Below are 57,671 nucleotides of genomic sequence, written 5' to 3'. Positions count from 1 at the left end.
GAGCGTTCATCCAGGCGCAAGTTGCTCGGAATCAAGGCTTGCAACAAACGTTCACGTTGGTGTACGCCTTGGCGTTGGAGTGGATGCACGGGGGTGTTAGCATGGATGATCATAACTCAACATTGGTTCCTTCCTGATAATAAAATGGATACACTCGATTGAAGCGGGTATTGGTGCTGCGTACGACGTAGACAATTTTGATCTCCAACAAACCCTGGGTTGGGTCGGGGGTAATGTTTAAACGTTCCAATTTGATCCGGGCTTCGTGCAATGCAATATTCCGAATGATCAAGTCCTCCAGGTAAGAAAGGAGCGATACATTCATAGCAGAAAAAACAAAATCTTCCAGATTGCAGCCATAATCAGCCTGGAGTACCCGCTCGCGAACACTAGTAGAAAAAAGTATTTGCAGGCTTTGCCAAATGTCTTCCTCCGCTTGTACCATAACCGGAGCACCCGTGTTGGGGTCAAACTCAGGAGGGAAAGCCCAACCTTTGCCTAAAAATGATTTGCGCTCTGGCGCATCTGGATTGAATAAGAATTCCATGTTTGGTCTGTTTTATCCACCAATGAATACGTCTGGAGAACCTTCTGATATCATACTGGGGCTGTGGGTCGTTTTATCTAATTGTCGGGCTACCGCTTTACCACCAATGAACACGGTTCCCGAACCTTCGGCAATTCGACAGGGCAATTCCTGACAAGTACAATTGTCCCCTACTACCGCGGCAGCTCGTTGATTGATGAATACAAGACCTGCGCCAGCAGCTATAATCGGCCCACCAGTGTGAGCGCCGCCCCCAGAAATGGGCTGTGTGCATATTTGTTGGTCATTGTTTCTTGCGGCAGGTTTAGCTGGCATAGTTGTTTAATTTAGATCGATGCGGGTTCCTTTTATCTTCACTCCTTGAGTACTCAGTTCAATGGAATTGCTCGCATCAAGGGCAATCGTAATTTTGTTGTTCGCGGCATCCAGCTCTATTTTGGGCCCAGAGGCTCCTCCGCTTATGCTGATCAATTTTGCCTGTTCATCATCGTCAAAGGAGAGGGTAAGCCCGGTTTTGGAAACAAACCCTTTTTTGAAATTGTCATCGTTGGCTGGAAAAGCACTGGGCGCTGCATTGTTGTTGCTGTGCAAGGATCCAAGCACGATGGCATCGTTCGGATCGTTGTTGAGGAAACCTACAATAACTTCGTCGCCCACATCCGGCCGAAAAACAAAACCCCGGTCGTTGCCCGCATGCAAGGTGGCCAAACGGGCCCAGATGCCATCCGCCTGGGTACCGTTCGTATTGTTGGCGACATAAGGCAGACGCACCTGCACCCGATGGTTGCCTGATTCGGTATCGCCACCTACTTTGGAAATGATGCCAATTTGTAGTCCTTGAATGGCTCCCGTCAATCCAGCCGCGTCAGGAACCTGGACGTCCAGGTTTTCCGATGTGAATGCCGCCTGCCAACCAAACTGAATATCGGTCTGCCAGGTACCATTGTGGATTTGGTGCATCACGCCCGAAATCAGGTGTTTGCCATTGAAGCGATCACCCACCCCATTGAGCTCGATGGTATCGCCGGGAATGGCTTCCAAACCCAAGACCCTTACCCGCCCCCGCACATGCGAGAGTTCACTGCGCTTAAATTTGGCTTCGGCCCAGACTTTGAGTTCCTGGGTGTCTAAGTCGCCACCATGGTACAGGTTAATCGGGTTTTGGCCATACAACAATTGAGGAAAATCTCGTTGCGCGGTACCAGGAGCACCTGCGGCACTGGCCACTTGACCCACACCAGATGCCCCCGCAGCAGCTCCGGTATTCCCGGCACTCTCCGCTGCTAAACGCGTCTCTTGTCCCCCTGGCTGTGGCGGCTGTTGGGTATAGTCCCAATTGTAGGCTTTGACACCAGGATAATGCATACGGGTATCTATATCTGCTTCAAACTCCAGCAGGGAAACCCCTGCACTCCCTTGCCCATATTGCACTTGCAATTGGGCTTGTGCGGCTACTTCTGGTTTTTTAAGGTTGACTTGTGCGTCAAGAACATTGACTGCCAGACCATTTGCATCGGCACGCAAGAGCATAAAATCCCAATCCGTGCAATGGAACTGCACCAATTCAGGGTGTTGAACGGGTGTACTTTGGATGGTACCCACACTTAAATCACTGTAACCTTGAATGATCTGCTGCAAAATCCCATCATCCGATTGGTTGTAATGGTAAGTGCTCTTGCGCACCAGTGCCATTTTGATGGCGGGGTCTTTACATTCCAATTCCAGGACACTGGGCCGACCCGTCCGGGCCTGAATTGCGTGCCGAACAATGATGCCTTTAAAGATGGTTTCTTGCTGCTGGCTGTATCCCGCTAAAATTTCGACTTCTTTCCCCGGTGTAAAATCGTTGGTATTGCTTTTTGGAAAATCCTGTTGCTCCACGGCACCATCGGCGAAGAAAAGCCGTGCAGTGGGGATTTTGTTCAGCTCTCGATGAATGCTAGCTGAAATATACCCGCCAGGATTAGCCGTTACATCTTTGCCTCCAATCTTAATCGTTACAGAGACAGTATGGGTAGCCCGTTGCTGTAAATTTGCGGAGTTTGGATTGATCATGAGGGGCGGCTTTTATCAATCGGTGGCAAAATTAAACGGGTGCCCTCGGGTATTTTTCTAAAATTAACCAACTTGTTTGTCTTGGCAATTTCCAAATAGTACCGATCACTTTCGTACACTTCATGGCCGATGCGCAGGATGTTTTCTCCGGCTTTTACCACATGGTGGCGGGTGAGGTCCGGAGAAAGTAAAGACATTAAAGCTGATTGTTCGTTGGGGACGCGTTGAGACTTTAGTTTTAAGGTTATTTCAGCACGCAGCGGAATTCCCGCTGGGCTAAAGAGGTTGTAATTCATCGTCATTTCTTCTAAAATGCCCCTGAATACCAATTTGCCATAGTTGACCAATACAAAGGGCGTTCGGTGATTTTGATCATAAAAATCATACACCACTGATTGGAGTTGAGCTACTTTAAGCACGACATAAGCAGATTTTGCTTCATCAGGTAAAGCTGAAGCAACCGCACTGATGACATCAATGGCAGGGACGTCGTTTTGTTGTACGGCACCCGTTCCATCCAGAATAAATTTTAGCTCCAATACTTCTGCATCAACTCCGGCAAATTGGGCATTGTCCGTGCCAGCCCCTTGTTCAGCCGGGTTTGCATAAATCACTTTAAAGTTTCGGGTAATTTGCTCCGGATTGATCTGGGCTTCAAAAATTCTACTCGTTACTGCATCAGCAATAAAGCCCGCTACTTGTCCTGGCGAAAGGCTGGAACCTCCCAACTGATCCTTGGGATTTTTTAAAGAAATAATCCGCAGTTTATTGATGGCACTTTCCATGGTTAGCGGTCTTTTTGGCGTTCAAGAATGGCCAATACCTGTTGAACACAATCTTCCAATAGTTTTTGGCGGCTGGCTTCATCTAAGACGTTTGGCAATTGTGCTGAAGCGGTAGTACTACCATTTGTATTCCCTCCCTGCCGATTGCCATCTTCAACCAGGATTGCTTTGACCACCAATTCTTTGATTTCAATAGGCATGAATGTAGGTTTGATCAAACTCTGGTGAAATAATTGTAGTTCAACTGGATCGTCTCAATCGCCAGGTCATTGTTCATGGCATTGAAGCCACTGATCTCCCACTTTACGGGATACGCATGTACAATGTGCCAGGCCACCAAGGGTTTGGGTTCGCCCCCTCCCGTTTCTGTATCCAACAGAAAAACATGTAGGTTGTAGGGTTTGAACGAAAACTCTTCAATGGCTTTGCGGCACCAATCCATCAAAGGGGAACTGACCTTGAGGGCGCGTTTGAGCACCAAGGGTTCCGCTTTGGCAGGTAAGGGCAATTGGTGGGTGAAACGATTCTCACCCCCTTCCTTCACTGCCTGCAACTCCAGGCTCATGGATAGGCCCGAAACCTCTTGAAAATCCGAATCGCTGTCCGGCATTTTGTCAATCTGGATTTTGAAATAAAACCCAACCGGAGGATAGCTTTGCAGTGCATTGGCCATAATTGTGGTTTACTTGTACTCCATCGTTAGGCCCTCATGGGCTAGCTCCAGCGTGTCAATGCTGATTTCGTTGGCATCGGCTTTCATATCGCTAAAAGCCACTTTTACCGGGAAGGCATTCTGAAGCGTCCAGGCTATGACTGGTTGGCTTTCTTCATCAATCAGGGTGATGGTCAGGGTTTTCCGGTATTCTTTGCGCGAACGAATGGAACCTGGTGTCGGAGTGCCCGATCCACTGCCGTCGATCCACTTGTAAAAATCGCTGTTGGCATCCTTCATGCCTTGCACCAGCCCCTTTTTCAGGGTGACATTGCTGAATTTGCGCATGCCAGGCATTTTGATTTTCGAAAGACCTATGTCAATACCCGTGCGGTATTCGATCAAATCGATTTGATAATCCAGGCCACTGACCTCGGTAAAGCCAACTTCAGTGGCATTGCTGAGTTCTGGTTTGCTCCAAGCAACGGTAAATCGAAACTTGGGTATGGGATATCCTGTCGCCATGATGAGGATAAGTTTAATTTTTTTGATAAATGAGTTTAGGCTTCGGTCAATTCAAATTTGTGCTCGTATTGCAGGACAATAAATTCAGCAGGGCGAGCTACAGCTACCTTGATGATGACCCGCATGATGCCCCCCAGAACGTCTTGCACAGACATGGATTCGGGTTCACCCACAATCACTTGATAGGCAGCATCGGGCGTATCTCCGTACAAGGCTCCAGCTTTCCAGAGGGTATTTAAAAAACTGCCAATCATGGATTTGACCTTGATCCAGGTTTGAGAAGTATTGGGTTCAAATACAAAGTCCTGCATGGCCCGGGCAATAGAATCTTCGATGAAACAGAAGGTGCGCCGCACGTTGACGTAGCGCCATTCCAGGTCATTGCCAGCCAGGGTGCGGCCACCATAGACCAGGATGCCACGGCCTGGATAAGCCCGAATGACGTTGATGGCTTTACCATTGTCGGGGGCGTTCAGTAAAGCGTGGTCATCATCATCCAATTCGATGGATGGTTTGATGGTGCCAAATACGCTTACATTGGCCGGGGCTTTCCATACGCCTTGGGTAGCATCGGTACGTACGTAGATGCCAGCAATGGCTGGGCTGGGTGGCATGATGACACCGAAGTTGCGGATGGCTTCGATGATTTTGTTGTAAATAGCGTTATTGACGTATTCAAGTACAGCTAAGGTGCCACCTGTCAGGTTTTTCCCTTTTAGGTTTTTTACTCCATTATCATAATTGGTCTTTGCAATGACTAATGCCTCTTTTGCCGTTGTAACAGCATCATCTCCTACTGCAGTGGACAGTGCAGTTTGGGCAGTACCCAATGCGGTTACCAAACCCTTGATAGTAGTCACCCAAGTACTGTCAGGCGTTTGAGTTGGAGTTTGTTGATGTGTCTGAATAGATACACTCTCAGCAGTGTATCCATAGGAAAGATTGGTTGTGAGGTAGGGATAATAGCCCATTCCATATTTTTTTATCTCGATATCACTGGGCATACTATTTTGAAAAGCTTCGGCACTAGCATTTACGGTGCTAGCATTATCTCCGTCGTGAACATCTATTATCGTAACTCTATTTTTCATTTTTTCGCAATGCTGCAAAGCACTTTGAATGATACCCGTATACGCACTCGGCGCCATCGACGTACCGTCTGGGAATACCAAAATGGTCACATCTTTTACTTTTTTGAGCGCATTGAAGCAAGCCAAGCCAAAGAGGCTAGCAACTGGAGCTACAGGGGTATCTTCATATTCCGCCACGGACATAATAAAACAAGGTCCTCCACCATTGGCGTAATACAATTGAAGCGAATGGTACATTTTATAAAACAGTTCACTCGTCTCAACTATACGCACCTCTGGGCGGCGTGGATTGCTTTCTCGATCATCCACATCAACTTGAATAGTTGTAGTAGGCGCTCCCCCAAACCAGTTCTCGTACTCTTGCATGGATTTGATCCGGGTGGGTTTCCCGAGGAGAGAATCTCCATTTTTCTCTGCTTTTTCGGTATACCCGATGAACACGGGTACAGCACTGGGGATCACACCTACCGCTGGTGGCAAGGTGGGCACTTCCTGGGTATAAACACCCGGCATCCTTAAATCTAGTAAGGCAGGCATGTTTTTTTGTTTTATAGATGAACAAACAGGTTTGTGGTGTATTGATCTCGTTTTGGTGTAGGTAAGTAGGTCGTTCTTGTACCACCAGTAAGCTTAATTTTGGGCGGACTAGCCTCGAATAAAGGAATCGCCGCCGCTGTCTCAAACAAATAAATTGCGGCGATTTTATCGTCGCGAATCGCACTAGCTATGGTCAATTCCTCCGTCGTCCAACTGGCATTTGGTTTCAGCGCAATTGTAGTACCAGGATAAGGTGATGCCACTTCGTAATCCAGGCTAAAGGTTGGTCTTAAGTCTGCGCCAGCAAACACAGTTTGCCGAGCTTTGGATAAGGCTACGAAGTAGCGCCAGATGCTTTGTTTATGAGGCAGATTGACGGTATACTGCACGGCATTGGCTGGATCGTAATCAATTGTTGCATCCAGCCTGAAGTGCAGAACTGCCCAATATTTAGTTGCCTGGTGTAGTGTTGGGTCGAGTAAGTAGTTGCTTTCATCTCTAGTGCCATCGGCTTTGATTTTACTCACCCGATACTGCCCTGGCTGGTTTACTGTCAAGTTCAAGGTTTCTTGAGTAGGCAAAACATCAATCTGGCGAACGGGGGGTTCCCCCAATTTGTTGACCTGAATCTGGCGGTAAAGGCCTGGGGGTAAAGCCAGTTGAAGGGATAAAGGGGCGATGCTGAGGGCCAATTCATCCACTGAACCCAGGGTAGCTCCAAGAGCTAAATTTTCCTTAAAGGTTCCATCAGCGTTTTGATTGCTCAGCCAGTAGTGTTTGGGGAGGCCAGCTAAATCACTGAGGTTTAAAATATCCGAATTTACCTGTACAACAAAAAATAAATCCAGGGGCTGGTCGATGGGGATAAGTGGAATCGTGGTAACAGGATCAGTGTATTCTTTTTGGCAGAGGATTTTTAAACCACCTTTGGTTTGAGCCAATTTTAGGCTATACTGTTGCAGCAAATCGACCGTAGCTGCCGTAGGAAGACAGTCAAAATCCTTACTGACTCCATTGAGGTAGTAGGGATGCTTAAACTGTACACTCAACAATGGCTCGTAACGGTATTGAAACATATTAATTGGGCTTTTCAGATTCACTAATTTCGACAATTGCTGGCCCACCCACGGGAGGTGCCGCTTGAAAGGCAAGCGTTCTTACTTTGTAGATGACCGACGGCATGTATTTTCCACCCAATACAGTCCAGAGGTTATTTAAATTTTCGAACCCAATATTGTGTAAGCTGCAAATCACTTCGATATTAGGTGTTCCAATCGCTAATCGATTATTGGCCTGAAAAAATAAAATGACTAAACCTAGATGCTTCAGCGCTTCATCGTAATTTGAGTATTTTGCACTAAACAATAAATAGAGATTAAGAAACAAAACTGGCTTTTCACTTACTGCAATGTTATTTTGGATTCGAACAGGATAATTGTTTTTGAGGGTATTTTCTTCTTCTACATTGACGAGTGTGATGATTATTTTGTCCAGCAAATCCGATCCCTCTGAGCTTTCATGTTGAGCAATATCGCCCCAGGTTACATTTCCTCCTGGCTGCAATGACAGGTAACCTTGTAAACGATTCATGATGCCTTTGATGGTTTCTTCTATCATAAACTGAGGCAATAAGATTCCTGCTCCTGGCTATACCAGAAGTTCAAGATCCGTGACTAAATTTTTTCTAATTGACTTTACAAAACAATCCAATTTTTACGGATCATTTTTACCCAAAAACCATGAATCCATTTTTATCATGGTTTTCCATGAGGAGTAAATGGATAGCCTTGTCGCAAGATGGCTTCACGAACCAGGCCAGCCGTGTTTTTCACTCCCATTTTTAGCAATAAGTTTTTTCGGTGGGTTTCAACGGTTGGGATACTAATGTAGAGTTGTTCTGCGATCTCATGATTGGTGTATTCCTCCACAATCAATTCGAGGATTTCCTGTTCTCGTTTGGTGATTGCATTCCTTTTTACTTTACCAGATTTGTAATTCCCAAAACAGTTCAGTGCTTTGCTGATCGATTCCTGTAAATAAGCATGGCCGTTCATTACTGATACTATGGCTTGTACAAATTCCTGGCAGGATACATCCTTGTACAGGTAAGCATCCAAACCCATTTTCCGCAATTTGAACAAAATACTCAGGCAGGTTATGCGGCCAAATAAGATGATTTTAAGTTCAGGGAATTCTTTTTTGATTTGGCGAATCAGGAGCAGCTCAGAAAAATTTGTATTCAATTCAGCGTCAAGGAGGAGTAGATCAGTGGCTTCGTTTTGCAGGGCTTTAAGGAGTTCCGGGTAACAGGTAGTCAAGTGGTTCAGGTGTAATCCCGTTACTGTTGAAAGCATTTTTGTTAGCCCTTCAGCATACACGGGTTGCGTTTCTGCAATAGTGATTTTGATCATATCTGGGGGTGTGTTGGTTTAGTGTCAGAAACTCAGATCCAATTGCTTGGATTTAAGCTTAAACAAATATTCAAAAAATACGCCTAAAAGCCAAATCTAATTTGATGCTACCCTATAATTTCTGAATAAATCTCCGTTTTTAGGTGATGAATCATTTTGTTACTCCAGCACCTCCACAATCCTCCCCACTCCCTCTTCCAACACCGCCACCACCGGCACGCCCAATTTCCCTTCATACTCCTTCCGAAAAGCGTCTACATCCGCAGAAGTCGCCCCCCGCGTATTCAACGCCACCGCCACCACCTCCGCACCATAAGCCCGAATCAGCGCAATCTCACTTTCCACCGAAGGAATCGGCCCCCACTCCGGCAAATCATCGTAAAATTCCCGCTTGATCGGCACCACCAGTACCACTTTTTTAGCATTGCCTGAAATCAGAAACTCCGGCCCACAAGGCCCACTGGGGTTGCGCAAGGCAGATTGCCCTTCCAGAAAAATGATCTCTGCCTGGGTTTCCTCCCAACAAGACACGATGGCGTGCTCCAATTCACCTGAGATGAAGTCATTGAGGGTAGAATCAAAAATGAAGCCGTATTGTCCCCCCTGCATCCAGCCCGTTTGCCCGGTATAGATCATTTCGGCGTTTTTGCCTTGAGCCCGGCAAGCGTCGCGCAAAAAGCGGGCGGTAGTGCGTTTGCCCGTTGCACAATCCATACCCATTACGGCTACAATCGGTGCGGTAACACTATAAATTTTTCCCTCCCAAAAATGCAGTTCAGCGCGGCGTTTGGGTTTGCGCACGTCGATCAGCATGGCCGCATTGGCTTGAGAGAGCTTCAATATATCTGGCCTTTCACTTAAAAAATCGTGCAATCCATTGACGATCGAAATGCCATGCATCAAAGCCTCCCGAATTTCGTCCAATATACTCGGAGGTAGTACACCACCTATCGTTGCGACCCCAACGATACAAAAATCCGGTAGTACACTTACTTTTTGTAGCGCCTCATCTATGGTAGCATAAACTGGCACATTGCAGGGGCGGCCATCCATCACCTCACCAGCATCTTTGCCTGCGTGATTTTGGTCAATTACTGCCAAAATTTCAAAACGTTCACTGCCCCGCAATAACCCATGCGTGGTTTTAGCATTGATTTCACTCAACATCCCTCCTGAAAGTACAATTGCGGTGCCCGTCGCCATAAGTAATTGATTTGAGGGCAAAATAAATAGACTTGTTGTAACGGGAGCGCTTGAGATCAAAAATAAGGGATTTTTTTCCTGATTGAGGCTTATTTTCGAGTGCGTAGCAGCGCTACGGACGAAAAAATAAACGAAAAGCAGGGAAAAAAGACCATTTTTGAGCCAAGCAGTCTCCCGTTACAACAAGTCTAATGATTATCCCATTTTTTCCTACTTTAGAGCTTGGTCTTTAAAAATTCTGCCATGCACAAAGCCATCGATTGGCAAACCAAAATCTACATCAATGGATTTGCCGGAAAAAAAGACACCCTCAACCCAGATTGGAACAAACTGGAAGCTGCGGCCATCCAAAAAATGAGTCCTCAGGCTGCTGGTTACATCGTAGGTGGCGCGGGCAATCAGGATACGGTAGCGAGCAACCGCACTGGCTTTGGACAATGGAAAATTGTGCCCCGGATGCTGCGCAACGTGGAGCAGGGCGATACTTCAACCGTATTATTTGGCCAAAAAACACCTTCCCCATTTTGGCTTTGCCCGATTGGCGTGTTGGAAATGGTACATCCCGAGGCCGATCTGGCCGTGGCAAGGGCAGCTGCGGAAGTGGGCATTCCCTACGTTTTTTCCAATCAAGCTTCCGTGCCCATGGAAACCTGCGCCGAGGCGATGGGGAAAAGTCCCCGTTTTTTTCAGTTGTATTGGTCCAAAAACCGCGATTTGGTAGCCAGCTTTGTAAGAAGAGCCGAAGCTTGTGGCTGTAGCGGCATCGTACTCACGCTGGACACTACCCTACTAGGTTGGCGCACCATGGATTTAGAATTGGCTTATCTGCCCTTTTTGGAAGGGAAAGGAATTGCCCAGTATACTTCAGATCCGGTGTTTCAAAAAATGGTGGATGAAAAATTACAAAACCCTGGCGCTGGGCCAGCGCGGCCTCCACTTTCCCTAGATTTAATCCAGGGCTTGATCAGCAGCGTCAGTCGGTATCCCGGCAAGGGTTTTTTGCGCAAATTGCGCTCGGGACGCCCCATGGCTGCGGTGCAACTCTTTGTCCAAACTTATTCCAATCCTGCCATCACCTGGGCCGATTTGGCCTTCCTGCGCGAGCATACCAAACTGCCCATCCTACTCAAAGGGATCCTGCACCCCGATGATGCCCGCAAAGCGCTGGATTACGGCATGGATGGCATCGTCGTGTCCAATCACGGAGGCCGCCAGGTGGATGGTTCCATCAGCGCCATTGAGGCTCTGCCGGGAATTGTAGCGGCAGTATTCAAACAAGTACCTGTGATCCTCGACAGTGGGATTCGGGGTGGTGCTGACGTGTTTAAAGCTTTGGCTTTGGGGGCTGATGCCGTTGGTTTGGGTCGGCCTTATGTGTATGGACTCACGCTGGGCGGGCAGCAGGGCGTGTACCAAGTGTTGCGGCACTTGATGTCCGATTTTGAATTGACCATGCGTTTGGCGGGGTGCCGGGAAATTGGGGAGATCAATCGGGAATGTTTAACGCCTAAGTAGTGGGGCAAAATGCCCCTAAACCATAAATGATGAAATTTAATCTCAGGTATTTTATTTACACCGTGTTGCTTTTTGCCATTGAAGTGCTCATCGCCCTTTTCGTCCACGACCAATTCATTCGTCCCTACATCGGCGATTTTTTGGTGGTGATCCTGATTTATTGCTTTGTCAAGTCATTTTTGAATACTCCTGTAGTGCTTACGGCATTGGGCGTTTTGGTTTTCGCCTATACTGTAGAGTTCCTGCAATACTTTCGCATTGTTGAGGTGTTAGGGCTACAGCATTCCAGGGCTGCACGCATCATCATTGGTAGTGCTTTTGAGTGGCAGGATATGCTGGCTTATACGATGGGAATTTTGGCCGTGGTGTTGGTAGAAAACATGAATCATCACAAAATTTCAAAATAATTTTAAAGCGACATAATTTTCACAAAGAAAACACAAAGCAACACGAAGGACACAAAGTTAGGCGTTGACGACGCTTCGCTTTGTGTCCTTTGTGTCCTCTTTTTTCCCTTTGTGCTAAAAAATGTCGCTTTGGCACTATTCGGAATGACTCATCTTTAACTCACTTCCCCTTCTTCTGATACGACTTCGGATCAATCGCCTTTGGCGACCAATGGTTAAAAAATTCCAATACGGCAGCCGTACTATGCCCTTTACCCTGTTCCAGATAGGCACTGTTTTGGGTGTGCAAACGAGTGCCTTTGCCATCCAAAATGATAAACACAGGGAAGCCAAAACGCTCAGGGTAGCCCAAGGAAGCTAGAATCTCCTCGTTTTTGTTTTCTGGACTGTAATTCAAATGGTAGGGCACGAAATTTTTCTCCAACGCAGTTTTGAGGGTGTCATTGCTGGTCACTTTGTTGTGAAAAAGGATACACCAACTGCACCAGTTGCCGCCAATTTGCAACAACACGTGTTTGCCTTCTTTGGCTGCCTGTTTCACCGCAGCCTCAATGTCTGCTTTGGCATCCGCCGCAGGATTGTACAATTTGGGTTTGGCCGTTTCCGCATTTTGGGCACTGGCCAGGTAAGTGATGCTCAAAAAGAGCAAAAAGATCAGGTTTTTCATGTCTTCGTTGGTTAATGCACGAATATAATGCTTCTGTTTGCAATCCTTCATCAAAAAAACCTGTCTTTAAGTGTAACTATTTCGCCAAAGTTTTAGTCTTCGCCATACTCGCCTGCTCTATCAACACTCGACGCTCTTTCTAAAACCATTTATACCATGAAAGTATTTTTCCCATTGTGCCTCCTGATGGCCTTTAGCAGCCTGCTTTTTGCCCAAGCCAATCCCTGTACCTGCGCCGAAAATGTTGAGCGCATGTACCAAAAGCTGGAAGCCAATTACATCGCCTACCATCTGACCAATGACAAAATTGGCCCTGCTTATCAAGCCAGGAAACTGCAATATCGGGCACTAGCGGCCAAAACACCGCTGAATGGCTGCTCCAAACTCATGCAGGCATTTTTGGGCTTTTTTAAAGACGGGCACCTTTTTGTATCTGAGTTTCCAAAATTGCCCGAAGCGGAATTGAGCGCTTCCAAAACCATGATTAAAGCCCAAAAGGTCGATTTAAACAAAATCATTCCTGGCAATAAAACGGGCATCGAAGGCTATTGGACGGATGGGACTTCCAAATTTGCCCTCATCAAAAACGCCAACGCCAAGATTCCCTTCAGCCATGTCGCAGTTGTGCTCGAAGCTCCTGATAGCAGCAAAGCCGGTGAGATCAAGATGGGCGTGAACCTCTCCAACGGGCTCTGGGAGGGCCTCTACTACACCAATGCCTATGCCCCGCGCTACGTCAAAATCACCCCTTACAAAGACAATCAGCTCTTATCCATTTGGGGTGGCTTTACCTGGGGAAAAATGTTGGATAAAAATGCTCCTCTGTACGACCCTACCCTTCCGAGTGTCAAAAAACTAGATGAACAAACCATACTGCTTACCATTCCATCCTTCCTGATTGACAAAAAACAATTTGATGCAGTGTTGATGGCTCATTTCCAGGAATTGACCGAAACGCAATACCTCATCATCGACATTCGGGGCAATACCGGAGGCAATGGCATTTATTTCGACTTGTTGAGTTTGTACTACGAAAAGCCAGCCTTGAGCCAAGTAGGATTTGCCATCGCCTCCGCTGACAACCTGGATTATTTCAAAAAATTTGCTTCCTCCCGCAGCAATGATCCTTATGCTCCAGTGGTGGCAGCCATGCAGACAGAAATGGGCAAAATTGTAAATGGGCCAGTGTTTGGGCCGCTTGAATTAAAACCATTGCCTTCCAAACTCAAAAAAGTAGTCATCCTCACTGACCGTGGCAACATGAGCGCCGCCGAAACCTTCATTTTGTATTCCAAAGGGGTCAGCAGCAAGGTCATCACAATGGGTGAAAATACAGGCGGCGTGGTCGATTACAACAACATCAACATGGTCAGCTTGGGCTGTGAAACCCAGGGCATCTTTTTTGGATACCCTACTTACAGTTTGCACAACGCTGTGCATCTCGGCAAGGGGTACAACAAAAGCGGGATCGCGCCAGATGTCCGTATAGATCCCAAAACATCGGATAAAATCGCCGTTGCCAGGCAGTATTTACAAAAGCGCTAGTTGAGATTCACTAGAGATGGGTATAAGAACTGTATCTTGCGGCCACTTTCCAACAGGCACAAAAACACATGGCACAAACGCAACCCAAGGATGCTTACGAGGTACTCAAAATTGCGGATTATCGAAACTACCTCTTTTCCCGTATAGCGGTTACTTTGGGCGTAAATGTACTGGGCCCGACCGTAGGTTGGCAAATTTATGAACTTACCCAGGAGCCTTTCGCGCTGGGATTGATTGGTTTGGCCGAGTTTTTGCCTTTTCTGCTGGTAACCCTGATTGGGGGTTACATCGCCGACATCTTTGATCGGCGCAAAATCATGGTCACTTGTATCAGTCTGTATGCCCTTTGCGCTTTTAGCCTGTATCTGATTACCCATCAATTTCCTCAGGTGCTAAATGAGTATGGCGCTACGCCCATCTACCTCATCATTGGGCTGACGGGTTTGGTGCGAGGCTTTATGAGTCCGGCGCAAACCGCTTTTGCCGCACAGCTGGTTCCCCCACAATTGTATGCCAATGCCGCAACCTGGAACACCATGACCTGGCAACTTTCCTCGATTGGCGGGCCAGCAATTGGCGGCATTTTGTGTGCTACGAGTAAAAGCGCCTGGCCAAGTTATGGATTGGCAGCCCTGTTGGCCATCGCTGGTTTGGGCTTTATTTTATTGGTTCCCAGCAAACATGCGCCTCAGCAAGTTGAGGGCAAAAAGATTCCCCGAGAAGGTTTTTTGGTCAGTGTACGTACGGGGTTGAATTTTGTGTTTAAAAACCAAATTATCCTGGCCAGTCTGGCACTGGATATGTTTGCGGTTTTGTTTGGGGGAGCGGTGGCCTTATTGCCTGCTTTTGCCAAGGACGTTTTGGCCGTGGGCCCGGAAGGTTTTGGCGCACTCCGCGCCGCTCCGGCGGTAGGAGCCTTCATCATGGCCTGGATTCTGGCCTTTCGCCCGCCTTTGGCCAACACCGGGAAATTGCTGCTAGGCGCCGTGGCTGGTTTTGGCATCTGCACCATTCTTTTTGCCCTTTCCAATTCTTTCTGGTTTTCCCTGGTGATGTTGGCGGGCACAGGCTTTTTTGACAACATCAGTATGGTGATTCGGGGTACAATCATCCAGTTGTATACGCCCAACGAAATGCGGGGCCGGGTTTCAGCAGTTAACGCCTTATTTATCGGATCTTCGAATGAATTAGGGGCTTTTGAATCGGGTTTGGCGGCAAAATTCTTGGGGATCGTGCCTTCGGTGGTATTTGGTGGAAGTATGACTTTGTTGGTGGTCTTGACGACTTGGTGGAAAGCGCCGAAGTTGCGGGATATGGACTTACACTCAGCATAGGAGTTTTTTGTCTTTCTCCAAGCACAACTAAAGCGACATTTTTTTATCACAAAGGAAAAATGAGAGGACACAATGGACACAAAGTTAGACGTTGACGAGGGTACCTCCTGGTAAATGAAAGCTCTGTCAACGTCTAACTTTGTGTCCTCTGTGCCCCCTTTGTGCTTCCTTTGTGAAAAGAAAATGTCGCTTTTGAACATGCCAAATCTCCCTTGCTTACTGTAACCGAAACAAAGCCTCCAACTGCTGCTCCGCCATTTTCTTCGGGGTAGCCGACAACACCCAATTCCGCAAACGATGCCCTAACTCCCCTCCCAGATTACTCATTTTGCCAATCATAAACGAGGTGTTGACCACAAAATTGACCTTGGGCCGCCGGAATTGTTCGTATGCCGCAAAAGCCTCCGCAATAGTGTCGTAACGCTCCAGGTATTCCGCCAAATACCAGGCATCCTCAATGGCCTGGCAACCGCCCTGTCCCATGTTGGGCGTAGTGGCGTGGGCAGCGTCACCCAACAGTATGACCCGATTCTGATGCCATTTCCAGAGCGGTTTGAGGTCATACAGGTCATCGTGAAAAATTTCGGCGGGCTTGGCTTTAGCGATCACTTCGGCATACATTGTGGGGAATTCACTGAATTGTTCTTGCAAATAGCTGAGCTGATCAGCCTGAGGCAGGTTAAAACCGGGCTTGCGTTTTTCGGTGTAATAAAAATAAACCTTGTCGGCGGCTACCTGAATCATCGCTACCCGTTTGCCCCCCGTTTTTGCCCACAATTCCTGGGCTTGATTGGGGTTTTTGAACTGATGTTGAATGATGCCGCGCCAGCAAGTGTGGCTGGAATACCGCAAGGGTTTTTCACCAAAAATGGCTTTCCGGGTCGCCGAGCGCAGTCCGTCCGCACCAACCAATACATCAGATTCGGACTGGCTGCCGTCTTTAAAAAAAGCAACTACTTTGCCACCGGGTAATTGTTGGATCGATTGAAGTCGCTTATTGACATGAATGGGCGTATTGGGCAAGTGTTGCAGCAAAATCTGTTGCAATTGCCCCCGATGAATGGCTACGCTGGGTTCGCCAAATTTTGCCCGGATCGCCTGAATGTCCATAATTTGTAAGGGACGTCCCAAATGATCGGCAATTCCAAAGCGGTCGAGTACGTAACCAGCCTGGGCAATTTCATCTGCAAAAGCCAGCCTGCGGGCAATCTGCATGGCGTTGGAAGCCATGATGATCCCCGCCCCGATTGGGCGCAGTGCCGCTGCTGCTTCATACAATTCGACCTGATGGCCTTTTTTTTCAAGTGCTATGGCTGCGGTAAGTCCACCAATGCCTGCGCCAATAATGTTGATCTTCATGAGTCGAGGTGTAAAAATTAGAAAATTTAGAACAAATGTACCAATTAGACAAGCTTCTTTGATCGGAGGTTACCAGATGGCCAGCGCAGAAATCATGCTGGATGGCGATTCAGATTACAAACGAAAGCACTACGTTCGACTGTTTTTTGCTACCTTGGCCCCACATTTAACCCAGCAAGGATTGGAGGTGTACCAACATCTCATTCGTTTATAAATAGACCAGCAATACCTAATGATCCAGATTCAGACTTATCGGCCAGAGCACCGCCAAGGCATCATTGATTTGGTATTGTCCATTCAACAGATTGAATTCAAGGTGCCCATCACCTTAGAAGATCAGCCCGATTTGCAAACCATTCCTGAAGTGTATCAACAAGGTCGGGGCAATTTTTGGGTAGCCACCAATGCAGAAAATCGAATAATCGGCACCATTGCTTTGATTGAATTCCCACCACAGCGGGCTGCCTTGCGCAAGATGTTTGTGGCTGCTGAGTATCGAGGAAGAACCCATGGCCTAGCTCAATCCCTGATGGACATCGCCATGGAATGGTGTGTGGAAAACGGGCTGGAAAGCATTTGGTTGGGCACTATACCCAAGCTGGAAGCTGCGGTGAGGTTTTATGAAAAAAATGGCTTTGATCGGGTCTTGGCTGATGATTTACCCTTGGAATTTCCTCGGATGGCGGTAGATACCCTCTTTTTTGTCAAACAAGTCATTTAGTGGTATTAAAATTTGCTTAAAATGCATTAAGGGGCTTTTCTATTCACAAGTCCTTTGTTACTTTTGCCTCAATGCAATGAGCATTCCTATCTACTTACAACTTCAATTAGAACAGATTACCTAACATTTATCATATTAGGCTTTAGGAGCACAAGCTATCTTTGTCCTCAAGTCTAAGGGTGCTCACATTTTTTACTCTAACACACATTTTTTTACTCTAAATCTTAAATAAATTCAATCCTATGTCCAAGTATTTACTCGGGCTATTGTGCTTACTGCCATTTTTGGCCCAAGGCCAAATGGTAAAAGGACGCATCACCGACGCCCAAAACCAGCCACTCAAAGGTGCAGCTATCCTTTGGAAAGGGAGCACTTCCGGTGTGGCAAGCAACGCTGAAGGGCGTTTTGAAATCGCTGCCCAAGCAGAACAACAACAGAAAGTGTTGTCTATTTCACTTTTGGGTTATGCGCCGCAGGAAGTTGATGTCAAATCCGATCTTTATGTAGAGGTGAGCCTCAGTGCCACCAGTATTGACCTCAATACCTTTACCATTCGCGAGTTGAGTCAACAACGCACCGCCATCGAGCGCCTGCCTGAAGTGGTTGGCACCTACATCGCTTCTGGCAAAAAAAATGAAGTCATTCAGATTGCTGATATGGATGCCAACCTGGCCGACAAAACCGGGCGTCAGCTCTTCGCCAAAGTTCCTGGGGTATTTGTCTACGACATGGATGGTTCAGGCAACCAAATCAACATCGCTACCCGTGGCCTCGACCCTCACCGCTCCTGGGAATACAACGTACGGCTCAATGGGGTAGTCACCAATAGCGACATGTATGGTTATCCTGCCAGCCACTACAGTGCCCCTATGGAAAGCATCGAAAAAGTAGAATTGGTTCGTGGTACAGCTGCTTTACAGTACGGGGCCATGTTTGGTGGGATGATCAACTATGTGACCAAAACGGCGGATACTACCCGTAAAATTTCCTACGAGGGAAATTTCAACTATGGGTCTTTTAACACCAAAGGTATGTACAATGCCATTGGTGGTAAAATTGGGAAATTTTCCTACTACACTTATGCTTACAGTCGGAGTTCTGATGGTTATCGCGACAATTCAAAGATCAATTCCAGCGCCCAATTCATGTCCTTGAAATACGATTTTTCGAATCGTTTTACCATGAAAGCTGAGTTGGCCCACTCCTACTATCAATACCAAATGCCTGGCCCACTTTCAGATGCCATGTTTTATGACAATCCACGGCAATCTACCCGGTCGCGCAACTATTATAGCCCCGATATTTGGGTGCCTTCTATTCAAGTCGATTGGAAATTGGGCAAAAGAACCCACCTCAATGTTGTTTCCAGTGGCATCTGGGGCGGACGTAGTGTGTTGACCTTTGTCGGTTTTGCGGACAAACCCGACGTGATCAATCCACAAACAGGCCAGTACGCCAACCGAAATGTGGATGTAGACCATTTCAATAGCTTTACCACCGAGCTGCGCTTCAAACACCAGTTTTCAACCGGTGATGTTGAACATACGCTCATTGCTGGTGCACGTTACATCAACAATGATTTGAACCGCCAGCAACTGGGCAAAGGTACCACCGGATCAGATTATGATCTTTCTTTGGTGGGTCCTTTTGGCCGGGATCTTTGGTACCGTACCAACAATGTGGCGGTTTTTGCTGAGCACCTGCTGCAACTGACCCCTCGCCTGTCAGTTTCGGGCGGAATGCGTGTAGAAAGTGGCAGAACGGATATGGAAGGGTACATCTCTTACCTCGATCCGCTGAAGGTACCTAATAATATTGAACACCATTTTCCTTTGTTTGGGGCAAGCGCTCAGTATAAATTGACCAACTTTGCTACATTGTACGGAGGGATTTCTCAAGCTTATCGGCCAATTATTTTTGCTGATGTTATTCCTGCCAATGCCCTGGAAAAAGTTGACAGCAATCTATTGGACAACAGGGGGTACAATGCTGAATTGGGCATTCGTGGCAAATGGCGCAATCGGGTTCACTTCGATGTGTCCTTGTTTGAACTGGGCTACAACAACCGCATGAGCAATACGATCATTCAGGAAAATGGCCAATCCCTTGTGTTCAAAACCAATGTGGGTAATGTCCGCACTCGCGGCGTTGAGTTCTACACGGAAGTGAATCTCCTGGAAACCAAAAATGCCCGCATTAGTGTCTTCACTTCTACCTCTTATTTCGATTCTCGTTATGTACAAGGCAGTGTGGTTGTGGCAGGTAAAAATACCGAGATCGCTGGCAACCGGGTTGAATCTACGCCCAAATGGATGACCCGCAATGGTTTGCAAGGTCGTTACCGGGGCTTTAGTGCTGCGTTGCAGTACAGCTGGGTCGATCTCAGCTATTCGGATCCAGAAAACACTGTTACACCTACTGCCAATGGCGCCAAAGGGATTGTGCCTGCCTATGGTTTGTTCGACTTTAATGCGACTTATCGTTTCAACAAAAACTTCTCTTTAAAAGCAAGTGCAAGCAACTTCACCGATACGCAGTATTTCACCAAACGCCCAACCATTCACCCTGGCCCAGGAGTTTGGTCTTCTGATGGTCGGTCGCTTATGATGACGGCGATTATTAAGCTTTAGGCACTTGACCAAAGCGGCAATTTATTATCACAAAGGAAAAAAAGAGGACACTAAGGACACAAAGCGAAGCGTCGTCAACGTCTAACTTTGTGCTCTTTGTGTCCTCTTTTTTTCCTTTGTGATAATAAAAATGACGCTTTGGTAAAATTAAGTTTGGGTTACTTTTCGTACAAAACTTTCACACTACTCATGGTGTAACTGAAACGGCGTAAACGGCACCGCCCCCATCTTCTCATCCATCAATCCTGCTTGCAAAAATTGGCCCCCGCTGCGCTCAAAATATTCGATGCGGATTTTATGTTTCCCCGCTGCAAGGATGCTTTGGCCAGTCTTTTTGATCGCACTATGGTCTCCATCGTGGTCGATGATCAGTTCGCCGTTGATGTATAGTTTGGAACCATCGTCGGAATTGAGGAAGAAGGTTTGAGTTCCGGTTTGAGCAACTTCAATGTACCCTTCCATCACGACGCCAAATTGATTGTCACGGTGTCCAATTTCAGCCAGTCCTACCTGATTGCTGATGCCTGTTTTCACCGGCGTTAGTGTTTTAAAATCGGGAAGTTTAGTCCAAGCCCCTTCGTAGTAGCTGAATTTCAGCCCCTTTTCCACTTTTTTCACCTTTTGAGCTGCTTGTGCGGCCATTTTCCGCAAATTCAACATCACAACCCGGCTGGCGCGACCGTCCTGGGTGTAGGCCCGAGTTTTGAGCATCGTGCTTTGTTTGATGGTCAGAGCCTGGCTATACAAAGCGCTATTGCGATTGGGTTCGGAGCCGTCCAGGGTGTACCGAATTTGCAAACCTTCAAAAGCAGCGGACAAATCCACCGTAGTTTGATCCTGGAACAAGGTGGCAGGAGTGCTAAAATTTGGTGCAGGTGGTTGGATGACACTCGCCGTCTTTCCTTTCGCTGCGTCTTTTTGCATTTGAAAGGTATCAAACAACCGCCCCTCGTGGTCGACGGCTTTAAACACCAGATTGTTTTCAAAAATGGCGAAAGTGCAGTAGTGGTGCACGATTTGTAAGTCCATGGTAAACCAACTGCGGGTAGGCGCAAATTCTTCCAGGCCACCTCCTGCCCCACCGGAGTTGATGTAGACCACACCGTCTTTCATGTTGATCCTATTTTCCTTGAGGGGCCAGCTACGCTCGTATAGGTGAGTATGGCCAAAAAGGCAAAAATCCAGGCCGTAACGCTCATACAGTGGCACCAAATTGCGGGCATCTGTGCCCAAAGTGGACAACTCCCGGGAAGTATTGCCGTGATCGTCTGAATCCGAAGAATACGGTGGATGGTGGTGTACGGCAATCTTCCAGGTGGCTGTCGACTTGGCCAACTCCCATTCCAGCCAGTTGTATTGTTCGGAACCTTCTTTGAGGTCGCGGTTGGAGTCGATCATAAAAAACTGGGCGTTGCCGTACTTGAAGGTGTAGTAGTATTCCGGGGCGGGTGCCACCATATACTGGTAGTAATAAGGAGCATCCTGCTCATGGTTCCCTAAGACGGTGTACACTGGCACCCGACTCATCAGGATTTGTCCATTGGGGAAAAAATTGTCAATCCAGTCCTTTTTGTCCAAACCCTGATCGACCACATCTCCGGCGTGAACCACAAAATTGGGGCGATCCTGCCATAGTTTTTCAGCAATTTTGCCCCAGGCCCAAGGGGTGCGGTTGTTGCGCTGGGTATCACCTACCAGGCCAAAAAGATAGGCACTGCTGTCTTTTACTGCCGTTTTAAAGGTATAAACCGGCGTTTGAATCCGTTCGCCAGACTGGGTTACGGTGGTCACTTGCCAGAAGTAATTGGTTTCAGTTTTCAGATTGTCGAGCAATATTTCGTGCATCAGGCGCTGGCCTTCGAGGCGCACTTCGCGGTCAAGCACAACCTGATCCGCATTTGCTCGGGCTTCGCCAAACTGCACCAGCGTGGTGGCGGGTTCTTTGGTTTCCCATAGGACGTACATGCCATTTTGGGTGGAGAATTGCAGGTAGGGTTGCACCAGGAATTTGGTGTCAACTGCATTGTTTTGCGCTAAAATCAAACCCGCGTTCAGCAGGAGCAGGAGGATAAAGAGACACATTCTCATGAGCAGGTCATTTAAGCCCCTAAAATACTTTACTCATGTTAAATAAAAGTTGAGTGGAGGTTATTTGTAGCACATGAGGTGAAATTACCCCGGAAACCCAATCACCGTAACCCCATTTCCCCGAAACGAATTCAAATCCATCAATTCCTGAATTCCCTGTTCCAATGAAACGATTTTGCCTAACATCCGCTGGGGTTGAATTTTTCCCGATACAATCATCTCCAGCATACCAGGAAACTGATGCGCCTGCATGCCGTGGCTGCCGATGATTTCCAATTCGTTGGCAATCACTGCACCCATTGGCAATGGCGGATTGGCCTGATCGCCAGCCAACAAACCCATTTGTACATGACGGCCTCGCTTGCGCAAACTGAGGATGGAGTTTTTACAAGTTTCATGGCTGCCCAGGGCATCTACCGAAAGTTGGACGCCACCCTTGCTGATTTCTCGCACCGCCGCAACCACGTCCTGCGTTTTGCGCACATTGACTGCGGCCACCGCCCCCAGCGAAAGTGCCAAAGCCAGTTTTTCCTCATCAATATCAACAGCAATCGGCTGTGCACCAAACGCAGCAGCAATCATGATGGCGGATAAACCTACCCCCCCACAACCATACACCGCCACCCATTCTCCACCTCGAACGCGCCCTTGGGCAGTAACACCCCGCCAGGCCGTGATGAAGCGACAGCCCAAGACCGCAGCCGTGCTAAAATCCATTTCATCTGGCAAACGGACCAAATTGTGGTCGGCATGATCGATGGCCACGTATTCAGCAAAGGAACCCCAGGCTGTAAAACCTGGCTGAAAATAGTGGTCGCAAATCTGTTGTTGCCCTTGGTGACATTGTGGACAGTCGCCACATCCAACACAAAAGGGCACGGTAACCCGATCGCCGGGTTTCCATCTTTTCACCCCCGATCCAATCGCCTCAATTGTCCCAGCCAGTTCATGGCCAGGCACATGTGGCAGGTGTACATCTGAATCGTGGCCTTGCCAGCCGTGCCAATCGCTGCGGCAAATGCCCGTGGCGCGTACACGAATCACTACCGCACCGGGTTTGGGCGTAGGGTCAGGCAAAGTGGCCACTTGGATAGGGCCACGGAATTGTTCAAAGTAAGCAGCTATCATGCGAATTGAAATATTGGCAATACAAAACCGTACTAAATTTTTGTTAATGTAAGGCACAAACCTGTCATTTTGCCGTAGTTTTGGGTTTTTATTGTAGAATGGAGAACCAGGAACAAAAAACGAAGCAAAATTGGCGCGAAATCCGGTGGGTGCTTTGGCAAATATACCGTCGGGTTGCTGCCACCCTGCGGATAACGCTTACTGTGTTGGCAGTAAGCGTTACTGTTTTATTCCTGCTTTTTCAGGTACCCATCATTCAGGAATGGGTCATCGATGAAGTCACCAAAGCCATTTCCAAAACCACCCATACCCGCACCGAAGTAGGCCATTTTCGCTTGAGTTTTTTCAATCAGGTGGTACTCAAAGATGTGTACATTGAAGACGATCAAGGTGATACCTTGTTGTTTTGTAAGAGCTTGAGTGCCCAAATCAAACTTAGTCCCATTACCCTAATCCGCGAAGGTTTGGTTTTTGACGAATTGAGCATTGCTGAAGGGCGCTTCAACATTCAAAAAGCGCCAGCTTCGGAAATGAACAATCTGGAGATTTTATTGCAACGGCTTTTTCCACCCCAACCCGACAGTCCTAAAAAAGAAAAAAAGCCCTTTGCCCTAGCCATCAAAAGACTGAACCTGGACAAGGTCATCTTTCTGAAAAATGACCTCCATCGCGGCCAAAGGATGGAAATCAACATTTACCGAGGTCGGATAGCCATCGATAAAATGAACCTCCCCGCCAAAACGATTCAAGCCAAATACATTCGATTCAAAGGGGCTAAAGTGCTCATTGATGAGTTGAATTATGGCCCTGGCTATGAGGAGTCCTTGACCGAAATGGAAGAACTGGTACCTGTGGATAAGAGTGTGGTGGACACCAGTCGCTGGAAGATCGATGTGGCTGAAATTGATTTTTCTGAGTCCGTTTTTAACGTGCACAATTACCGCAAATCGCCTAAAATCAAGGTAGCCCGCGATACCATCGACTTTGCGCACATGGAAGTGCGCGACATCGACATCAAGATCCAAAACTTCAAGCTCAGCAACGATGTGTTTTCGGGCAATCTCGGCAACATTTCACTCCGTGAAAAAAGCGGCTTTGAGTTGTCCCGTTTGGCAGCCAAAGAAGCCATCGTCAGTTCTCAAGAAATCACCCTCAATGGGGCCGCCCTCGTCACACCACATTCCAACATTGGTGATACCATCCAACTGAAATTTGACTCCTTCGAGGATTTTGCGGATTTCCCTAATCTGGTGCGGATGGACAATCGTTTCAATGGTGCTCAAATTGCCATGCGCGACATCATGGCCTTTGCTTCTGATTTGACCACCAATCCTTTTTTTCGCAAAAACAAAGAAACGACCCTCTCCCTGGACGGCAGAATTTACGGGTTGATCAACAACCTGAATGGCCGTAAACTCAAAATGCTGCTCCCCGATGGCACCTTCCTGCAAGGGCGTTTTGATGCCCGCAACCTGGCCGTAAAAGACAACGAATCCATCGAATTGCGCATGGATCAGCTCAGTACCAGCATGCGTACCCTGCGGGATTTGTTGCCCAATTTTAGTTTGCCCCGCAATTTTGACAAACTGGGCAAGCTGGAATACCGGGGTGATTTTATCGGATTTTTCAACAGCTTCACCACCATCGGGAAATTGTACACCAGCATTGGGAGTGCGGAATTGAACGTGTCACTCAAAAATACCGAGCGCCCCGAACGGGCCTCTTATTCAGGAACGGTGGTGCTCAATAATTTTGACCTGGGCAAATGGACCGACAACGGTAATTTTGGAAAAATCAGCCTTCTGGCCAAAGTAGGCGAAGGCGACGGGTACGGTCTGGCTGGTAAAAATGCCCGTGCCAAACTCAGCGCCGACATCAAAAGTTTTGAATTCAAGGGCTACAAGTACACCAACGCCAAAATGCAGGGTGAACTCAAATCCCGTAAATTCGACGGAAATCTGGTTATTGCCGACGACAACATCGACCTGAATTTTACCGGTAAAGTTGACCTTTCCAAAGATGTGCCGGAGTATAATTTTTACTCCTCCATCAATAAACTCAATTTGCAAAAACTCAATTTTAGCAAAGAGGAAATTGTCCTGACGGGGAATGTAGATGTGAACATTAAAGCCAAAAACCTGGTGGATTTGGTGGGTAAGGCCCAATTTAAAGACTTTGACATCAACAAAGATGATCAAACTTATCACTTCAAAATTGTGGACATAGCTTCTACGCTAGATAGCAGTGGCAATCGCGAGTTGGACATTGCCTCCGACGTGATGGACGCCCACCTGAATGGACGATTTGACATCGAAAAAATCCCAGCGGCTTTTCAGCTTTTTATTTACGACAATTTTCCCGGTTTCGCCCAGCGCTTCAAGTTGAATAAAATCGACTCCCTACTACGGCCCCAACAATTCAAGTACGACATCAAAATCAAGGATAGTGGCGGTTTGCACGAATTGCTCAATGCCCAGTTGGGTCCACTGAAAAACTTCACGCTGACTGGCGAGTTTGACAACCTCACCGCAAAATTGATCACAAAACTGGATGCACCGGAATTTCGCTTTGGGACCATAGCTGCCACCGATTTAGGACTGCGGATTGACCTAAGTTATGGTCAGGGTTTCATCACCCTCAATACGGCCTCCCTGAGCATCAATGACAAACAAAAACTGCCCAATATCACCTTACAAACCTCGGTGGATCGTGATACGATTGATTTTGGGCTCACCTATGCCGACAAATCATCCAAGGTTTTGTCCAAAGTCAACCTCGATGGGCGTTTTTACATCCGCGACAGCAGCACCATGCTGATGCGCCTGAGCAACTCCGATTTGCACTTATTGAATACCAATTGGTCCATCAATCCGCGTAACTCCATCGTTTTTGGCAAAGACTTTATCGACGTCCAAGATTTTGTATTGCAAGATGGAAACAAAGCCATTCGCCTCGATCGTTTGGGACGCAAAGGCGTCAAACTGGCCATGAACAACATGGATCTGGGCTTGCTCAATGGCTACCTCAATTTTGAGCCGATGGAGTTTGGCGGGCGTTGCACCCTGGAAGCACGGGTAGAAGACGTGCTCAGTTTAAAAGACCTCAGTTTGTCGCTGGTCAGCGATACCCTTTTTATCAACCAGGACGATTGGGGACTGATGCGCCTGGATGTAAAATTGAAAGACCGACAGCACCCATTGGCCGCTTATTTCTCACTCACCAAAGACACTGCCCAATTGCTAGTGGAAGGGTATTACAACCTGAACACCTTTGGTGAAAGCACCGAGCAACAAGCCCGCTATTTCGACGCGAACCTCAATATCCATTCTTATCCGCTCAACATTGCCGACTATTTCGTTGGGGATGTTTTTAAGAACCTCTATGGCTATTTTGACACGGACATACACGTCAATGGCGATTTCAACAACCCCAACATTTCGGGCAACATGTACCTGATGAAAGGAGGAATGACTGTGGACTACCTCAAAACGAATTATACCTTTGAGCGGGCAAACGTGGAAGTGGACAATTTCCTTTTTGACCTGTCGGGCATGGTCTTGTACGACAAGCGTAAAAACCGCGCTCGCCTAGACGGAGGTATTCGCCACGACCACCTCAAACATTTTGGTTTCAACGCCAGTTTAAACACCCTCGAACCCTTCCTGGCGCTCGATACCAAAAAAGGCGACAATGAGCAATTTTACGGTCAGGCCATCGGCATGGGAAAAATCAACTTTTCGGGCTCTTTCCAAAGACCCGATATTTCCGTCAATGCTGCCGTGGGCGAAGGTTCTCGTTTGATCATTCCGGTGAGCAACGAGCGTAAAGTTGGGCAGCTGGACTTCGTCCGTTTTGTAGAAAAGAACCCAAAAGCAGAAAAAACCAAAGACGAACGGGAGCTAACCGGCGTGGGCATCAACCTCGACATTACCGTACAGCGAGGTGCCGAAATGGAGATCATCTTTAACGAACAATCAGGGGACGTGATCAAAGGTGCCGGACGTGGTGCGGTACAAATTTCAGTGCCACGGGGTGGCGACTTTAAGATGTTCGGCGAAATTGTGATTGACGAGGGCGAATACCTTTTTACACTTTATAACCTGTTCAACAAAGGATTTCGGGTCAAAGAAGGGGGCACACTCACCTGGAATGGCGACCCCTTTGGTGCCACCATCAACCTCGAAGCCGAGTACCGCGACCTGAGTGCGTCCGTTTTCAGCTTCATCCAGGAATACCTCGTGGCCGCTTCTGATGAATTAAAAGCCGCCGCCAACTCCAATACAAACATTGATCTGCGCATGAAATTGCGTGGGGACTTGCTCAAACCAACCATCGATTTTGACCTGTCCTTTCCCAACCTGCGGGGTGAGTTGCAAAGTTTTGCTGAAAGCAAAATCCGCATCCTCAAACAAGACCAAAACGAGTTGAATAAGCAGGTATCAGGCTTGATCCTCTTTGGTCAATTCCTGCCAGCCGACTTCGCCTTGGGCAACCAGGCCCGCGCCTTTGCGCTCAATTCAGTGAGTGAACTGGTGTCCAATCAGGTATCCCTGATGGTGACCGAATTGCTAAAAGACCTGGTGGGAGAAGGCGTACTTTCCGACATCAACTTCAACGTGCGGCAAGCCCTGACCAGCAGTGGCAACAACGAATTTCAATTCAGCCTCAAACCCTACTTCCTGAAGGATCGCCTTTCGGTACAAGTGGGTGGAAACATCCAAAACAATGTACCCGGCACCGAAGTCAATACTTTTGTAGGTACCGACGTAGTCATCGAATATGCCATCACGCCCGACCGCAACCTCAAACTGCGCATTTTCCAAAAGCTGCAACCCGACGTGGGTGGGCGCAGGTTTCAGGTAGGTACAGGCTTGAGCTTTAGAAAGGAATACGCCTCTTTTGCGGATTTTATCCGGAGTTTTAAACGGAAAGCGGGAGAGAAAAAAAGTGAAAAGTGAAAAGTGAAAAGTGAAAAGTGAAAAGTGAAAAGAATAATATTTTAGTTTTAAATTTGCATTGCATCTTGTTTTTCGCCCTACAAAGTCTGATTGTATGAGTAAGGGTTCACTGAAAACCAAGAGCTATGCTTTTGCCATTCGAATTGTGAAATTGTCACAGTTTCTCCAAACAGAAAAGAAGGAATATACATTGAGCAAGCAAGTGCTACGCAGTGGCACAGCGATAGGAGCCTTGTATCGCGAAGCTGAATTCGGTCAAAGCAAAGCTGATTTTGCCAGTAAAATCAGTATTGCATTAAAAGAAGCCAATGAAACAGACTATTGGATCCATCTTTTAAAAGACACTGGCTATTTAGAACAAAAAATCTTTGAAAGCCTTGCTTCTGATTGCAATGAATTGATCGCTATGCTAGTATCCTCAATCAAAACCGTAAAAAATTAGGCTCCCGATCCGCTTTTCACTTTTCACTTTTCACTCTTCACTCTTCGTCATTCTCTGCCGCAACAAATGATCCGCCAGCACCAAAGCCGCCATCGATTCTACAATAGGCACCGCCCGGGGCAATACACAGGGATCATGCCGACCGCGTCCAGTTACCTCTACACTTTCACCTTGCATATTGACTGATTCCTGAGCCGGAATGATGGTCGCAACAGGTTTGAAGGCTACGCGAAAAGTGATGTCCATGCCATTGGAAATGCCGCCCTGGATGCCACCGGAGTGATTGGTGCGGGTTTTAATTTTGCCGTCTTCCTGGTAAAAAACGTCGTTGTGCTCCGAGCCGCGCATGCTTACTCCCGCAAAACCGGAGCCGTACTCAAAACCCTTACAGGCATTGATGCTAAGCATGGCTTTACCCAGATCGGCGTGGAGTTTATCAAAAGCTGGCTCACCGAGGCCTATCGGGCAACCTGTGATTACAGCACTAACGACCCCGCCGATGGTGTCCCCATCCTTACGCACGGCTTTGATCAGGTCGATCATTTGGACGGCCATCTCCGGGTCGGGGCAACGTACGTCGTTGGATTCAGTGAAAGATAAATCCAACTCATCCGCACTTTTTTGCAAAATCAGCGGACCAACCTGGCTTACATAGGCCTGAATGTTTACTCCATGTTGCGCCAAAAACAATTTGGCGATGGCTCCAGCTGCTACCCTGGCTGCTGTTTCACGCGCTGAAGAGCGGCCGCCACCGCGGTAGTCGCGAACGCCGTATTTTTCCTGGTAAGTAAAATCTGCGTGAGAAGGGCGGTATTTATCGGCGATATGGCCATAATCGTGGGAGCGCTGGTCATCATTGGGAATGAGCATGCCTATGGGCGTTCCAGTGCTTTTGCCCTCAAAAACCCCGGAGAGAATTTGTACGGTATCGCTCTCTTTGCGTTGGGTGACGATGGCCGATTGGCCGGGTTTGCGCCGATCCATTTCAGACTGGATAAATCCTTCATCGATGTCCAGTCCCGCTGGACATCCGTCGATAATGACCCCTATGGCCTTGCCATGTGATTCTCCAAAGGTACTGATGCGAAAGGCACTGCCAAAAATACTTCCTGCCACTTTGTGTTACTTTATTTGTTTGGATACTGGCGACAAAGATAATTGACGAGTTGATAAAATTGAACCATGCAGCTTTTAATCGCTTCAAGGTTTGGGTTTATAGCTGATCTTCCGTTCCCATTTTTCCAGCAAAACCCGCTTTTCCTTGTCTTTTTCTACTTCTACCTGGAAGCGTTTTTTTTCAATCCAGTTTCCTTGTTCATCATAGCGAAATTCATAGCTACTGTTTTCCTTGGCTGTGGCAATTTTGATCAAGTCTCCTTTTTCATTGTAGGTTTCGCCCTTGGCGGGAAAGGCTGCGGCTTGCTGTAGATCAAGCACAAAAGTATCCCGGGAAGATTCTTTGCCCAGAATGTTCATTTTTTTGATGACGTAGCGATTCCGTTCGGGCAAATACTCCGTTTCTTCGGTGCTGCCCGTCATGTTGTCGTCGTCGTCAAACTTGTCGATGACGTAAGGTTGTCCCCGGCCAACGTTTTTGATACGGGTTTCAAATCGCAGGTAACCATCTTTGCTGAACTCCCGGATGCGCACCAAAAAGCCACGGGTGTCGTAAATGTAATTTTCGGTACGTCGGTTGTAGGTGCCATCCGCGGCCCAGGTTTCAAAGATGGTCGCCTTTTTGACCCCCACGGTATTTTGATAAGTGATGGTATCTTTGCTGCGGAGTTGATCGTTTTCATACACGGCTAGGAGGATGAGTTTCTGTTCCGCATCGTAAAGCGAATGGGTACTGGTCTGTTTTTTGGTTGGAAGGTCGTGGTGGGTTTCCTGAATTTCCAGCACGGGGAGTGTACCTCGGAAATGTTCCTGATTGTTGAGGTGCAAGGCTTTGCTCAGGTTTTGCGCTTGTACAGCAAATACGCTGAACAATAAAAGTAAAGAGGTCGATATTGATTTCATAGTCTTCATAAGCTAAGGTGACTCTTTAGTGTCTAAGGTTTCTAAGGTGGTGAAAAAACATTATTTCACCACCTTAGAAACCTTAGACACTAAAGAGTCACCTTAGAAAGCGTTGGTTCTCTAAATTATTATTCCTCAGCTCAACTGCGGCAAAACCGCCTCAATCTCCGCGCGCTTCGGCTCCTCCCATTCCGGCAGATGCAAATGAGTACCCAGCTCTTCTCGCGCTTCATCCACGGTAAAACCCGGTTGCATGGTCGCCATCTCAAACCACATGCCCGCAGAAGGTTTGAAATACACCGAATGGAAATACTTGCGATCCCTGAACTCAGTAGGATTTAAGCCCAATTCCGCGATCCGCGCCTGCATGGCCAGCAGCGCCTCATCATCGGCTACTTTCCAGGCCACATGGTGCACGGTGCCAATGCCATTGCGACCCTTGTGGCTATAGGCGTCGCGGCGCATTTCCAGGTAATGGCCAGCCCCCCCGCCGTTGACGTTGAGGCGAATGCGGTTGTTTTCCTCTGCGGCTACGACCATGTTCATTTCAGCCGTCAAAAAATCAATCATGGACACCCAATGTTCCGGCGCAACCGACAACATCACGTGGTGAATTCCACGAATGGCAAAGTCCGCAATGATTTCCGGCTCGGAGGGATTCAGCCAGGGGGCACGGGTATCACTATCATCTCCCATTAGCTCAATTTGTAGGCCGGAAGGGTCGCGAAACCAGAGGAAGGGCTGCCCAAAACGTTCGCCATGGGTCAACAAAACGCCGTGGGCATGCAGGCGTTGCTCCCAAAAAAGTAAGGCGTCGGTAGGTACGGATAGCGCAGTGGTCAGGATCATTCCCGAACCTTCAGTGCCTTGCTTTACATTGGGTTGGCCTTTGTAAGGAAAGGTGGTAAAAACGGTCCCTGGTGTACCCAACTCATCGGCATAGTAAAAATGGTAGACGTGTACATTGTCAAAATTCACCGTTTTTTTCACCAGGCGCATGCCCAGCACACAGGTGTAAAAATCGTAATCCTCCTGGGCATCGTTGACGGTAGCGGTAACGTGGTGGATTCCCTGGATGAGCTTTTGGGTTTGCATGTTTGTTAGGTATTTTGTGCGCAAAGTAGGCTGAATTTTTCATAAATTTAGCCGCTCTAATCAGAAACTAACGCTATGAACGTCGAAGAAGTTTGCGCCTATTGCCTATCTAAAAAAGGAGTGGAAGAGGGTTTTCCCTTTGGTGAAACCACCATGGTGCTTAAGGTGATGGGCAAAATATTTGCCCTCGTCCCCCTGGATGCGGATGTCCAAACCATCAACCTCAAATGTGAACCCGAGCGCGCCATCGATTTGCGGGAAGAACACCCTGACGACGTTTTACCAGGTTACCACATGAACAAAAAGCATTGGAACACCGTGCATTGTGAAGCTGGGTTGAGCAATAAATTGCTACAGGAGCTGATCGATCATTCATATGATTTGGTGGTGGCGAGTTTGCCGAAGAAGTTGAGGGCGGAATTGGAGGGTTTGGTGTAAAATGAAGGGTATGGATTATTTTGCATCAATATCTGTGGGTTCAGTAAAAAGTTATGCTTTGTCTAAGAACCCCCGAAACCTAAAACCAAGATCAATTGGTTTTAGGTTGAGCATGACGATAAGCCCCACTAGGGGCGAAAGATGGGTAGAAAAAGGTGATTCTAGGAGTTTCCAAAGTCCCTTTAGGGACGTGATGTGGGTATTTTACACCGCGAGATACCCACATCACGTCCCTACGGGACTCGGGAAAACATCGGGGCTGTTGTTTTCTACCCATGTCACGCCCCTAACGGGGCTCCCGTTGCGCGAAAAAAAAGAGCCAATTCACACTTTACTAAATGGGGATTTTACTCCTGGAGCTTATTTTTTCAATAGAAATAGTAGTCGGCCAAACCTACCGAAACTGTACTCCCCTTCAGGGGTCGGGGGTTCTCAGGCTTCCATAAAATGTGCAAAAACACCCCCCAACCCAATCCCATGAAAATTGACTACCTCATCGTTGGCCAGGGTCTAGCTGGTTCACTGCTCGCGTACTTTTTAGAAAAAGCCGGTGCCTCCATTTACGTCATCGATCCCGATGGTGAAGGTTCCGCTTCTCGTCGTGCTGCTGGTTTGATCAATCCAGTCACCGGGCGCTACTTCGTCAAATCCTGGCGAGTAGATGAACTCATTCCTTTCGCCAGGCAAACTTACCGGGATTTGGAACAATTGCTTGGCGGTTCTTTTTTTCACGAACGCAGCATACTGCGGGCACTTGGTTCGGCCAAAGAAGAAAACGACTGGCTCGCCCGCGCAGGTGACCCCGGCTATCAGGCCTACATGGGCGACCACGCCAACAAAATAGAACTCGACCAGCTCCTCTACCCTACCCTGGCCTACGGTCAAACCCTACAAAGTGCGCAATTGAACGTCAGCGTTTTTTTGGATTTTTTTCAAAAACAGTTGCTGGGGAAAAATCAACTGAGTAAAAAATATTTTCATTACGGTGAACTATTTGTCACCCCAAACGGGGTTACCTACGGAGATATCGAGGCTTCGCGGGTCGTTTTTTGTGAAGGCTACGGCGGGATCAAAAACCCCTTTTTCAACTACTTGCCTTTTCGTGGCGACAAGGGCGAGGTCTTGATCGTGGAAATTCCCGGCGCGGGATTTGAGCGCATTGTCAAACAAAACAATACTTTCCTCGCCCCCCTGGGCAATGACCTGTACTGGGTGGGGGCCACTTACGCCTGGCAATTCACGGACGATCAGCCGAGCGAACAGGCACGGCAGGAATTGCTGGAGCGCCTAAAAACTGTGGTCAAATTGCCGTTTAAAATCGTCGATCACTGGGCGGCCATCCGGCCCACGGTGAAGGATCGGCGGCCCTTTTTGGGGCAACATCCTGAGTTACCATCCTTGTGGATTTTTAATGGATTGGGGACGAAAGGGGCTTCACTGGCACCGTTTTGGGCGAGGCATTTGAGTGAGGTGATGCTGGAAGGGAAGGCGATGGATGGGGAGGTGGATATTCAGCGGTTTGATTAACACACTGTCCCAGCCAGCGACCCAGCCCTGAAAGGGCGACATCCCATCAAGAAAGGGTGAAGCCCTTTCGATTTCGATCAAGTAGTCAGTGTTCACACCACCAGCCCTGAAGGGGCGACATCATACGCGGTGATGATGTCGCCCCTTCAGGGCTTCTTAACTTGAGACATTACTCGGCTCGCTAAGAATGGGCTTCACCCATTCTTGGAAGGATGTCGCCCCTTCAGGGCTAGTCCACCTTCTGGCAGATGGTGTAGAGCATCTTGGAATAGAATGGGCTGTGCCCATTCTTGAGCAGATGGCGCCTTTTCAGGGCTTGTCCAAGTTGTGTTACATGGTATACGACATCTTGGAATAAATTCAAAATTTCTACTAATTTAGTCCTCATTTAATCACCCAAACCTTTCACTAACCATGCTTCGGCATAGCTCAACAACCATGCAAAAACCAACCTGGCTGTTTTACATTTGGGCAACCGCGAGGGTTGCCCCTACAATGTTATTCATTTTAATGATGGCATTTGGCCTTTTTGCCCAAAACCAACCCGGTGCTTATTTCAGCGACCATCCCAGCCTCTCACCCGATGGCAACACCCTGTATTTCACTTACGCTGGTGACATTTGGAAGGTGCCCAGCGCCGGTGGCCTCGCTACCCGCCTCACTGCCATGGAAGGCGACGAACGATTCCCTCGCCCCTCACCCGATGGCAAGTGGCTGGCCTTCAGCGCCCAGCAATACGGCAATACCGACGTGTACCTGCTGCCCCTGGAAGGTGGCGAAATCCGCCAATTGACCTACCACGATGCCAATGACTTGGTCAGTTCCTGGTCTTGGGATAGTGGTTTTATCTATTTCACCTCTTCTCGGTACAATCGTTTCAGTGGCTACAAGGTCTCCATTGAGGGTGGCACTCCGATGCGTTTGTTCCCCCATTACCACCACACCGTCAACGACATTGCGGAGCATCCGCGTGGTGGCGAAATTTTTTTCAACGAATCCTGGGAAAGTTTCAACGCCATCTCCCGCAAGGGCTATAAAGGTGAGCACAATCCCGAGATTCAATCTTATAATCCCCGTTCCGGCGAATTCAAACAATACACCAATTGGGCGGGCAAGGATTTTGGGGTGACCTTCGATCGGCAGGGCAATTTTTACTTCATTTCCGACGAAGCCAATGGAGAGTACAACCTGTATACGCTGGAAAAAGACCGCAAAGTCAAGTTGACCGATTTCAATACTTCGATTTGGTATCCTCAAGCAAGTGCCAATGGCGAAAAAGTGGCTTTCCGCCGCGATTACCAGATTCAGGTGTACGATGTCAAGAAAAAACGGGCGGAAACAGTGGCCATCCGCATTCCCCAAAACGTTACCCTGGATCAGTTGCAGGATTTTAATGTCAAAGGCAACATCACAGCCTTCAATGTGTCGGATGATGGCAAAAAGATGGCCTTCATCGCGAGGGGTCAGGTCTTTGTGTCGGATGTCAAGGGCAAATTCATCCAACACTTGCCTACCCGGGCTGAGGGGCGGGCGCTGGAAATCCATTGGCTAAAAGACAACAAAACCTTACTCTTTACCCAAACCGTTGGGGGGTATCAAAACTGGTTTACCCTGCCAGCCGATGGAACTGGGGCCGAAAAACAAATCACCCAGGATCAGCACAACAACCGCAATTTGGCTTTCAACAGCGACAAAACCAAAGCGGTGTACATAGCAGGTCGCCAGGAAATGCGCCTGCTCGACTTGAGTACCATGGCCAGTAGCAGCTTGCTCAAAGACGAGTTTTGGGACATTGGCAGCGATGAGCCCCAATTTGGTCCCGATGACAAACACATCCTCTACACCGCCTACCGAAATTTTGAACGCGATATTTTGGTGTACAACCTCGACACCAAAAAAATCCAAAACCTGACCAATACTGGCGTAACCGAGGCCGCTCCACGCTGGGCTCCTGACGGCAAAAGCATTTATTTCAACGGCAACCTGACCCAGCCCTCCTACCCTTTTGGGATGCAAGATCCCAATCTGTACAGCATGGCTCTACGGGCCTACGATGCCCCTTACCGCTCCGACAAATTGAAAGAACTGTTCAAGGAAGAGGAGAAAAAAACGGATAAACCCGCGGCCAAAGATTCCACCGCCAAAAAGACCCCGATCCAGATCGACGAAGCTTATTTGACCGAACGCATCCAACAACTTGGGCCAACTTTGGGCAATCAGGTGGGGCCATATGTGATCCAAGTTGGTGAAAAAACCACGCTGCTTTTTGCCTCCACCCACGACGAGGGCAAAGCCAATTTGTGGAAACTGGTGCTCGAACCCTTTGAACGCCCCAAAACCGAGATGATCCAGGGTGCCACCGGTTTTGGCTTTGAAATCAGTGTAGCCAAAAACCAGTACTACCTATTAATCGGTGGCAACATCGCTACCCTCAACCTGGACCAGAACAAAACCGAAACCATTGCCATGGACTACACCTTCCGCAAAAAACTCTCCGCCGAGTTTGAGCAGATGTTTTATGAAGCCTGGGCCAACATTGAGCAGAATTTTTACGACGAAACCTTCCACGGCAAAAACTGGAAAGCCATCCGGGATCGTTACGCCGCTTTTTTGCCCCAGCTCAATACCCGTAGCGATTTGCGGCAGTTGTTGGGCGAAATGCTGGGTGAGTTGAATGCCTCCCACCTGGGTTTCACCTCCAGTGGCAGTGAGGAAGAGATTTTTTACAAAGGTCGCAGTGCTGGTACTGGCATTTTATTCGCCAACGATGATCCCTATCGGGTGGAGCGGATCGTAGCGCGTAGCCCTGCCGACCGAACCGACAAAGACATTCGCTCCGGGGATCGATTGATCAAGGTAAATGGCACCACCGTAGTGCCCCGCAACAACCGCGAGCAATACCTGATTCAACCCTCTTTGGATGAAGAAATCAGCTTGACCTTTCTGCGGGGGCAAACCGAACATACTGTCAAAATCCACCCGACCAGCACTTTTGTCATCAACGACTTACTGTACGACGAATGGGAAGCGGGTTGCCAAAAACGGGTTGATGAGCGGAGCAACAAAAAAATTGCTTACGTACACATGAAGGACATGGGCGGCGGTGCCCTGGATCATTTCCTCAAACAAATGGTGAGTGAAGGTTGGCAGCGCGATGCCCTGATTCTGGATTTGCGTTACAACACCGGGGGCAACGTACACGATAAAGTACTGCAATTTCTTTCACAAAAACCCTATCTACAGTGGAAATACCGCGAAGGGCAACTGTCACCTCAGCCAAACTTCACCCCTGGTGCCAAACCCATCGTGTTGTTGGTGAACGAGCCCAGTCTAAGCGACGCAGAAATGACTACCGAAGGGTTCAAACGCCTCAAGCTAGGTACCGTAGTGGGAACGGAAACTTACCGCTGGATCATTTTCACCAGTGGCAAGGGTTTGGTAGATGGATCTTTTTACCGCTTGCCCTCCTGGGGCTGTTATTCCCTGGATGGGAAAGACCTAGAAGTTACGGGGGTTAAACCAGATGTTTACGTAAAGAACACATTTAAAGATCGCCTCGAAGGAAAAGATCCTCAATTGGATAAGGCGATCGATTTAATTTTGGAAAAAATTAAATAAAGGGCCAACCACCTTTTGGATTGATTGAGACTGCCGCGATTTTTGCTCGCGGCAGTCTTTTTTTTACACAATAGAATTTAACTCTATTGAAATCCTCTATTTTATTCCTACATTTACCAAGTTGACGAAATTTTCTTTTTTTATTAAAAAATTTTCAAAATCTATAAAAGTATTCTTTACATTTATCGCGAATTCTCCTAATTCTTTAATAACCTATCAAACACGGCAGAACACATGAAAAAAACCAATTTACGCAACCTCCTTATACTCTTTTTGTGTATTGCAGGGGCGTGTCTCTCACCAGGTGCTTTTGCACAAACCAAAATCTCTGGTAAAGTGATTGACAAGGATACCGGGCCGCTCATCGGCGTAAGTATCTTGGTTAAAAACACCACCACAGGTACGGTTACTGACATTGACGGCGGTTTTACTTTAAATGCACCAGATGCAAACGCTACACTAGTTTTATCCTACACCGGCTACGCCACGCAAGAAATAGCCCTTGCTGGTCGCACAAATCTTGACGTCACTATGGCCGTCGACAACCTGCTGCTCAACGAAGTAGTAGTTGTAGGTTATGGTGTACAAAAAAAGGAAACCGTTACTGGAGCTGTATCCAGTGTGAAGGGTTCCGACTTGGTTAAATCTCCTGCTGTCAACGTTTCCAACTCTATTGCTGGCCGCATGGCCGGGGTAGTAGCGGTGAATGGCAGCGGGGAACCGGGGTATGATGGATCATCAATCCGCATTCGGGGTTCCAATACCCTGAACAACACCGGCGCGTTAATCGTGATTGATGGTATCCCAAACCGTGCTGGAGGTCTGGATCGTTTGAACCCCAACGACATCGAAAAAATTTCGGTATTGAAGGATGCATCAGCCGCCATCTACGGTGCCCGGGCAGCCAACGGGGTCATCCTGATCACGACCAAACGGGGTAAGGTAAGTAAGCCTGAGTTGAACTACTCTTTCAATCAAGGCTTTCAACAAGCTACCCAATTGCCAGCTCTAGCCGACGCTGCGCAGTACACCGAAATGTTGAACGATTTGGACATTTATGGTCTGCCCGCCAGCGAATGGGCTGCGGCGACTACCGCTTACAAAACTGCTGGTACTTACACCCGTCCAAACGGCCAGGTGCGCAAGGCCCCTTTCCAACCTGAGGACTTTCAAAAGTACCGGGATGGTTCTGATCCATGGGGACACCCCAATACTGATTGGTACGCTGCGACCCTAAAAGAATGGTCGCCACAACAGCGCCACAACCTGCAAATGACGGGGGGTAGTGAAAACCTCAAATACCTTGCGTCCTTGGGTTACCAGAATCAGGATGGTGCCTACATCAACTCTGCCACTGGTTATAAGCAGTATGACCTGCGCATCAACCTGGACGCCAAAATCAACGAATCCATCAGCGTGAATTTTGGTATGCTCGGCCGTCAGGAAAACAGGTTCTTTCCTACCAAACCCGCCAACGCTGTTTTCCGCATGTTGATGCGGGGTAAACCTCAGCAGCCAGCTTACTGGCCCGATGGTCGCCCTGGTCCAGACATCGAAAACGGCGAAAACCCAGTGGTCATTACGACCGATCAAACGGGTTATGACGACGATAAACGCGATTATTTCCAAACCAATGGTCAACTGGACATCAAAATCCCTGGCATCAAAGGTTTGAAATTCTCCGGTACTGCGGCGATTGACAAACTAAGCCAAAACAACAAACGTTGGGAGATTCCATGGACTTTGTACGAGCGTGGGACTGGCTTTGAAGCCGACGGCGTTACGCCCAAACTGGTAGCGGCCAAAAGAGGACCTGCTGAGCCACGACTGTCTTTGGGCAACAATACCCAATTGAATATCCTGCTTGGTGGGTTAATGACTTACGAGCGTACCTTTGGCGACCATGCCTTGACTGTTTTGGCTGGTACCAACCGCGAAACCATCTCAGGAACCAACTTTAACGCCTACCGCCGTTTTTTCATCTCTCCTGCACTTGACCAATTGTTTGCTGGGGGTGATGCCGAAAAAAACAACGGTGGTGGTGCCTTCGAGAGTGCACGTATCAACTACTTTGGCCGGGTGGCTTACAACTTTAAGGAAAAATACCTCCTGGAGTTCCTCTGGCGTTACGATGGCTCGGATATTTTCCCTGAAGAGACTCGTTACGGTTTTTTCCCTGGTGTAATGGCTGGATGGGTAATATCTTCAGAAAAATTCATGGACGCCATTCCTGCCATCACTTACCTGAAAGTGAGAGGCTCGATCGGACAAATGGGTAACGACAACATTGGTGGAGCGACCTACCAGTATCTGTCCACTTACGGTTTCAGAAGTTACATCCTCGGCAACGCGGAGACCAAAACTTTGTTTGAAGCACGTATCCCCAATGCCAACATTACCTGGGAAGTGGCCACCAATGCCAACATCGGTTTGGAAGGCGCACTGTTCAACGACAAGATCACCTTTGAGTTTGACTACTTTAACAACAAACGGACCGACATTTTGTGGACCAAAAACGCTTCTGTTCCACAATCAACAGGTTTGACTCTGCCTCGGCAGAACATTGGAGAGGTTGAAAACAGTGGTTTCGACCTCATGGTTGGCTATCGCAGCAATATTGGTGCTTTTAAGTTCAGTGTAAATGCAAATGCTGGTTACGCCAAAAACAAAATTCTGTTTTGGGACGAGTCACCCGGTGCACCTGAATGGCAGCGCACGACTGGCCGCCCAATGTACACGGTACAAGCCTACGTTTACGATGGTGTCTTCGCGACTCAGGAAGAAATCAATGCTGAGACCGTCAACTACAGCGCCATTGTTAACACCCTACGTCCTGGCGACATGAAGTACAAAGACCACAATGGCGATGGCAAAATTACGCCAGACGATCAGGTGCGTACCGATTTCAACAACGTTCCAACCCTACAGGGTGGTATCAGCCTGATTGCCAACTTCAAAGGTCTCGATTTGAACATCATGTTCCAGGGATCTGCAGGAGCAAAACAATACGTGAGCCCAGGTGAAATGGGCAACATTGGCAACTACCTGTTGGAAATGTACGAAGACCGGTGGACGGTAGAAAACCCCAGCAGCGTACACCCACGGATCGCCAATCGCAGCGACCAGTATTTCTCTGGCAACAACACCTACTGGTTCAGAAGTACCGATTACATCCGTTTGAAAAACCTGGAAATTGGTTACACCCTGCCTGAAAACTTGATCAAAAAAGTAGGGATGACCAGTACGCGGATCTATTTCAATGGTTTGAACCTGCTGACTTTCACCAAGTTCAAATCCTTTGATCCTGAAGCAAGTAGCACTACTGGCCAGTACTATCCACAACAGCGGATCATCAACGGTGGCATCACGGTTACATTCTAACATCACCCAAAAAAAATCAAAGTAACGATGAGAAACATCATTATAGCATTAATTGCATTTTTGTTCATCAACAGTTGTAGTGACGACTTCGTCAATACACAGCCTCTAGGCGAGCTTGCAGAAACGGCAGTTTGGACGGATGGGTCTCTAGCGGAAGCCTTCGTATCGGAGATTTACGCTGGATTGGGCAATGGAGGTTTCGACGAGCAAATGAACGCTTCATTGACCGACGAAACCATGTTCACTCACCCTGGTCGCAACATCACGACCATCACTGAATCGCGCTCCAACCCAGCTGATCCAGGATGGATCAATGGCACTTTAAGCTGGGGAAACATGTACCTGCGGATTCGTGCTGCCAACCTCGCATTGGGTCAGTTGGAAGCCCCAAAATTCACCAACCCTACTTTGGTGGATCGTCTAAAAGGGGAAGCCAAGTTCATGCGCGCTTATTACTATCAGCAATTGTTGCGCTACTTCGGTGGAGTGCCCATTGTGGATAAACCATACGCGCTGGATGACACCGACTTTTTGTCGGAAAGAAGTTCTTACGAAGCCTGTGTGAATTTCATCGTCAAAGATTGTGATGAAGCCGCTGCTTTGTTGGACGGAAAAACGCTGGTGGCTGGCCGGGCGACCAAAGCAGCAGCTTTGGCGTTGAAGTCTCGCGTATTGTTGTACGCAGCAAGTGACCTACACGATATCCCTACGGCTAAAGCGAAGTCAAGTGTAATCTCTGCCTACGCCAAGCCTGAATTGGTTGGCTATGTAAGTGGTGACCGCAAGGCCCGTTGGGAAAAAGCTCGCGATGCTGCCAAAGCAGTGCTGGATTTGCCAGGTTTCGGCTTCCAACTCGGTTTGTCGGCGCCTGCTGCGCAAGCTGATGCAGTAGCCAACTACATGAATGCTTCTTTGGCTCGCAACGGTGGGGAAAAGGAAATCATCCTGGGCCGTTATTTCATCAACGCCAAAACGGAAAACGGCGGTCGCCAAGGTCTCTTCAACGGACCTAACGGTTACCACAACTGGGCGGGTAACACGCCCATCCAGTTGATGATTGACGATTATGAAATGATGGATGGCAGCAAATTTGATTGGATGAATCCAACCCATGCTGCTGCCCCTTACACCAATCGTGATCCACGTTTCTATGCTTCGATCCTGTACGATGGTGCAGGCTGGAAGCCACGTACTTCCGATGTAGCATCCAAAGATCCGGTCAATCAAATCCAAACGGGCCAGTACATCCAGCCCAATGGATCAACAGTATTTGGCTTGGATACCCGCAAGAGTTCAGTCGAAGACTGGAACGGCAGCTACACAGGTTATTATGTGCGCAAGTTCGTAGATCCAAACCCAGCGATTGTTGACCAAAACACCTGGCAACAAATACCCTGGCCTACTTTGCGTTATACTGAAGCCATCTTCAACTACGCGGAGGCATTGATTGAATTGAGTGACGATGCGACGGCTCGTACCTGGCTCAATAAAATTCGTTTCCGCGCAGGGATGCCTGCACTGACCGAATCTGGGGATGCACTCAAGCAACGCATGCGCAACGAAAAACGGGTGGAAATGTACATGGAAGAGCAGCGTTACCACGATACCCGCCGCTGGATGATTGCTCCCACGACCCTGGGTCGCAAAGCCAACGGCATCAACATCACTGGTACCGCAAAAGCTGGAGCAACAATACCTTCCCCTTACCGTTACGATCCAAACGCTTTCAATTACTCTTACAAGGTGTTCGAGATCGACCCAGGTAAGGAAAACCGCGCATGGTTGGACAAACAGTACTACCTGCCGATCCATCGCGATGAGATCAACCGGAACAATAAGCTGGTGCAAAACCCAGGGTATTAATCCTGAAGTTTTTCAACTAGTATAAATGCAAGGGGCACAAGAGAACGAATGGTCTTTTGTGCCCTTTTGCTTTGCTTTTAGGGCCTTTATGCTAAATTTGTGCCTACCATATCTTTTGAAACAATGCCAACAATGAGAGCCATCTATACCTATTTGCAAGCAATTGCGTTCTTTTTTCTTCTTTTGTTTTTGTTCCAATGCAAAAAAAGTACTGCCCCCGGGAATGCCCCCACTGACGCCCTTTTCACCCTGCTGGACCCCGCTAAAACGGGCGTAGATTTCCAAAACGTCATCACCGAAGGACTCAACACCAACGTCCTGATGTACGAATACTTCTACAACGGCGGCGGCGTAGCCGTAGGGGATGTCAACAACGATGGCCTCGACGACTTGTATTTCACCAGCAATATGCAATCCAATCGCCTTTATTTGAACAAAGGCAACATGGTTTTTGAAGACATCACCATTGGTTCAGGGGTGACGGGTCGGGAAGGCCCCTGGAAAACCGGCACCACCATGGCCGATGTCAATGGCGATGGTTTATTGGACATCTATGTTTGTTATTCCGGAAGTTTATCGCCCGAAAAACGGGCCAATCAGTTGTTCATCAACCAGGGTGTGACCACCAATGGCCAACCCAGTTTTGTGGAAAAAGCCGCCGAATATGGCCTCAACAGCCCAGCCACCAGCACGCAAGCAACCTTTTTTGACTACGACAAGGACGGTGACCTGGACATGTTTTTACTCAACCACAACCCTCGCTCCCTCCCGGTTTTGGATGAGGCCACCACCGCCGAAATCCTCAAAGTAGACGACCCCAGCAACGGCATGCGCCTGTTTCGCCAGGATAAAGGCGCCAATGGCCAGCCGTTTTTTCAAGACATTACCCAACAAGCTGGATTGCTTAGTTCAGCCCTTTCCTACGGCTTGGGTGCCGCCATGGCCGACTACAACGGCGACGGTTGGATCGACATGTACATCTCCAACGATTACACCATCCCCGACTTTTTGTACCTCAACAACCAGCGGGGTGGTTTTGTCAATCAAATCAATACCAGCCTGGGGCATACCTCCCACTTCTCGATGGGCAGCGACGCCGCCGATGTCAACAACGACGGCCTGGTGGACATTTTCACCCTCGACATGTTGCCCGAAGACAATCGCCGCCAGAAACTCCTGATGGCCCCCGACAACTACGAAAAATTTGACTTCAACCTCCGCGTAGGTTTTGGTCACCAATACATGCGCAACATGCTCCAGATCAATCAGGGTTTGGTGAATGGCGCTTTGACATTTTCTGAAATGGGCCAATTGGCCGGCATTTCCAGTACGGATTGGAGCTGGGCTGCCCTTTTTGCCGATTACGACAATGATGGTTGGAAAGACCTCTACATCACCAACGGCTACCTGCGCGACTACACCAACCTCGACTTCCTGAAATACATGGGTGACTATGTCCAAAACAACCAGGGAAACATCCAGCGCCAGAATGTGTTGGAACTGGTGCAACAAATCCCGGCTTCCAACCTCAGCAATTACGTTTTCAAAAACAAGGATGGCCTGAGTTTTGAAAACCAAAGCCAGGCTTGGGGCATCGCTCAGCCCTCTAACAGCAATGGTGCCGCCTACTCCGATTTGGACAATGACGGCGATTTGGATCTGGTGGTGAACAACATCAATCTGGCCGCAGCGATCTATCAAAATGAAGCGGATAAACGTTTTAATCACCATTACCTCAAAGTCAAACTGGAAGGTGATGGGCAAAATAAACTGGGCCTGGGTGCCAAAGTGACGATTTTCCAAGGCGATAAAATGCAGTATCTGGAACAAATGCCAACCCGTGGGTATCAATCCAGTATTACGCCTGTTTTACATTTTGGGTTGGGTCAAAGTAGTGCTATCGACAGCCTCAAAATCACCTGGCTGAGCGGCAAAACCGAAGTGTTGCGCCAAGTAAAAGCAGATCAACAATTGATTCTGAGTGAAAAAAATGCGGGTGCCCAAGCTTCAAAAACGCCTGCCACTCTAGCCATTTTTAAAGAAGTGGCCAGTCCAATTGCCTACTCCTCACCCACCAATACCATTAATGACTTTAAACGCCAACCTCTACTAAGTAATCCTCTTTCGCAAGTTGGGCCATGTATGACCGAGGGCGATGCAAACGGCGATGGATTGGAAGATGTCTATGTTGGAGGTGGCAATGGCCAAGCTGGCGCTCTATTTTTACAAAATAAAAATGGCACTTTCACGCGCAAAAATCAGGCAGCCTTTGAAGCGGACAAAGCCAGCGACGATGCTGATGCCCTGTTCTTTGATGCCAATGGCGATGGATTCCAGGACTTGTACCTGTGTAGCGGAGGTTACGCCAACTTTTTACCCGACGACGCAGCCCTGCAAGACCGCCTTTACCTGAACGATGGTAAAGGCAATTTCAGCAAAAGTGCCAATGCCCTGCCGAAGATGTTGGTCAGCAAAAGTTGTGTACGCGCCACGGATGTGAACGGAGATGGCAAACTGGATTTGTTCGTGGGTGGCCGGGTAGTGCCGGGGCGTTATCCAGAAATCCCGCGCAGTTACCTCCTGATCAACGATGGCAAGGGGCAATTTAAAGACCAAACCTCCAGTCTCGCTCCTACCCTGGCGAACATTGGCCTGGTCAGCGACGCAGTTTGGCACGATTTGAATGGGGATAAAAAACCGGAATTGATCATTGTCGGTGAGTTTATGCCGATCACGGTAATGGGTCAAAAAAATGGAAAATGGGCCGATGTGACGAGTGATTATTTTGACAAAAAATACGCGGGCTGTTGGAATAAATTGCTGCTGGAAGACTTGACTGGCGATGGAAAAATGGATCTTCTGGTCGGAAATTTAGGTCAAAACTCCCAACTCAAAGCCAGTGACCAGGAACCCGCAGAGTTGTACTTCAAAGATTTTGACGACAATGGTGCGGTGGATCCCATCCTCTGTTTTTTCAAGCAGGGCAAAAGTTATCCCTATGTCACCCGCGATGAGTTGTTGGATCAAGTGAGCGTCATGCGGGGGCGTTTCCCGGATTACAAGAGTTATGCAGATGCGACATTGAAGGAAGTATTCACTGCTGAGGAGTTGAAGGGTGCAACTCGTTTGGAAGCCAATTACCTCAAAACGGCCTTGTTTGTTGCTGATGCTAATGGCAAATTCCAGGAAAAAGCACTGCCCCTGGAGGTGCAAGCTTCGCCCATTTTTGCCATCAGCAGTTTGGATTTTGATCAGGATGGGAAAAAGGATTTGTTCCTCGGAGGAAACATCAGCAAAGCGCGATTGAAATTTGGCAAATACGATGCCAATTATGGGCTGATTTTGCATGGTGATGGACGGGGAGGATTCAAAGTAGTACCCCAAAGGCAGGCGGGTTTGCGGTTATTGGGGGATGTGCGAAGTGTGCTGACGGTACAGAACAAGTTGATTGTTGGGATTCATCAGCAGGGCGTGAAGGCCTATCAGTTTTGATGATTAGTGTTCTTTTTTAATCGTTGAATGCACAAGTTTATGTTTGTTCCAGAACCCTTGAAAGGCAGGAATCGATTGGCTCTTTTTTGCGCAACGCGAGCCCCGCTAGGGGCGTGATATGGGTAGTAAACAGCCCCAGCGTTTTTCCGAGTCCCGAAGGGACGTGATATGGGTATCAAAATGGATACAATACCCACATTTCGTCCCTACGGGACTCGAAAAATTCTGGATATCCCAATAGGCTACCCATATCACGCCCCTAACGGGGCTCGCGTTGCGCGGAATAGGACCAATCGACTCTGCCTTTAGAGGATCTGGATTTTAAAAACAACGGCACAATTGTGCATTCAACGCATGAAATTTCCATAAACAATTCACCACTCATGCGGAAGTACATTTATAGTTGCTTATTGCTTTTTAGCTTATTTGCTTGTAAAGAAAAGGCTCCGATAAGCCCCCAAGTCAGCTCCAAAGACATCTCCAAAGTCATCACCCAAATGACCGACGTGATGATCCACGACGTGACCAATCCACCCCTGGCCGCGCGTTTTTTTGCCTACACCTGTCTGGCTGCTTATGAGGTAGTGGCCCTGCACGAAGCGGAATTCCCTTCCATGTACGGGAAATTGAACGATTTCCCAAAAATCGAAAAGCCGAGCCTTAGCGGTGAGTACAACTACGAGCTAGCCGCTGTGCTGGCCATGTACGAAACCGCCAAAAAACTCCAGCCCTCCGGCCAAAGACTGGACACGCTGGAAAAGAAATGGCTCGACTCCCTCCAAGTTGCCGGGGTAGCTCAGGCACAGTTGGAGCTGACCCGGGCTTATGCTGAGGCCATCAGTGCCCAGATTCTGGCCTACGCCAAAGCAGATGGCTACAACCGTATCAGCAATTATCCACGGTATACACCCCTCGGAACAGAAGGCGCCTGGTATCCCACTCCGCCGGGTTATTTTGCCCCGGTAGAGCCGTATTTCAGCTCCATCCGTTCGTTCACGCTGGATTCGGCCGCACAGTTCAAACCAGTGCCTCCTGCGGCGTTTTCGATAGCTAAAAAATCAAGTTTTTACACCCAGATGCAGGAAGTGTATGCCCAGGATTTGACGCAGGAAAAGCTGGAAATTGCCGCCTTTTGGGATTGTAATCCCTTTGCCTTACTGGACAATGGGCACTTGATGGTGGGCATGAAAAAAATCTCTCCGGGTGCGCATTGGATGGGCATCGCGGGCATCGCTTGTCAACAGCGCAAGCTGACTGTGTCCAAAACAATCCAGGTCTTCACTACCCTCGCCATTGGATTGATGGATGGGTTCTATTGCTGCTGGGACGAGAAATACCGTAGCAACCGCATTCGCCCCGAAACGGCAATACGCAAGTACATCGACCCGCAGTGGAAACCGTTCTTGCAAACGCCCCCATTCCCCGAATACCTCAGTGGGCATTCGACGATCTCTACGGCAGCAGCTACCATCTTGACCCATTTTTTGGGGGATAATTTTGCGTTTACGGATACGGTGGAAGAGCGATTTGGGCTAAAAAAGCGCTCCTTTACTTCATTTTCCGAGGCAGCGGCTGAGGCGGCCATATCAAGATTGTATGGAGGGATCCATTTTATGGATGCGATTGTGAATGGGCAGGAACAGGGGGAGAAAGTGGGGGCATTGGTGGTTGGGAAGGTGCTGTAAAACCTTGAAAAGCGACTCTTTTTCATAAAATCTCTTAGTTTCGCCTCAAAGTATACCTAATACCATTAGACTAGACCTCTTAGGTGAACCCCTTAGGTGTCTTAGGTGGTGAACAATCCCCCTGCTCCGCAGGGCATTTTTTCTTTTCACCATCTAAGGCACCTAAGTTCACCTAAGGGGTTCACCTAAGAAAATGTGCGCCTACGGCGCTCAGTAGTAAAAGAATTTATGTTTTAAATAAGCATCAAGCACCACTGTGAAAACCACCTTCTCTTACATCGGCAAAACCGCCGACAAATACCTCGAAGAGGGCTGCGGCATTTACGAACGCCGCCTGAAGCACTATTTGTCCTATGAAACCGTGCTGATTCCCGACATCAAAAATGGCGGCAAACTCGATCCTGAACAACTCAAAATCAAAGAGGGCGAACAAATTCTCCAACGCCTCAAAAATGAGGATTGCCTCATTTTGCTGGATGAGCGGGGCAAACTCTATACTTCCGAGCAATTTGCCGCCAACATGGATCAGTGGTTTCAAGCCCCCTACAAACGCCTCGTATTTCAAGTCGGTGGGGCTTTTGGCTTTTCTGAAGCGGTGTACCAACGCGCCAATTACAAGCTCTCTTTGTCCGTTATGACCTTTTCCCATCAGATGATTCGTTTGTTTTTTTTAGAGCAACTGTACCGTGCGATGACTATCTTGCGCAATGAACCGTATCACAACAGTTAACTGCAATGGAGCAATTGAACTTTACCACGGCTTTATTGATCCTGACGGGCTTGGTGTCCTGGCAGGCATTTAGTCGACCAGACATGTACCAGAAACTCATGTTTGTACCTTACGAGATCAAGCGGCAAAACGATTATTTCCGCTTTCTGACCCACGGAATGGTGCATGTGGATTTGAACCATTTGTTGTTCAACATCCTCACTCTCTACATGTTTGGTATTGGTGTGGAGTATTATTTCAAAGCGTATTTTGGGCCACAAATTGGCATTACGCTGTACATCTTCTTCTATTTTAGCGGGATAGTGCTGTCGGCATTGCCCGATTATTTCAGGCATCAGGACAATCCAGGTTACCGGGCGGTCGGGGCTTCGGGAGGAGTATCAGCGGTAGTATTTGGCTACATTTTTATCAATCCTTGGGATAAGGTATTTTGGATCATTCCAGCGGGAATTTACGGGGTGCTTTACCTCGCCTATTCCGCTTACATGGATCGTTACGGCAAGGACAACATTGGTCACAGTGCCCACTTTTGGGGTGGACTATACGGGATTGTGTTTGTATACAGCTTACTGAAATTGACGCGGCCAGATGTATTGAACATAATTTTTCAGAATTATTTTATATTTTAAATATGTTCTTCTTCCTATCCAAAGCCTTATTGTTTTTGATTCGCCCGATGTTTTGGGTGCTGGTGCTGGCTTTTTTGGCTTTCATCAGCAAACGAGCAGCCCGGCGGCGGCGTTACGCGTTGATCATGTTGTTGTTTTTGATTTTTTTCAGCAATAAGGGTTTGTATGAAGCAGTCTGTGGCATGTGGGAATTGCCGCCGCAAAAATTGACCCAATCTTATGACATTGGGATCTTGTTGGGAGGTTACAGCAACTCCAATGGTTATCCCCAGGATGGGCGCCATCATTTCAACGCCAGTGTGAACCGACTCACGCAAACTTTGGAATTGTACCAGCAAGGCAAAATCAGGAACATTTTGCTCACTGGAGGTTCTTCCAACATCATCACCAAGGGCAAGCTGGAATCACAAGAAGTAGTTGATTTTGTGGAAGACATGGGGATCGATCGCAAGGTAGTCATCGTGGAGCCCCAAGCCCGCAATACCTGGGAAAATGCGCTTTACTCCGCAAAAATCATCAAAGAAAAATACCCGCAAGCAACTTGTGTACTCATCACCTCAGCCTGGCACATGCGACGAGCTCGAGCTTGTTTTCGCAAAGCTGGTTTGGAGTTTGATTATTACTGCACCGATTACAAAAGTACCAACTTGGGCGGTTGGGCCTGGGTCCAGTTTGAACCGGGGGTATTGGGCGATTGGGAAGGGTTGTTTAAGGAATGGGTGGGCATGTTGGTGTATGCGATGAAGGGCTACGTTTAATAGAGTGAAGAGTGAAGAGTGAAAAGTGAAGAGTTGAATAGCGAAAAGTGAACAGCAGGAGATGAATCAGGTAACTGAGGATGAAATTAAGAAGGAGGTATTAAGGTTTTTGCGGGGGTATTACAAGAGTCGCCCGCGGGCTAGTGATATTGAAGTCAGTTCAGACTTACGCGGAGTTGGAGGGATTGTGGCCGATGGATTTTTAGCTTTTAAGGAAGAAGATGGCCGCAATTTTATCATCACTTTTGAAGCAACGGATTACCATCGGCGCGATGAGCTGCGTTTTACCATTCTCAAACAGCTGATTTATTGGGATGCTGCGGCGATGGCTTATTTGACGGTCGCCTTGTTGTTTATTCTTGCCCATGTCCAAAAATGGTTGTCCTTGTTGCCGCACTACTTTTGGGGTGGCGTGCTGCTCCTACAAGTTTTGATCTTTTCATTTGGCTTTATTTGGTATTATTTGTTGCGCTCCTTACCACGGTACCGCTACATTTATGCCATCGTGCAATTCAACCAATATTTTGCCGATGATCAGTGGGTAGCTTATGCCCACGATGTGTTTTCGGGCTATGAAGATCCCTATTACAAAGAACTGCGGCGGCAGTGTATCCACAATGGTTTTGGGATGGTCGAAGTAGGGGAAGACCTCCATGTTAAGTTACACATGGCCCCATCGATTGACGACCCTGAATTTCAGCTCAGACGTCGGGTGGTGCAGTTTTTTACCAAGAATGATTTCACCCAATTTGTGCAAAAAAACATCAGCGGCCGGGATTGGTGGACCCAATTTGTCGATTGGCTCAACAACTTGCCACTGCGCCAAAACCTCAGTAATCTACTACGGTTTGAACGCCCAGTGTACAAACAAATGGGGGTTATTCTGGCTTGTATCGGGGCGATGACCCTGGTTTTGGCGCGTGAATTCAAAAAGAAGCCCATCCGGTATGTCGATGAATCGACTTACGAGCAACAAATGACCACCTACATGCAGCGCTTGTACGGCAATGAAAATTTGATCCAGGACATTGTACTGGACTCCGCAGATATAAAACCCTTTATAAAAAACATTTTTCCTTACATCTATCGCCCAGGGTCGATTTTGACGCCGGAAGAGGCGAAAAACACCCGTGAAAAAATTGTAGTGTATACGCCGAGAGGTTTTGTGCACTATCCATGCAGCCGTTTGAACAGCGTCGGTAATCAACGGTTTATGGTGCGCATGGGCGTGTTTTACGACAGTGATTTGCTCAAACGGGCCATTGGGCGCTTTCGCAAATTGGGTGTGCCCGTCAATGGCATTTGGGGGCCCTGTTTTTTCCCCAAAGGCAAGTACTATATCCTGTTTTTGGAGGATTTGTACCCCAGTCGGCAGGAGGCACTCGACGCTATCACTGAGACTAAGGCCAAGCTAAGTCCCGCAGGTATCAAACTGGATATTTTGATTGAAAAAATATGAGGAGAGTTGGAACAACAGGGGACCTGTTGGATAAAAAAATTTCCTTTGGATTGTGAGAATGAGGTAACAAATGAAACATCAAGGTGTATTTCTCTACTTGAATTTCCGACGAATTTATGATCTACTTCTCTTATAATGAGCGCCGTAGGCGCATAATTTCTAAGGTGGCCCCTAAGGTGAACTAAGGTGTCTAAGGTGGTGAAAGGGCGCCCTGCTGCGCAGGGCTTTTTTTCTTTTTCACCACCTTAGACACTTTAGTTCACCTTAGGGGCCACCTTAGAAGTGCAGGATTAAACTTGGTAGTACCTAAGTCATCAAAACCTAACTAAATGAATTTCCTTTATTGTTGCTCCACTCGAAACTCCACCCTACGGTTTTGTTTCCGTCCTGCTGGGGTACGGTTATCAGCAATAGGTTTGCTTTCACCTAAACCTTGAGTGCGCAGATTTGCGGCGTTGATGCCCTTACTTTGGAGGTAAAGTCCACAAGCTTGCACCCGGTTTTCGGACAAACGTTGGTTGGCTGCTGCCTCGCCTACATCATCCGTATGGCCTTCGATCATCAACTTAAATTCGGGATAGCGCTGCATCACTTCCGCCACTTTCCCCAAAACCTCCAATGAAGAAGGAAGTAATTTGGCGCTGTTGGTTTCAAAATTGACGTTGCTCATCGCGAAGGCCAATACTGCCTTATCCTCTGCTTTGATTTCCGGACAGCCGTTGTTGGATTGCAGGCCGAAGGTATTGGGGCATTTGTCTTTGCGGTCTTCAGTTCCGTCTTTATCGGTATCTGGACAGCCATTGAATTGTTTCTCACCAGCTAAGGTTGGGCATTCATCGTCTTTGTCCGCAACGCCGTCGCTATCCTGATCGGGGCAGCCATTCATACTCGCAGGGCCAGCCTGATTGGGGCATTGATCCTGATCATTCGCTATGCCGTCGCCATCATCGTCTGGGCAGCCTTGTAGGGCAACTACCCCGGCTAGCGTTGGGCATTTGTCTTCTTTGTCCTGAATGCCGTCGCCATCCGTATCGGGGCAACCTGCAAATTGGCTCGATCCGGCTACATCCGGGCAGGCATCATCTGCATCCGTAATGCCGTCGCCATCTTGATCAGGGCAACCTTGCAGGTGTTTGAGTCCGGCTACATCCGGGCATTTATCCGATTTGTCTGCTACACCATCCGCATCACGGTCGGGACAACCTTGCAATGCAGCCACCCCAGCAATGGTAGGGCACTTGTCTTCGGTATCCGCTACCCCATCCCGATCGGTATCTTTTTCACTCAAATGGAAGCCCAAAGAAAGGCCGCCGATGTTGTAAGCATCTTTGTCATCCGGGTCGCCTGAAATCTTCACCCCATCGATGTAGTCTGTAAAAGTGAGGCGATAGCCAAATTCAAGCCCCAGGTATACATTGCGACTCAAATCAGCTTTTACCCCAATTCCCAGCGGAATAACCAGATTCGTCTTGGGGTGTCTGGCACTTTTATCCTGCGCTTCTTCCACTTTAAGTACGCCGCCATAGGAAACTGCTGGATTGATGAACCCAAGCCCTACCCCACCCGTCAGGTAAGGAACAAGCCGAAGTTTGAAGGCTGCGCCATAAGCTGGTCTGGGTGCTTTTTTAAGCAAACTGAATTCACCATTCAAGCCCAACTCAATCAAGGCCGTAGAAAAATCGGTGTTCCGCCCGCGGTGTTCATCGTAATCTGAATCCGAAGCATTCAAACGCCCGGAATACAAATTTGCCCTCCAGGCAAAACGGTTCGTCAAATCCTGGCGGACAAAAAAGCCGTAAGCAAAATTGGGATTGTTGAAAGTAAAATTGGGAACAACCAAATCTCCCAAAACATTGGAATAGCCCACAAACAAACCAGCATCCCAGGCAGGAGTATTTTTTTTAACAACTTGATTGGTTTGTTGCGCAAGTACGAACAATGGTAATGCCAAAATCATACCTACAAGTGTAGTTTTCTTCATCGAATGAGTAGTTTAAAGTAAAAATGGAATATTGACTGAGAATAGGTAGATTGCCTCTAAAAGTCTCCTGATATATTTGCTCACCCTTAAAGACGTGAATAATTTAGGAGGTCACTTCATTACAAGCTCGATTAATCCATACCTCATGATCAATAAACAGTTGATTTTGGTCAAAAGACCAGTTGGCCTGCCTACTTCTGATACCTGGAAGCTAGAGGCGAACCCCGTTCCCGAATTGGCTGAAGGCCAGGCCCTCGTCCAGCAGCATTACATCTCGCTCGACCCAGCCATGCGGGGTTGGCTCAATGATAGCAAGTCTTACATTCCACCTGTAGGCATTGGCGAGGTCATGCGCGCAGGCTCAGTAGGCCAGGTGATTGCGGTCAATCAAAATCCCACCTTAGCCGTAGGGGATTACGTATCGGGCAATGGTGGCGTACAGCAATATGTCATTACGGAAGGGAAAGGTTGGTTCAAAGTAGACCCTTCCCTGGCGTCGTTACCCACCTACATCGGCACACTGGGCATGCCCGGCCAAACAGCTTACCATGGTTTACTGGATGTGGGCCAGGCTAAGGCAGGTGATGTCGTGCTGGTATCGGGCGCAGCAGGCGCTGTGGGGAGTGTAGTCGGTCAAATCGCCAAAATCAAAGGTTGTAAAGTAGTCGGCATTGCGGGGGGGCCGCAAAACATCCGCTACATTCTGGACGAACTTGGTTTTGACGGAGCCATCGACTATAAAAACGAAGATGTAAGGGCAGGGCTAAAACGGGAATGCCCGGAGGGTGTGGACGTCTACTTTGACAATGTCGGCGGCGAAATCCTCAACATCGCGCTAACTCGATTGCGCTTCAAAGCCCGGGTGGTGATTTGTGGGGCCATCTCCCAGTACAACAATACCACGCCTGTAGTAGGGCCGAGCAATTACATGTCCTTGCTGGTCAATCGGGCAAGGATGGAAGGGATGGTAGTATTTGATTATGCGAAAAATTACGGAGCTGCCGCCCGCGAAATGGCCCAATGGATTCAGGAAGGCAAACTCAAAACCCGCGAGGACATTTACGAGGGAATTGAGAATTTTTATGAGACCTTTTTGAGGTTGTTTACAGGGGAGAAAATGGGGAAATTGGTGTTGAAAGTAATTCAATAAAGATGAGAGATGAGAGATGAGAGATGAGAGATGAAAACCGGTAACCTTGCATTGCCGCTTTCATCTTTCATCTTTCATCTTTCATCTCTATTTTACTCCGCGCTCAATCGCCGCAACGCCCTTCTCCATCCACCCAGGCTTCGGCGCACCTTTCAAGTAGTGCTCAAAAAACTGCAACATGCGCAATTGGAAATCCTTGCGGTTTTGCAGTTTGACCAGGCCGTGGCCTTCCTCGTTGTAGTTCAGCAACCAGGCAGGTTTGCCCAGGCGGCGTAAGCCCATGTAAAATTCGATGCCTTGATACCAGGGAACCGCTCCATCTTTGTCATTGGCCATGATCAGCAGTGGAGTGCTCACCTTGTCGAGGAAAAAGATGGGGGAGTTTTCCATGTAGCGCAGCGGTTTTTCCCACAGGGTACCACCAATCCGGCTTTGGGTATGCTCGTACTGGAACATGCGGCTCATGCCACTTTCCCAACGAATCCCACCGTAGGCTGACACCATGTTCACCACTGGTGCACCCGATTCGGCGCACTTGAAAATATTCGTCTTGGTTACCAGATAAGCAATTTGGTAGCCACCCCAACTGTGGCCTTGTACACCCAGATTGTCCTTGTCCACGAACCCTTTATCGACCAATGCCGTCACCCCTGAGATGATCGCATTTTGCGCACTTTCCCCTGGATACCCAATGCGGTAGGGAATATCCGGGATGAAGACCAAAAAGCCGCGACTGGCCAATTGGGCAAAGTTGAGCATGCTGCGGTTGTAGCCCGGCGTCCAGTGGTGGTGCAGCTGGTCAGTCATACGTTCGTAGAAATAAGTGATCATGGGGTATTTTTTCTTTTGATCAAAACCAGCGGGTTTGATCAAAATACCCTGTAATTTTTGGCCGTCCATCGCCGTCCACTCAGTCAACTCGGAAGTACCCCAAAAGAATTCTGCTTGCTGCGGGTTGGCCTGGCTGATGGTTTTTACACTTTGTAGGTCAGCTGAATAAACGATGTCCGGGAAAGTTTGGAAATTTTCACGGGTGAATATCCAGCGATCGGCGTTTTTGGCCTTTTGCACTTGTGAGGAGAAATTGTAGGCACCCTTTTGCAGCGGGCGTTTTTTACCGCTGTGGATGTCATACCACAGGTAACCCTCTTCTTTGGTCACCTCATTCGTATAGTGCAACAACAGTGGTTTTACCTCTTCAATCGACCGTTCTTCGGGATCGGTGCGAACGTAGCGTGCTTCCGTTTTTTCTGCCCGCATGTTGGTGAGGTTGGTAGGCTTGAGCTGGGCTGTTGGGTCGAGCATCCAGATGTCGTAGCGGTCGTAAGCCATGAAATAATCGTCTTCGCTGCTCCAGCCAGCAAAACCATAAGAATTGGGGTTCTCCGGGCTGTCGGCTAGCTCATCGTAAAATTTCACCTTGTCGTTGTTGCTCAATTTGACCAGACTCTTTTTGGCGATGTTCCAAGCCATCCAGGCGCTATCCGTCAAACTGTACCAATAAATGTATTTCCCCATCGGCGATAAGTTGGGATTGCCGTGTGCAGCCGTAGCAATTTTTTCTTTTTTGCCACTTTGTACATCAATCAGGTAGACGTCGTTAACGGGTTCAGCGTCCCAGGTCATTTGCACTCGGTAAGGTTTGTTGGAGACGCCCAGCACCTGAGTCCCATTGCCTTCGTTGCTCAGGCGAATTTCCGGTACATCCAGGCTGCCCAATTGCACCAGTTTGCCATCAGCAACGTGGAGTACGCAAGTGTAGGAGCGACGGCGATCTTGCTCCAACTGTACTTTTTGCATGGGGTAAATCCGCTCGTCGGAGGTAGACCATACTTCAAGGTTTACAATTTCTTCCTCCAACAGCATGGTGTCCATCAAAATGGGTGGCGGAGCGATGCCAAAGTAGAGCTTGGAGCCATCCTTGGCAAAGGAGAGATTTCCGTTGTCACTAGGCAACCAATCTTTGGGTAAAAAACTGGCACCTTTTCCTACAACCAGGCGGGCTTTATCCGCCGTACTTTGCCAATGGTACACGCCAAATGGGCGAACCCGGGCCTTGGTTGTATCCAGATCTGCCACAAAGGCCAATTGAGTACCGGGGCGGTCAAAAGTGAGTTGTTTGACATTGCCTTTTTGAGCCAGTACATGTTTGGTTTGACGGGTTTCGCCATCAAAGACGTATACGCCAGCTTTTTGCTCGGGGTCGCCACCGGTGGTGTACCAGGCAATTCGAGCCTTATCCCGCGCCAATTGGTAGGATTTGACATACCCAATCAGCCGTTCCTGGTTGGCACCCAATTCGAGTAAAACCAGGCGGCTACCATTTTCTTCATTTTCCTTTTTCCAGACAAATTTGGAAGTATCCTTCGGTAAGGCTTTAGCAGGTTCGCGCAAATAAGCCAACCAACCCGACCATTTTCCAGGCATTTGGTAGGATTTCACCCCGGCATATTTGTTCAATTTCATCGTCCGCAGGTCGTAAACCCCCAGGGTATCTTTGGGCAGATCATCTCTTTTGACCTTGCGCCGCCGCATGTTCATGGTGCTGTCGCGGAAGGGCTTGATCGTAAAAGCGAGGTAACGGCTGTCCTGGCTAAAGTTGAGGTTTTCGGCCCTAGGCACACTCAGCGTTTTATCGCTTTGCCCATCGTACAAGCGCAATTCCCCGTCGCCTTCCAAGGGTTTAACCACGTAGCCTACCCAACGGCCATCTCCGGATATTTTGGAGGACTCAATACTTTTCCACTTGGCGATATCGGCATGCTCCAACATCCGTTTGGCGGGTGTTTGGGAAAAAGCGATCAGTGGAAAAAAGCACAGCAACAGTAAAAGTCTGGACATATTTGGCTTCATTGTATGACGCAAAAAATTACTCCCCGACTCCTAAGTCTGACGCAAAAAATTACTTCCCGATTTTTTTTGAGGCTTTTGAATAGGAAGCTCACTTGAAATGAAGCGTTCGACTTCCTATCCAAAACCCAAATCGGGAAGTTAATTTTTCTGCGTTCCTTTGAGGCTTTTGAATAGGAACCTCACTTGAAATGAACCGTTCGGCTTCCTATTCAAAACCCAAATCGGGAAGTTAATTTTTCTGCGTTATTTTGTGAATCGGAAAAATAAAAAATTCTGTCTAATCTAAACTTTTTAGGCGACGAATGGAACGGAAACAACTGACAAAGGGTTCCGGGGTTGGATCATTCAATCTCAACGGTCACTGAGCGAAGCCGAAGTGCCGATGAGATTGAA

Annotated in this window: 42 protein-coding genes (1 of these 42 running past the window's edge); 20 read left to right on the top strand and 22 right to left on the bottom strand. The window is 48.1% G+C overall.

Going from position 1 to position 57,671, the window contains the following annotated elements; translation table 11 throughout:
- The 13 genes from ACEW9O_RS26800 to ACEW9O_RS26740 all read right to left on the bottom strand — a co-directional run.
- Positions 1–113 carry the 5' end (the start) of a hypothetical protein gene (locus ACEW9O_RS26800; protein ID WP_373553305.1) on the bottom strand. The gene continues 3,907 nt to the left of window position 1, outside the view, so 113 of the gene's 4,020 nt are visible here — the first part of the coding sequence; its start codon is at positions 111–113; its stop codon lies off the left edge, out of view.
- Complete coding sequence (locus tag ACEW9O_RS26795) at positions 110–547, bottom strand: GPW/gp25 family protein (RefSeq protein ID WP_373553304.1); 438 nt, start codon at positions 545–547, stop codon at positions 110–112. Before ACEW9O_RS26795 ends, ACEW9O_RS26800 begins: the two co-directional genes overlap by 4 nt.
- Positions 548–559: 12 nt before the next feature.
- On the bottom strand, positions 560–862 hold the full coding sequence (locus tag ACEW9O_RS26790) for a PAAR domain-containing protein (protein WP_373553303.1): 303 nt from the start codon (positions 860–862) through the stop codon (positions 560–562).
- A gap of 6 nt (positions 863–868) precedes the next feature.
- A complete protein-coding gene (vgrG, locus tag ACEW9O_RS26785) occupies positions 869–2,602 on the bottom strand; it encodes a type VI secretion system tip protein VgrG (RefSeq protein WP_373553302.1) in 1,734 nt (577 codons plus the stop codon).
- Positions 2,599–3,387 (bottom strand): hypothetical protein, encoded by a 789-nt coding sequence (locus ACEW9O_RS26780; RefSeq protein ID WP_373553301.1) that lies wholly within the window; start codon positions 3,385–3,387, stop codon positions 2,599–2,601. Before ACEW9O_RS26780 ends, vgrG begins: the two co-directional genes overlap by 4 nt.
- A gap of 2 nt (positions 3,388–3,389) precedes the next feature.
- Positions 3,390–3,587 (bottom strand): DUF5908 family protein, encoded by a 198-nt coding sequence (locus tag ACEW9O_RS26775; RefSeq protein ID WP_373553300.1) that lies wholly within the window; start codon positions 3,585–3,587, stop codon positions 3,390–3,392.
- 14 nt (positions 3,588–3,601) lie between these two features.
- The gene (locus ACEW9O_RS26770) at positions 3,602–4,060 is read right to left on the bottom strand and encodes a phage tail protein (protein ID WP_373553299.1); all 459 of its coding nucleotides are present in this window, start codon (positions 4,058–4,060) and stop codon (positions 3,602–3,604) included.
- Positions 4,061–4,069: 9 nt separating this feature from the next.
- On the bottom strand, positions 4,070–4,564 hold the full coding sequence (locus tag ACEW9O_RS26765; protein WP_373553298.1) for a phage tail protein: 495 nt from the start codon (positions 4,562–4,564) through the stop codon (positions 4,070–4,072).
- Positions 4,565–4,599: 35 nt separating this feature from the next.
- A complete protein-coding gene (locus ACEW9O_RS26760) occupies positions 4,600–6,192 on the bottom strand; it encodes a phage tail sheath family protein (RefSeq protein ID WP_373553297.1) in 1,593 nt (530 codons plus the stop codon).
- 11 nt (positions 6,193–6,203) lie between these two features.
- Positions 6,204–7,268, bottom strand: a complete 1,065-nt coding sequence (locus tag ACEW9O_RS26755) for a hypothetical protein (RefSeq protein WP_373553296.1) — start codon at positions 7,266–7,268, stop codon at positions 6,204–6,206.
- A gap of 1 nt (position 7,269) precedes the next feature.
- Positions 7,270–7,809, bottom strand: a complete 540-nt coding sequence (locus ACEW9O_RS26750; protein ID WP_373553295.1) for a DUF4255 domain-containing protein — start codon at positions 7,807–7,809, stop codon at positions 7,270–7,272.
- Between the two features lie 137 nt (positions 7,810–7,946).
- A complete protein-coding gene (locus ACEW9O_RS26745; protein ID WP_373553294.1) occupies positions 7,947–8,603 on the bottom strand; it encodes a LuxR C-terminal-related transcriptional regulator in 657 nt (218 codons plus the stop codon).
- A 159-nt stretch (positions 8,604–8,762) separates the two neighbouring features.
- On the bottom strand, positions 8,763–9,806 hold the full coding sequence (locus tag ACEW9O_RS26740) for a DUF1611 domain-containing protein (protein ID WP_373553293.1): 1,044 nt from the start codon (positions 9,804–9,806) through the stop codon (positions 8,763–8,765).
- A 243-nt stretch (positions 9,807–10,049) separates the two neighbouring features.
- Between ACEW9O_RS26740 and ACEW9O_RS26735 the strand changes: the two genes are divergently transcribed.
- Both ACEW9O_RS26735 and ACEW9O_RS26730 read left to right on the top strand, forming a co-directional pair.
- A complete protein-coding gene (locus tag ACEW9O_RS26735) occupies positions 10,050–11,321 on the top strand; it encodes a lactate 2-monooxygenase (RefSeq protein ID WP_373553292.1) in 1,272 nt (423 codons plus the stop codon).
- 29 nt (positions 11,322–11,350) lie between these two features.
- Complete coding sequence (locus ACEW9O_RS26730) at positions 11,351–11,728, top strand: DUF2809 domain-containing protein (protein ID WP_373553291.1); 378 nt, start codon at positions 11,351–11,353, stop codon at positions 11,726–11,728.
- Between the two features lie 160 nt (positions 11,729–11,888).
- On the opposite strand, the gene ACEW9O_RS26725 is transcribed toward ACEW9O_RS26730, so the two are convergent.
- Positions 11,889–12,395 carry a thioredoxin family protein gene (locus ACEW9O_RS26725; RefSeq protein WP_373553290.1) on the bottom strand — a complete coding sequence of 169 codons (507 nt, stop codon included), beginning with the start codon at positions 12,393–12,395 and terminating at the stop codon, positions 11,889–11,891.
- A gap of 156 nt (positions 12,396–12,551) precedes the next feature.
- Between ACEW9O_RS26725 and ACEW9O_RS26720 the strand changes: the two genes are divergently transcribed.
- Positions 12,552–13,940: a S41 family peptidase gene (locus tag ACEW9O_RS26720; RefSeq protein ID WP_373553289.1), complete on the top strand. Its 1,389-nt coding sequence runs from the start codon at positions 12,552–12,554 to the stop codon at positions 13,938–13,940.
- Positions 13,941–14,008: 68 nt separating this feature from the next.
- Positions 14,009–15,274 carry an MFS transporter gene (locus ACEW9O_RS26715; RefSeq protein WP_373553288.1) on the top strand — a complete coding sequence of 422 codons (1,266 nt, stop codon included), beginning with the start codon at positions 14,009–14,011 and terminating at the stop codon, positions 15,272–15,274.
- A gap of 216 nt (positions 15,275–15,490) precedes the next feature.
- Here ACEW9O_RS26715 and ACEW9O_RS26710 read toward each other — a convergent pair whose 3' ends face one another.
- The gene (locus ACEW9O_RS26710; RefSeq protein ID WP_373553287.1) at positions 15,491–16,633 is read right to left on the bottom strand and encodes an FAD-dependent monooxygenase; all 1,143 of its coding nucleotides are present in this window, start codon (positions 16,631–16,633) and stop codon (positions 15,491–15,493) included.
- 232 nt (positions 16,634–16,865) lie between these two features.
- Here ACEW9O_RS26710 and ACEW9O_RS26705 point away from each other — a divergent pair, with 232 nt between their 5' ends.
- The gene (locus ACEW9O_RS26705; RefSeq protein WP_373553286.1) at positions 16,866–17,354 is read left to right on the top strand and encodes a GNAT family N-acetyltransferase; all 489 of its coding nucleotides are present in this window, start codon (positions 16,866–16,868) and stop codon (positions 17,352–17,354) included.
- A gap of 242 nt (positions 17,355–17,596) precedes the next feature.
- The gene (locus tag ACEW9O_RS26700) at positions 17,597–19,984 is read left to right on the top strand and encodes a TonB-dependent receptor domain-containing protein (RefSeq protein WP_373553285.1); all 2,388 of its coding nucleotides are present in this window, start codon (positions 17,597–17,599) and stop codon (positions 19,982–19,984) included.
- Between the two features lie 183 nt (positions 19,985–20,167).
- Here ACEW9O_RS26700 and ACEW9O_RS26695 read toward each other — a convergent pair whose 3' ends face one another.
- A complete protein-coding gene (locus tag ACEW9O_RS26695) occupies positions 20,168–22,072 on the bottom strand; it encodes a metallophosphoesterase (RefSeq protein ID WP_373553284.1) in 1,905 nt (634 codons plus the stop codon).
- 84 nt (positions 22,073–22,156) lie between these two features.
- Positions 22,157–23,200, bottom strand: coding sequence for a zinc-dependent alcohol dehydrogenase family protein (locus tag ACEW9O_RS26690; protein WP_373553283.1), 1,044 nt, complete (start codon positions 23,198–23,200; stop codon positions 22,157–22,159).
- A gap of 149 nt (positions 23,201–23,349) precedes the next feature.
- Here ACEW9O_RS26690 and ACEW9O_RS26685 point away from each other — a divergent pair, with 149 nt between their 5' ends.
- Together ACEW9O_RS26685 and ACEW9O_RS26680 are read left to right on the top strand one after the other, a co-directional pair.
- Positions 23,350–28,158, top strand: coding sequence for a translocation/assembly module TamB domain-containing protein (locus ACEW9O_RS26685; protein ID WP_373553282.1), 4,809 nt, complete (start codon positions 23,350–23,352; stop codon positions 28,156–28,158).
- A 94-nt stretch (positions 28,159–28,252) separates the two neighbouring features.
- Positions 28,253–28,600: a four helix bundle protein gene (locus tag ACEW9O_RS26680; protein ID WP_373553281.1), complete on the top strand. Its 348-nt coding sequence runs from the start codon at positions 28,253–28,255 to the stop codon at positions 28,598–28,600.
- A gap of 30 nt (positions 28,601–28,630) precedes the next feature.
- On the opposite strand, the gene aroC is transcribed toward ACEW9O_RS26680, so the two are convergent.
- The 3 genes from aroC to ACEW9O_RS26665 form a co-directional block, all read right to left on the bottom strand.
- Positions 28,631–29,716, bottom strand: coding sequence for a chorismate synthase (gene aroC, locus ACEW9O_RS26675; protein WP_373553280.1), 1,086 nt, complete (start codon positions 29,714–29,716; stop codon positions 28,631–28,633).
- Between the two features lie 84 nt (positions 29,717–29,800).
- Positions 29,801–30,619 carry a hypothetical protein gene (locus tag ACEW9O_RS26670; RefSeq protein ID WP_373553279.1) on the bottom strand — a complete coding sequence of 273 codons (819 nt, stop codon included), beginning with the start codon at positions 30,617–30,619 and terminating at the stop codon, positions 29,801–29,803.
- 135 nt (positions 30,620–30,754) lie between these two features.
- Entirely contained in the window at positions 30,755–31,714 is a 960-nt protein-coding gene (locus ACEW9O_RS26665) for a VOC family protein (protein WP_373553278.1), read from the bottom strand.
- A gap of 75 nt (positions 31,715–31,789) precedes the next feature.
- Here ACEW9O_RS26665 and ACEW9O_RS26660 point away from each other — a divergent pair, with 75 nt between their 5' ends.
- From ACEW9O_RS26660 to ACEW9O_RS26610, 11 genes are all read left to right on the top strand, one after another.
- On the top strand, positions 31,790–32,152 hold the full coding sequence (locus ACEW9O_RS26660) for an MmcQ/YjbR family DNA-binding protein (protein ID WP_373553277.1): 363 nt from the start codon (positions 31,790–31,792) through the stop codon (positions 32,150–32,152).
- Positions 32,153–32,629: 477 nt separating this feature from the next.
- Positions 32,630–33,679, top strand: a complete 1,050-nt coding sequence (locus ACEW9O_RS26655; RefSeq protein ID WP_373553276.1) for an NAD(P)/FAD-dependent oxidoreductase — start codon at positions 32,630–32,632, stop codon at positions 33,677–33,679.
- A gap of 438 nt (positions 33,680–34,117) precedes the next feature.
- Positions 34,118–37,297 (top strand): S41 family peptidase, encoded by a 3,180-nt coding sequence (locus ACEW9O_RS26650; RefSeq protein WP_373553275.1) that lies wholly within the window; start codon positions 34,118–34,120, stop codon positions 37,295–37,297.
- Between the two features lie 234 nt (positions 37,298–37,531).
- Positions 37,532–40,678: a SusC/RagA family TonB-linked outer membrane protein gene (locus ACEW9O_RS26645; protein WP_373553274.1), complete on the top strand. Its 3,147-nt coding sequence runs from the start codon at positions 37,532–37,534 to the stop codon at positions 40,676–40,678.
- A gap of 27 nt (positions 40,679–40,705) precedes the next feature.
- Positions 40,706–42,541 carry a RagB/SusD family nutrient uptake outer membrane protein gene (locus ACEW9O_RS26640; protein ID WP_373553273.1) on the top strand — a complete coding sequence of 612 codons (1,836 nt, stop codon included), beginning with the start codon at positions 40,706–40,708 and terminating at the stop codon, positions 42,539–42,541.
- A gap of 132 nt (positions 42,542–42,673) precedes the next feature.
- Positions 42,674–46,033 (top strand): VCBS repeat-containing protein, encoded by a 3,360-nt coding sequence (locus ACEW9O_RS26635; protein WP_373553272.1) that lies wholly within the window; start codon positions 42,674–42,676, stop codon positions 46,031–46,033.
- Between the two features lie 383 nt (positions 46,034–46,416).
- Positions 46,417–47,718, top strand: a complete 1,302-nt coding sequence (locus tag ACEW9O_RS26630) for a vanadium-dependent haloperoxidase (RefSeq protein ID WP_373553271.1) — start codon at positions 46,417–46,419, stop codon at positions 47,716–47,718.
- A gap of 256 nt (positions 47,719–47,974) precedes the next feature.
- Positions 47,975–48,448 (top strand): 23S rRNA (pseudouridine(1915)-N(3))-methyltransferase RlmH, encoded by a 474-nt coding sequence (gene rlmH / locus ACEW9O_RS26625; protein WP_373553270.1) that lies wholly within the window; start codon positions 47,975–47,977, stop codon positions 48,446–48,448.
- A 5-nt stretch (positions 48,449–48,453) separates the two neighbouring features.
- Positions 48,454–49,077 (top strand): rhomboid family intramembrane serine protease, encoded by a 624-nt coding sequence (locus ACEW9O_RS26620; RefSeq protein ID WP_373553269.1) that lies wholly within the window; start codon positions 48,454–48,456, stop codon positions 49,075–49,077.
- Between the two features lie 2 nt (positions 49,078–49,079).
- Positions 49,080–49,835 (top strand): YdcF family protein, encoded by a 756-nt coding sequence (locus ACEW9O_RS26615; protein WP_373553268.1) that lies wholly within the window; start codon positions 49,080–49,082, stop codon positions 49,833–49,835.
- Between the two features lie 61 nt (positions 49,836–49,896).
- A complete protein-coding gene (locus ACEW9O_RS26610) occupies positions 49,897–51,294 on the top strand; it encodes a hypothetical protein (RefSeq protein WP_373553267.1) in 1,398 nt (465 codons plus the stop codon).
- 340 nt (positions 51,295–51,634) lie between these two features.
- Here the strand turns inward: ACEW9O_RS26610 and ACEW9O_RS26605 are convergent, their stop codons facing one another.
- The gene (locus tag ACEW9O_RS26605) at positions 51,635–53,275 is read right to left on the bottom strand and encodes a DUF6089 family protein (RefSeq protein ID WP_373553266.1); all 1,641 of its coding nucleotides are present in this window, start codon (positions 53,273–53,275) and stop codon (positions 51,635–51,637) included.
- A gap of 145 nt (positions 53,276–53,420) precedes the next feature.
- On the opposite strand from ACEW9O_RS26605, the gene ACEW9O_RS26600 reads away from it, so the two are divergent.
- Entirely contained in the window at positions 53,421–54,425 is a 1,005-nt protein-coding gene (locus ACEW9O_RS26600; protein ID WP_373553265.1) for an NADP-dependent oxidoreductase, read from the top strand.
- Between the two features lie 87 nt (positions 54,426–54,512).
- Here ACEW9O_RS26600 and ACEW9O_RS26595 read toward each other — a convergent pair whose 3' ends face one another.
- Positions 54,513–57,266: a prolyl oligopeptidase family serine peptidase gene (locus ACEW9O_RS26595; protein ID WP_373553264.1), complete on the bottom strand. Its 2,754-nt coding sequence runs from the start codon at positions 57,264–57,266 to the stop codon at positions 54,513–54,515.
- Between the last annotated feature and the right edge of the window lie 405 nt (positions 57,267–57,671).

The sequence above is a fragment of the Haliscomenobacter sp. genome (assembly GCF_041740695.1).
Lineage (GTDB): Bacteria > Bacteroidota > Bacteroidia > Chitinophagales > Saprospiraceae > Haliscomenobacter.
The sequence above is the reverse complement of the archived record's forward strand: the minus strand, read 5'-3'. Positions and strand labels throughout refer to the sequence as shown.

Bases quoted from the DNA above. Each gene is read 5' to 3' on its own strand.
- ACEW9O_RS26610 (WP_373553267.1), top strand. From the start codon at position 49,897: ATGAATCAGGTAACTGAGGATGAAATTAAGAAGGAGGTATTAAGGTTT.
- ACEW9O_RS26730 (WP_373553291.1), top strand. From the start codon at position 11,351: ATGAAATTTAATCTCAGGTATTTTATTTACACCGTGTTGCTTTTTGCC.
- ACEW9O_RS26770 (WP_373553299.1), bottom strand. From the start codon at position 4,060: ATGGCCAATGCACTGCAAAGCTATCCTCCGGTTGGGTTTTATTTCAAA.
- ACEW9O_RS26705 (WP_373553286.1), top strand. From the start codon at position 16,866: ATGATCCAGATTCAGACTTATCGGCCAGAGCACCGCCAAGGCATCATT.
- vgrG (WP_373553302.1), bottom strand. From the start codon at position 2,602: ATGATCAATCCAAACTCCGCAAATTTACAGCAACGGGCTACCCATACT.
- ACEW9O_RS26645 (WP_373553274.1), top strand. From the start codon at position 37,532: ATGAAAAAAACCAATTTACGCAACCTCCTTATACTCTTTTTGTGTATT.
- ACEW9O_RS26745 (WP_373553294.1), bottom strand. From the start codon at position 8,603: ATGATCAAAATCACTATTGCAGAAACGCAACCCGTGTATGCTGAAGGG.
- ACEW9O_RS26615 (WP_373553268.1), top strand. From the start codon at position 49,080: ATGTTCTTCTTCCTATCCAAAGCCTTATTGTTTTTGATTCGCCCGATG.
- ACEW9O_RS26605 (WP_373553266.1), bottom strand. From the start codon at position 53,275: ATGAAGAAAACTACACTTGTAGGTATGATTTTGGCATTACCATTGTTC.
- ACEW9O_RS26700 (WP_373553285.1), top strand. From the start codon at position 17,597: ATGTCCAAGTATTTACTCGGGCTATTGTGCTTACTGCCATTTTTGGCC.
- ACEW9O_RS26670 (WP_373553279.1), bottom strand. From the start codon at position 30,619: ATGAAATCAATATCGACCTCTTTACTTTTATTGTTCAGCGTATTTGCT.
- ACEW9O_RS26635 (WP_373553272.1), top strand. From the start codon at position 42,674: ATGAGAGCCATCTATACCTATTTGCAAGCAATTGCGTTCTTTTTTCTT.
- ACEW9O_RS26690 (WP_373553283.1), bottom strand. From the start codon at position 23,200: ATGATAGCTGCTTACTTTGAACAATTCCGTGGCCCTATCCAAGTGGCC.
- ACEW9O_RS26780 (WP_373553301.1), bottom strand. From the start codon at position 3,387: ATGGAAAGTGCCATCAATAAACTGCGGATTATTTCTTTAAAAAATCCC.
- ACEW9O_RS26795 (WP_373553304.1), bottom strand. From the start codon at position 547: ATGGAATTCTTATTCAATCCAGATGCGCCAGAGCGCAAATCATTTTTA.
- ACEW9O_RS26765 (WP_373553298.1), bottom strand. From the start codon at position 4,564: ATGGCGACAGGATATCCCATACCCAAGTTTCGATTTACCGTTGCTTGG.
- ACEW9O_RS26725 (WP_373553290.1), bottom strand. From the start codon at position 12,395: ATGAAAAACCTGATCTTTTTGCTCTTTTTGAGCATCACTTACCTGGCC.
- ACEW9O_RS26680 (WP_373553281.1), top strand. From the start codon at position 28,253: ATGAGTAAGGGTTCACTGAAAACCAAGAGCTATGCTTTTGCCATTCGA.
- ACEW9O_RS26640 (WP_373553273.1), top strand. From the start codon at position 40,706: ATGAGAAACATCATTATAGCATTAATTGCATTTTTGTTCATCAACAGT.
- ACEW9O_RS26790 (WP_373553303.1), bottom strand. From the start codon at position 862: ATGCCAGCTAAACCTGCCGCAAGAAACAATGACCAACAAATATGCACA.
- ACEW9O_RS26755 (WP_373553296.1), bottom strand. From the start codon at position 7,268: ATGTTTCAATACCGTTACGAGCCATTGTTGAGTGTACAGTTTAAGCAT.
- ACEW9O_RS26775 (WP_373553300.1), bottom strand. From the start codon at position 3,587: ATGCCTATTGAAATCAAAGAATTGGTGGTCAAAGCAATCCTGGTTGAA.
- ACEW9O_RS26710 (WP_373553287.1), bottom strand. From the start codon at position 16,633: ATGAAGATCAACATTATTGGCGCAGGCATTGGTGGACTTACCGCAGCC.
- ACEW9O_RS26695 (WP_373553284.1), bottom strand. From the start codon at position 22,072: ATGAGAATGTGTCTCTTTATCCTCCTGCTCCTGCTGAACGCGGGTTTG.
- ACEW9O_RS26650 (WP_373553275.1), top strand. From the start codon at position 34,118: ATGCAAAAACCAACCTGGCTGTTTTACATTTGGGCAACCGCGAGGGTT.
- ACEW9O_RS26660 (WP_373553277.1), top strand. From the start codon at position 31,790: ATGAACGTCGAAGAAGTTTGCGCCTATTGCCTATCTAAAAAAGGAGTG.
- ACEW9O_RS26715 (WP_373553288.1), top strand. From the start codon at position 14,009: ATGGCACAAACGCAACCCAAGGATGCTTACGAGGTACTCAAAATTGCG.
- ACEW9O_RS26600 (WP_373553265.1), top strand. From the start codon at position 53,421: ATGATCAATAAACAGTTGATTTTGGTCAAAAGACCAGTTGGCCTGCCT.
- ACEW9O_RS26740 (WP_373553293.1), bottom strand. From the start codon at position 9,806: ATGGCGACGGGCACCGCAATTGTACTTTCAGGAGGGATGTTGAGTGAA.
- ACEW9O_RS26655 (WP_373553276.1), top strand. From the start codon at position 32,630: ATGAAAATTGACTACCTCATCGTTGGCCAGGGTCTAGCTGGTTCACTG.
- ACEW9O_RS26750 (WP_373553295.1), bottom strand. From the start codon at position 7,809: ATGATAGAAGAAACCATCAAAGGCATCATGAATCGTTTACAAGGTTAC.
- ACEW9O_RS26620 (WP_373553269.1), top strand. From the start codon at position 48,454: ATGGAGCAATTGAACTTTACCACGGCTTTATTGATCCTGACGGGCTTG.
- ACEW9O_RS26735 (WP_373553292.1), top strand. From the start codon at position 10,050: ATGCACAAAGCCATCGATTGGCAAACCAAAATCTACATCAATGGATTT.
- ACEW9O_RS26665 (WP_373553278.1), bottom strand. From the start codon at position 31,714: ATGCAAACCCAAAAGCTCATCCAGGGAATCCACCACGTTACCGCTACC.
- ACEW9O_RS26595 (WP_373553264.1), bottom strand. From the start codon at position 57,266: ATGTCCAGACTTTTACTGTTGCTGTGCTTTTTTCCACTGATCGCTTTT.
- ACEW9O_RS26760 (WP_373553297.1), bottom strand. From the start codon at position 6,192: ATGCCTGCCTTACTAGATTTAAGGATGCCGGGTGTTTATACCCAGGAA.
- ACEW9O_RS26720 (WP_373553289.1), top strand. From the start codon at position 12,552: ATGAAAGTATTTTTCCCATTGTGCCTCCTGATGGCCTTTAGCAGCCTG.
- ACEW9O_RS26630 (WP_373553271.1), top strand. From the start codon at position 46,417: ATGCGGAAGTACATTTATAGTTGCTTATTGCTTTTTAGCTTATTTGCT.